This window comes from Pseudonocardia alaniniphila, assembly GCF_022524485.1.
GTDB lineage: Bacteria > Actinomycetota > Actinomycetes > Mycobacteriales > Pseudonocardiaceae > Pseudonocardia > Pseudonocardia alaniniphila.
Window position 1 is genome coordinate 114,606 of the sequence record NZ_JAKXMK010000030.1, and the last position, 50,005, is coordinate 164,610.

The 50,005-nt window shown below is 69.9% G+C and carries 49 protein-coding genes (1 of these 49 running past the window's edge); 24 read left to right on the forward strand and 25 right to left on the reverse strand.

What is annotated here, in order from left to right; genetic code table 11:
- Both MMF94_RS31040 and MMF94_RS31045 read right to left on the reverse strand, forming a co-directional pair.
- Window positions 1-23, reverse strand: the 5' end (the start) of a protein-coding gene (locus tag MMF94_RS31040) for an enolase C-terminal domain-like protein (RefSeq protein WP_241040968.1). Its footprint begins 1,168 nt before the window's first position; the window shows 23 of its 1,191 coding nt (coding positions 1-23); its start codon is at window positions 21-23; its stop codon lies off the left edge, out of view.
- On the reverse strand, window positions 20-1,333 hold the full coding sequence (locus MMF94_RS31045) for an MFS transporter (protein WP_241040969.1): 1,314 nt from the start codon (window positions 1,331-1,333) through the stop codon (window positions 20-22). The genes MMF94_RS31040 and MMF94_RS31045 overlap by 4 nt, the downstream gene beginning before the upstream one ends.
- Before the next feature lie 107 nt (window positions 1,334-1,440).
- Between MMF94_RS31045 and MMF94_RS31050 the strand changes: the two genes are divergently transcribed.
- The gene (locus MMF94_RS31050) at window positions 1,441-2,484 is read left to right on the forward strand and encodes a LacI family DNA-binding transcriptional regulator (RefSeq protein ID WP_241040970.1); all 1,044 of its coding nucleotides are present in this window, start codon (window positions 1,441-1,443) and stop codon (window positions 2,482-2,484) included.
- A gap of 20 nt (window positions 2,485-2,504) precedes the next feature.
- Here the strand turns inward: MMF94_RS31050 and MMF94_RS31055 are convergent, their stop codons facing one another.
- From MMF94_RS31055 to MMF94_RS31110, 12 genes are all read right to left on the reverse strand, one after another.
- A complete protein-coding gene (locus MMF94_RS31055) occupies window positions 2,505-2,999 on the reverse strand; it encodes a hypothetical protein (protein WP_241040971.1) in 495 nt (164 codons plus the stop codon).
- A gap of 44 nt (window positions 3,000-3,043) precedes the next feature.
- On the reverse strand, window positions 3,044-4,414 hold the full coding sequence (locus MMF94_RS31060) for an MmgE/PrpD family protein (protein ID WP_241040972.1): 1,371 nt from the start codon (window positions 4,412-4,414) through the stop codon (window positions 3,044-3,046).
- 64 nt (window positions 4,415-4,478) lie between these two features.
- Entirely contained in the window at window positions 4,479-5,663 is a 1,185-nt protein-coding gene (locus MMF94_RS31065) for a beta/alpha barrel domain-containing protein (RefSeq protein ID WP_241040973.1), read from the reverse strand.
- Window positions 5,660-6,826: a CaiB/BaiF CoA transferase family protein gene (locus tag MMF94_RS31070; protein ID WP_241040974.1), complete on the reverse strand. Its 1,167-nt coding sequence runs from the start codon at window positions 6,824-6,826 to the stop codon at window positions 5,660-5,662. Before MMF94_RS31070 ends, MMF94_RS31065 begins: the two co-directional genes overlap by 4 nt.
- Window positions 6,826-7,584 carry an N-acyl homoserine lactonase family protein gene (locus MMF94_RS31075; RefSeq protein ID WP_241040975.1) on the reverse strand — a complete coding sequence of 253 codons (759 nt, stop codon included), beginning with the start codon at window positions 7,582-7,584 and terminating at the stop codon, window positions 6,826-6,828. The genes MMF94_RS31070 and MMF94_RS31075 overlap by 1 nt, the downstream gene beginning before the upstream one ends.
- A complete protein-coding gene (locus MMF94_RS31080) occupies window positions 7,581-8,399 on the reverse strand; it encodes an SDR family NAD(P)-dependent oxidoreductase (RefSeq protein ID WP_241040976.1) in 819 nt (272 codons plus the stop codon). The genes MMF94_RS31075 and MMF94_RS31080 overlap by 4 nt, the downstream gene beginning before the upstream one ends.
- 20 nt (window positions 8,400-8,419) lie before the next feature.
- Window positions 8,420-9,580, reverse strand: coding sequence for an acyl-CoA dehydrogenase family protein (locus MMF94_RS31085; protein ID WP_241040977.1), 1,161 nt, complete (start codon window positions 9,578-9,580; stop codon window positions 8,420-8,422).
- A gap of 80 nt (window positions 9,581-9,660) precedes the next feature.
- On the reverse strand, window positions 9,661-10,362 hold the full coding sequence (locus MMF94_RS31090) for an ABC transporter ATP-binding protein (RefSeq protein WP_241040978.1): 702 nt from the start codon (window positions 10,360-10,362) through the stop codon (window positions 9,661-9,663).
- The gene (locus MMF94_RS31095) at window positions 10,359-12,146 is read right to left on the reverse strand and encodes a branched-chain amino acid ABC transporter ATP-binding protein/permease (RefSeq protein WP_241040979.1); all 1,788 of its coding nucleotides are present in this window, start codon (window positions 12,144-12,146) and stop codon (window positions 10,359-10,361) included. The genes MMF94_RS31090 and MMF94_RS31095 overlap by 4 nt, the downstream gene beginning before the upstream one ends.
- Window positions 12,139-13,005 carry a branched-chain amino acid ABC transporter permease gene (locus tag MMF94_RS31100; protein ID WP_241040980.1) on the reverse strand — a complete coding sequence of 289 codons (867 nt, stop codon included), beginning with the start codon at window positions 13,003-13,005 and terminating at the stop codon, window positions 12,139-12,141. Before MMF94_RS31100 ends, MMF94_RS31095 begins: the two co-directional genes overlap by 8 nt.
- A complete protein-coding gene (locus MMF94_RS31105; RefSeq protein ID WP_241040981.1) occupies window positions 13,002-14,207 on the reverse strand; it encodes an ABC transporter substrate-binding protein in 1,206 nt (401 codons plus the stop codon). Before MMF94_RS31105 ends, MMF94_RS31100 begins: the two co-directional genes overlap by 4 nt.
- Before the next feature lie 60 nt (window positions 14,208-14,267).
- A complete protein-coding gene (locus MMF94_RS31110) occupies window positions 14,268-15,056 on the reverse strand; it encodes an enoyl-CoA hydratase/isomerase family protein (RefSeq protein ID WP_241040982.1) in 789 nt (262 codons plus the stop codon).
- Window positions 15,057-15,335: 279 nt separating this feature from the next.
- Here MMF94_RS31110 and MMF94_RS31115 point away from each other — a divergent pair, with 279 nt between their 5' ends.
- Window positions 15,336-16,130, forward strand: a complete 795-nt coding sequence (locus MMF94_RS31115; RefSeq protein WP_241040983.1) for an IclR family transcriptional regulator — start codon at window positions 15,336-15,338, stop codon at window positions 16,128-16,130.
- 4 nt (window positions 16,131-16,134) lie between these two features.
- Here the strand turns inward: MMF94_RS31115 and MMF94_RS31120 are convergent, their stop codons facing one another.
- Window positions 16,135-16,800 (reverse strand): GntR family transcriptional regulator, encoded by a 666-nt coding sequence (locus tag MMF94_RS31120; RefSeq protein ID WP_241040984.1) that lies wholly within the window; start codon window positions 16,798-16,800, stop codon window positions 16,135-16,137.
- Between the two features lie 97 nt (window positions 16,801-16,897).
- Here MMF94_RS31120 and MMF94_RS31125 point away from each other — a divergent pair, with 97 nt between their 5' ends.
- The 3 genes from MMF94_RS31125 (at window position 16,898) to MMF94_RS31135 (ending at window position 20,642) form a co-directional block, all read left to right on the forward strand.
- A complete protein-coding gene (locus MMF94_RS31125) occupies window positions 16,898-18,067 on the forward strand; it encodes a mandelate racemase/muconate lactonizing enzyme family protein (protein WP_241040985.1) in 1,170 nt (389 codons plus the stop codon).
- A gap of 58 nt (window positions 18,068-18,125) precedes the next feature.
- On the forward strand, window positions 18,126-19,469 hold the full coding sequence (locus MMF94_RS31130) for a cation:dicarboxylate symporter family transporter (protein ID WP_241040986.1): 1,344 nt from the start codon (window positions 18,126-18,128) through the stop codon (window positions 19,467-19,469).
- A 168-nt stretch (window positions 19,470-19,637) separates the two neighbouring features.
- Window positions 19,638-20,642, forward strand: a complete 1,005-nt coding sequence (locus tag MMF94_RS31135) for a TerC/Alx family metal homeostasis membrane protein (RefSeq protein ID WP_241040987.1) — start codon at window positions 19,638-19,640, stop codon at window positions 20,640-20,642.
- Window positions 20,643-20,834: 192 nt separating this feature from the next.
- Here the strand turns inward: MMF94_RS31135 and MMF94_RS31140 are convergent, their stop codons facing one another.
- Window positions 20,835-21,323, reverse strand: a complete 489-nt coding sequence (locus tag MMF94_RS31140; protein WP_241040988.1) for a GNAT family N-acetyltransferase — start codon at window positions 21,321-21,323, stop codon at window positions 20,835-20,837.
- Window positions 21,324-21,455: 132 nt separating this feature from the next.
- Here MMF94_RS31140 and MMF94_RS31145 point away from each other — a divergent pair, with 132 nt between their 5' ends.
- The 12 genes from MMF94_RS31145 to MMF94_RS31200 all read left to right on the forward strand — a co-directional run bounded on the left by MMF94_RS31145 (window position 21,456) and on the right by MMF94_RS31200 (window position 35,554).
- On the forward strand, window positions 21,456-22,511 hold the full coding sequence (locus tag MMF94_RS31145; protein WP_241040989.1) for an acetylserotonin O-methyltransferase: 1,056 nt from the start codon (window positions 21,456-21,458) through the stop codon (window positions 22,509-22,511).
- Between the two features lie 282 nt (window positions 22,512-22,793).
- Complete coding sequence (locus MMF94_RS31150) at window positions 22,794-23,963, forward strand: HNH endonuclease signature motif containing protein (protein ID WP_277398862.1); 1,170 nt, start codon at window positions 22,794-22,796, stop codon at window positions 23,961-23,963.
- A gap of 271 nt (window positions 23,964-24,234) precedes the next feature.
- Window positions 24,235-25,197 carry an ABC transporter substrate-binding protein gene (locus MMF94_RS31155; protein WP_241040991.1) on the forward strand — a complete coding sequence of 321 codons (963 nt, stop codon included), beginning with the start codon at window positions 24,235-24,237 and terminating at the stop codon, window positions 25,195-25,197.
- 10 nt (window positions 25,198-25,207) lie between these two features.
- Entirely contained in the window at window positions 25,208-25,987 is a 780-nt protein-coding gene (locus MMF94_RS31160) for an ABC transporter ATP-binding protein (RefSeq protein ID WP_241040992.1), read from the forward strand.
- The gene (locus tag MMF94_RS31165; protein ID WP_241040993.1) at window positions 25,984-26,745 is read left to right on the forward strand and encodes an ABC transporter permease; all 762 of its coding nucleotides are present in this window, start codon (window positions 25,984-25,986) and stop codon (window positions 26,743-26,745) included. The genes MMF94_RS31160 and MMF94_RS31165 overlap by 4 nt, the downstream gene beginning before the upstream one ends.
- Window positions 26,745-27,554 (forward strand): ABC transporter permease, encoded by an 810-nt coding sequence (locus MMF94_RS31170; RefSeq protein ID WP_241040994.1) that lies wholly within the window; start codon window positions 26,745-26,747, stop codon window positions 27,552-27,554. Before MMF94_RS31165 ends, MMF94_RS31170 begins: the two co-directional genes overlap by 1 nt.
- Window positions 27,555-27,569: 15 nt before the next feature.
- Complete coding sequence (locus MMF94_RS31175; RefSeq protein ID WP_241040995.1) at window positions 27,570-29,633, forward strand: hydantoinase/oxoprolinase family protein; 2,064 nt, start codon at window positions 27,570-27,572, stop codon at window positions 29,631-29,633.
- Complete coding sequence (locus tag MMF94_RS31180) at window positions 29,630-31,432, forward strand: hydantoinase B/oxoprolinase family protein (RefSeq protein WP_241040996.1); 1,803 nt, start codon at window positions 29,630-29,632, stop codon at window positions 31,430-31,432. Before MMF94_RS31175 ends, MMF94_RS31180 begins: the two co-directional genes overlap by 4 nt.
- Window positions 31,416-32,729, forward strand: coding sequence for an MmgE/PrpD family protein (locus MMF94_RS31185; RefSeq protein WP_241040997.1), 1,314 nt, complete (start codon window positions 31,416-31,418; stop codon window positions 32,727-32,729). The genes MMF94_RS31180 and MMF94_RS31185 overlap by 17 nt, the downstream gene beginning before the upstream one ends.
- Window positions 32,729-33,556: a PaaX family transcriptional regulator gene (locus MMF94_RS31190; RefSeq protein ID WP_241040998.1), complete on the forward strand. Its 828-nt coding sequence runs from the start codon at window positions 32,729-32,731 to the stop codon at window positions 33,554-33,556. Before MMF94_RS31185 ends, MMF94_RS31190 begins: the two co-directional genes overlap by 1 nt.
- Before the next feature lie 16 nt (window positions 33,557-33,572).
- Window positions 33,573-34,556 carry an amidohydrolase family protein gene (locus tag MMF94_RS31195; protein ID WP_241040999.1) on the forward strand — a complete coding sequence of 328 codons (984 nt, stop codon included), beginning with the start codon at window positions 33,573-33,575 and terminating at the stop codon, window positions 34,554-34,556.
- Window positions 34,557-35,326: 770 nt separating this feature from the next.
- Window positions 35,327-35,554, forward strand: coding sequence for a hypothetical protein (locus tag MMF94_RS31200; RefSeq protein WP_241041000.1), 228 nt, complete (start codon window positions 35,327-35,329; stop codon window positions 35,552-35,554).
- A gap of 14 nt (window positions 35,555-35,568) precedes the next feature.
- Here MMF94_RS31200 and MMF94_RS31205 read toward each other — a convergent pair whose 3' ends face one another.
- The 8 genes from MMF94_RS31205 to MMF94_RS31240 form a co-directional block, all read right to left on the reverse strand.
- Complete coding sequence (locus tag MMF94_RS31205) at window positions 35,569-36,126, reverse strand: flavoprotein (protein ID WP_241041001.1); 558 nt, start codon at window positions 36,124-36,126, stop codon at window positions 35,569-35,571.
- Between the two features lie 107 nt (window positions 36,127-36,233).
- Window positions 36,234-37,109 carry an NAD(P)-dependent oxidoreductase gene (locus tag MMF94_RS31210; RefSeq protein WP_241041002.1) on the reverse strand — a complete coding sequence of 292 codons (876 nt, stop codon included), beginning with the start codon at window positions 37,107-37,109 and terminating at the stop codon, window positions 36,234-36,236.
- Between the two features lie 32 nt (window positions 37,110-37,141).
- Entirely contained in the window at window positions 37,142-38,017 is an 876-nt protein-coding gene (locus MMF94_RS31215; RefSeq protein WP_241041003.1) for an ATP-binding protein, read from the reverse strand.
- Complete coding sequence (locus MMF94_RS31220; RefSeq protein ID WP_241041004.1) at window positions 38,014-39,057, reverse strand: cupin domain-containing protein; 1,044 nt, start codon at window positions 39,055-39,057, stop codon at window positions 38,014-38,016. Before MMF94_RS31220 ends, MMF94_RS31215 begins: the two co-directional genes overlap by 4 nt.
- A gap of 52 nt (window positions 39,058-39,109) precedes the next feature.
- Window positions 39,110-40,090, reverse strand: a complete 981-nt coding sequence (locus MMF94_RS31225; protein ID WP_241041005.1) for an ABC transporter substrate-binding protein — start codon at window positions 40,088-40,090, stop codon at window positions 39,110-39,112.
- Between the two features lie 50 nt (window positions 40,091-40,140).
- On the reverse strand, window positions 40,141-40,974 hold the full coding sequence (locus tag MMF94_RS31230; RefSeq protein ID WP_241041006.1) for an ABC transporter permease: 834 nt from the start codon (window positions 40,972-40,974) through the stop codon (window positions 40,141-40,143).
- Window positions 40,974-41,876, reverse strand: coding sequence for an ABC transporter ATP-binding protein (locus tag MMF94_RS31235; protein WP_241041007.1), 903 nt, complete (start codon window positions 41,874-41,876; stop codon window positions 40,974-40,976). Before MMF94_RS31235 ends, MMF94_RS31230 begins: the two co-directional genes overlap by 1 nt.
- A 128-nt stretch (window positions 41,877-42,004) precedes the next feature.
- Window positions 42,005-42,808: a 2,3-bisphosphoglycerate-dependent phosphoglycerate mutase gene (locus tag MMF94_RS31240; RefSeq protein ID WP_241041008.1), complete on the reverse strand. Its 804-nt coding sequence runs from the start codon at window positions 42,806-42,808 to the stop codon at window positions 42,005-42,007.
- 77 nt (window positions 42,809-42,885) lie between these two features.
- Between MMF94_RS31240 and MMF94_RS31245 the strand changes: the two genes are divergently transcribed.
- From MMF94_RS31245 to MMF94_RS31265, 5 genes are all read left to right on the forward strand, one after another.
- Window positions 42,886-43,209, forward strand: coding sequence for a 2Fe-2S iron-sulfur cluster-binding protein (locus MMF94_RS31245; protein WP_241041009.1), 324 nt, complete (start codon window positions 42,886-42,888; stop codon window positions 43,207-43,209).
- A gap of 144 nt (window positions 43,210-43,353) precedes the next feature.
- Window positions 43,354-44,640, forward strand: coding sequence for an aromatic ring-hydroxylating dioxygenase subunit alpha (locus MMF94_RS31250; protein ID WP_241041010.1), 1,287 nt, complete (start codon window positions 43,354-43,356; stop codon window positions 44,638-44,640).
- A 29-nt stretch (window positions 44,641-44,669) separates the two neighbouring features.
- Window positions 44,670-45,194, forward strand: a complete 525-nt coding sequence (locus MMF94_RS31255; protein ID WP_241041011.1) for a hypothetical protein — start codon at window positions 44,670-44,672, stop codon at window positions 45,192-45,194.
- A 40-nt stretch (window positions 45,195-45,234) separates the two neighbouring features.
- On the forward strand, window positions 45,235-46,059 hold the full coding sequence (locus MMF94_RS31260; protein WP_241041012.1) for a 3-methyl-2-oxobutanoate hydroxymethyltransferase: 825 nt from the start codon (window positions 45,235-45,237) through the stop codon (window positions 46,057-46,059).
- 11 nt (window positions 46,060-46,070) lie between these two features.
- A complete protein-coding gene (locus MMF94_RS31265) occupies window positions 46,071-46,952 on the forward strand; it encodes an alpha/beta fold hydrolase (protein WP_241041013.1) in 882 nt (293 codons plus the stop codon).
- Between the two features lie 13 nt (window positions 46,953-46,965).
- Here the strand turns inward: MMF94_RS31265 and MMF94_RS31270 are convergent, their stop codons facing one another.
- Window positions 46,966-47,913, reverse strand: a complete 948-nt coding sequence (locus MMF94_RS31270; protein ID WP_241041014.1) for a substrate-binding domain-containing protein — start codon at window positions 47,911-47,913, stop codon at window positions 46,966-46,968.
- A gap of 97 nt (window positions 47,914-48,010) precedes the next feature.
- Between MMF94_RS31270 and MMF94_RS31275 the strand changes: the two genes are divergently transcribed.
- Both MMF94_RS31275 and MMF94_RS31280 read left to right on the forward strand, forming a co-directional pair.
- Window positions 48,011-49,150 (forward strand): zinc-dependent alcohol dehydrogenase, encoded by a 1,140-nt coding sequence (locus MMF94_RS31275; RefSeq protein ID WP_241041015.1) that lies wholly within the window; start codon window positions 48,011-48,013, stop codon window positions 49,148-49,150.
- Window positions 49,151-49,158: 8 nt separating this feature from the next.
- Window positions 49,159-49,887 carry a 4-carboxy-4-hydroxy-2-oxoadipate aldolase/oxaloacetate decarboxylase gene (locus MMF94_RS31280; RefSeq protein ID WP_241041016.1) on the forward strand — a complete coding sequence of 243 codons (729 nt, stop codon included), beginning with the start codon at window positions 49,159-49,161 and terminating at the stop codon, window positions 49,885-49,887.
- Window positions 49,888-50,005 lie beyond the last annotated feature (118 nt).

A 50,005-nucleotide genomic window follows, 5' to 3' on the forward strand; every position in this document is an offset into this window, starting at 1 on the left:
AGCCGGACCTGCGAGATGATCACGCGCGCACTCCGTTCTCCGTCGCCGGCACGGGGTGCCGTCTCGCCGGCTTCCAGACAGCGAGAGTGATCGCCAGCGCGATCATCGCCACCAGCGACATGGCGGCGAGCCAGAGAAGCCCGCCGTTGAAGTCACCCGTGCTCTCCCTGATGGCCCCGATGACCGCCGGGTTGACCACGCTCGACAGGTTGCCGAGTGCGTTGATGAGCGCGATCCCGCCCGCCGCGGCCGCTCCGGTGAGAACGGCGCTGGGCACGCCCCAGAACGTCGGCAGGACGCCGAAGACGCCGACGGACGCCACGCACAGCGCCACGAGCTTGATGATCGGTTCGTCGACGATCGCCGAGCCGACGAGGCCGACGAACGAGATGCCGAGTGCCACGTGGATGCTCCCCGCGCGCAGGCCCGGCCGGTCGGCGAGCCGCCCGAGCACGAGCATCCCGAGCAGCCCGAACACGTACGGGATCGCGGCCACGAAGGTGGTCGCGGTGGTGCCCAGGCCGAACGGCTGGAGGATCTGCGGGAGGAACGTGCTGACGGCGCCGTTGAGGTTCGTGAGGCCGTAGTAGACCAGGGCGAACATGAGCACCTGCGGGCTGAGCAGCGTCCTCAGCACCGCGCGACCGTGCCCGCCGGCCGCCTCACGTTCGGCCCGTTCACCGGCCAGCGTGTCGGTGATCCAGGTGCGTTCCTCGGCGGTGAGGAACGTCGCCTTCTCGGGGCTCGCCGGGAGGAGGAACGGGATCAGGACCCCGAGGACGACGGCCGGCAGGCCCTCGATGAGGTAGACCCACTGCCAACCGTGGAGGCCGAGCACGCCTTCCATCTCGAGGATCAGGCCGGACAGCGGGGTCCCGATGATCAGCGCGACCGGGATGCCCGCGGTGAAGATCGCCATGATGCGGCCGCGGTAGGCCGAGGGGAACCAGAGCGTCAGGTAGAAGATCACACCGGGGAAGAAGCCGGCTTCGGCCGCGCCGAGCAGAGCGCGGGCGACGTAGAGGCTCGGGACGTCCCAGACCAGGGCGTGGGCGGCGGCGAGGATGCCCCACGTCACCATGATCCGTGCGATCCACCAACGGGCACCGAACCGCTGTAGCGCGAGGTTCGACGGGACCTCGAGCAGGACGTACGGAACGAAGAACACGCTGGCGGCCACGCCGAACGCGGCCGCGCTGATGCCGAGGTCGGCGTTCATGGTCAGCGCCGCCACCCCGAGGTTGGCGCGATCGATGATCGCGATGAAGTAGCCGGCGATCAGGACCGGGAGCAGCCTCATGGCCAGTTTTCGGATCACCCGGGACTCGAGCATCGATCCTCCGTTGGACTCGACTGGATCACCGTGACGGTACCGGAAACGTTTCCGGAGATCGACAGGCCATAATGTCCGAATGACGCCGGAGCACGGATGAAGGCCGCATGAGCCGGGTGGGTATCCGGGAGCTGGCCGCCGAGCTCGGCATGTCGATCAGCACGGTGTCCCGGGCGATGAACGCGCGCAGCGACGTGAGCGCGGCCACCAGGGAGCGCGTCACCGCCGCAGCCGAGCGCCTGGGTTACCGGCCGAACCAGTCGGGACGCACGCTGCGCCGCGGTGCCACGGGCACCGTCGCGCTCGTCATCCAGACGAACACGGCGCGCACCGAGATGGGCGAGACCTTCTACTTCAACCTCTGCGACGGCCTGCAGCAGACGCTCGCCACCCGGTCGCTCGATCTCGTGGTGCTGCCTGTCGGGGCGTCGGCCGATCGCGACCGGTTCCTCGTCAACGCGGTCGACCGGCATCTCGCCGACGCCTACATCGTCTCCAACACCGACCGCACCGACCGCCGGATCGAGTACCTGACCCAGCGGGCGGTCCCGTTCGTCACGCTCGGCCGGGGCGGCGCGGCCGATCACGCATGGCTCGACCTCGACTTCGAGGGTGTTGCCGCACACTCGGTGGCGCGGCTCGCCGGTCTCGGCCACGAGCGGATCGCCCTCGCGTCCGACGACCGCGACATCAACAGCACCTGGGAGTACGCCTGCGGTTATCGCCGTGCGCTCGCGGAGCACGAGCTGCCGGCGGACGGCGGCTGGGAGATCCGCGTGCCCGACACGCCCGAGGGCGGCACGGTTCTCGCGGACCGGCTGCTGGACATGTCGCCGCGTCCGACCGCGGTGGTCCTCGCGCAGGAGACCCTCGCGATCGGGCTCTACCGCCGCCTCCGGGAGGCGGGCGTGGAGCCGGGACGTGATCTGGCCGTGGTGGGCTTCCGCAAGAATCCGGTGTGCGACTACCTCGTGCCGTCACTGACGAGCTTCGAGGTGTCCCTTGTGGACTACGGGCGCCGGCTCGGGGAGATCGTCATCGGCCTGCTCACGGCGAGCCCGGACGACGAGCCCGTGCACGAGGTGTGGGAGATGACCGTCGTGCCGGGGGAGAGCGACGCGCATCCGCCATGTGAGAAGGCCGCTGGCTGACGGTCGACCGGCCGCCGCGGTCAGGTCAGGCATCTGATCGTCGGCCACGGTCCGGGTTCGTCGTCCCTGTGCGACGGGTGGGCGAGTGCGGTGCGGTAGGCGGCCACCTGCTCCTCCGACAGGATTCCGGCCAGCCGCAGCACCACGCGGCCGGTGACCACCACGTGCTCGTCCACGAGTGGTTGGCCGCCTTCGTCGTACCCGAACTCGCCGGCGATCAGGACCTGCTCGGCGAGCTGTGCCCGGCGTGCCTCGGCCTGCGGCGGGCCGGCCAGTACCTCGATCACTCCGCCGTCCGTGACTCGCCGGGGATCCTGCGGCCCCGGCAGGCGGCGGTCGTGGAACGCCACTACCACGGCGCCCGGATCCGCGGGAGCTCCGGGGGAACCCGGAGCGCACCACCCCACGGAGTCCAGGGGAAGCCCGCCTGCCCGCAGCGCCTGCACGATGGTCGCGGCGAGGGCGGAGTTCTGGTCGGCCGCGGCCGAGCCGCAGCCGACCAGCAGCAGCGACATCGCGAGCGACACCGCCGCCGGCCCCCATCGCCGCACGGGAGCGGCTACACGCTCACGAGGCCACCGAACGGGCTGGTCGTGTCGATGTTCCAGAGGCGGGTGAGCAGTTCGTCGGCGTCCCATCCGGTGCTGGAGAAGTCCACCGCGTCACGGAACTTCGCCTCCAGCTCGTCGCGGGTCAGTGGTGCGCGGTGGTCGCCTCGCGGCACGTCGGCGCGCTCACTGAGCGTGCCCCGGCCGACGGTCTCCACCTCCACGACGGCGTACGAGTACTCCCACTCCGGCGCCCCCACCGGCGGCGTCGCCGACTCGGTGAGCTCCGCGCGCTCCACGAGATCGCGCGCCTCGGGCCGGGTGACCGACTCGTCGGTGAACGTGCGCAGGCCGAGCGACCGGTCGAGCACCGCTGCCGCCGCGACGTACTCGCCGCTGAACTTGCCCTGCAACCCGGAGGCCGGGCGGTGGTGGATCAGAGGGTCCATCCCGCCGGGCTCCAGCGTGACGCGGATCCGGCGCACCTCGGCCGGGTCGAGCTGCTCCCGCTCCACCAGGCGGAGCGTGGCGTCGGCGGTGCGCTGGGTGTTGTAGCAGGCGGGGTACTTCTTGACGTTGATCCCGTGGCGTTGCAGTGCCCACGGCTGCTCCAGCGCGGCCAGCACGCCACCCAGCCGGGTGCGGTCGCCATAGAGGTTGAAGTAGCCCAGCGGCGACTCCAGCTGCTGCGGGTCGGCGGTGAATCCACCCGCGGCCAGCGACGCCGCGAGCACGGCGTCGCGAGCGGCGAGCCCCGCATGCAGCGGCTTGGTCATCGTGCCGAAGTTCTGCCGGCTCCCGCCCGCCATCGTGGCGGCGAGACCGAGCGCGGAGCGGGTCTGCTCGACGTCGCTGCCCAGCAGGCGCGACACCGCAGCGGCCCCGGCGACCACGCCGAGCGTCGCAGTGGAGTGCCAGCCCCGCCCGTAGTGCTCGCGCAGCGCGAACCCTTCGGCCAGCGCCGTCACGACGTCGAACCCGATGAGGTAGGCGTCGAGCAGGTCGCGCCCGCCTGCCCCGGCCTGCTCGCCCGCAGCGAGGATCGCCGGCCACAGCACCACGCTGGGGTGCCCGTAGATCTGCTCGGTGACGTCGTCGTAGTCCAACGCGTGCGCCGCGGTGCCGTTGATCAGTGCTGCTGTGGGTGCGTCGGCCCGGGCTCCCGTCGGCAGCACGGTGGACGTGCCCGCGCCGGGTGCGGTACCCGGCGTTCGCTGAAGGATCTGCACGGCTTCCTCGCCGCGCGCGGCGATGCTGATCCCCACCGTGTCGACGAGGGTGCGCCGGGCCAGGTCGAGCACGTCGGGTGGTGCGGCGGAGACGTCCGCCTTGACGGCGTACTCGGCGATGCCGTGGGTCACCTCGGGAACGTTCTCGGTCATCGGCTGCCTCCCTGAGGCGTCGTGGTGATGAGCGTGGGCACGGTGGCGCGGGCGCCGGGCCGCATCAGGCGCCGTCCTTCCGCGGCGTGATCGAGTCCTTGCGGAACGGCGACGTGATCGGTTCCTTCCAGGGCGACATCGCCCCCTCGTAGCTCGGCGGGCCGAGCCGGAAGTGCTGCGCCTGCTCCAGCGTCTCGATGAACGGCAGGTCCATCGGGTAGAGCGCGTCACCCTGCGGGCAGCCGCCCGCCTTGGACACATGGCCGTACAGCCGGTGGCCCAGGATCTCCTCGGCGACCGCCACGGTCTCGATCAGCTTGTCGAGGTCCACGCCGGTGTCGAAGCCGAGGCCGTCCAGCAGGTGGACGAGGTCCTCGGTCGGGGTGAGTGCGGCAGCCCGGCCGTTGCCGCAGTAGGGGCAGCCGGCCATGCCGCCGATGCTCGCGTCCAGGATCACCGTGCATCGCTCGCCCACGGTCCGCAGCGCGGAGTACGCGCTGATCGGAGCCATGCCGCGGGTGTTGTGCAGGTGGAGGTGGAACGTGCTGACCGATGGCCAGCGCTCCTGGATCGCACGCAGGTCCGCCTCGACGTGGTGGGGGAGGTTCCAGCCCATCGGGTCGCCGAGGAAGACCTTCGTGACCGCGATGCCGTGATCGGTCCACATCGCGTACTGCCGTTCGAGCAGCTCCATCCGCTGCTCGTGGCCGAACGGGCCCAGCCAGTTCGAGCCCCAGGCCGCGTTGACGCCCATCTCCGCCTCGGTCACGCCGTCGGCCGCCGCACGTTCGACGATCCCGGGCCAGGTGTCGATCTCCTGTTGCTGCGAGCGGTTGGTGTTGCGCCGCGCGAAGACGTCGCACAGGTGCACCCGCGTGAACGGGCGCTCGTCCTCGAGCGAGAGCTTGTCCGGGATGTAGGTAGCCCGCCGCTCCACGCCCCGCGAGTTGAGCGCGAGGGCGGTGTAGGTGACGCCGGGCGCGGGAGTGAAGCCCTCGACGATCTCGTCGATCCCCGCCATCTGCGGTGTCCACTTCGGACTGACGAAGCTGCCGACGACGATCCGTCGCAGGCCGGTGGCCGACAGCGCGTCCAGCAGCCGGATCTTGTCCTTCACCGGTACGCCGGCGTCCTCGATCTGCAGGCCCTCGCGCATGCCTTCCTCGACCAGCACGACGTCGGGGAAGCCGGGCGGTCCGGCGATCGTCCCCGGCAGTGCGCCGGTCGGTGTGCCTTCCGTCGAGGTCATTCCCCGACCTCCTTCCGTCGCCCGGCGAGCTCCGCGAGGACCTCGTCGGTGTGCTCGCCCAAGAGCGGCGGCGCCATGCGGAACTCGGGCCGGCCCTCCGTGCCGCGAACGGGCAGCGCGATCGACGTGTAGCCGGGGATCCGCGGGTGCGGTACCTGCTGGAACGCGCCGATCGCGGCCACCTGCTCGTGCGCGGCCACCTGGTCGAGCGTCTGGATCGGGGTGATCGGCACCCCGGCGTCACCGAGAACGCCCACCCAGTGGTCGGAGTCGTGCTTCGCGAGCGTGGCCGACAGCTCGGCGAAGAGCTCGTCGCGGTGGTCCACCCGGTCGGCGTTCTGGTCGAAGCGCGGATCGGACAGCAGGTCGGTGCGGTCGAGGGCCGTGCACAGCCTGGTCCAGAGGTTCTGGTTGCCGGCCGCGATGATCACGTGGCCGGTGGCCGTCGGGAACGCGGCGTAGGGGTAGATGCCGACGGTGCCCGAGCCGAGGCGCTTCGGTACCTCTCCCGCCGCGAAGTAGCCGGTGAACTGGCCGGGGAGCCACATCAGTGCGGTGCTGAGCAGCGAGGTCTCCAGGTACGTGCCGAGGCCCGTGCGGTCGCGGGTGCGCAGCGCGTCGAGCACCGCGATCGCCGTCCACATCCCCGTGCCCTGGTCGAGCACCGACACCGGGATCCGCGAGGGCGGCCTGCCGTCCTCGCCCGTCAGGCTCATCAGGCCGCTGAACGCCTGCATCAGCGGGTCGTACGCGGGAGAGGAGGCCAGCGGCCCGTCCGAGCCGTAGCCCGTCATGTCGCAGTAGATGAGGCGCGGGTTGATCGCGGCGACGTCGTCGTAGCCGAAGCCCAGCTTGGCGAGCGAACCCGGCCGAAGGTTCTGTACGAACACATCGGCGCTGGCGAGCAGCTCACGGAAGTGCGCCGCCCCCTCCGGATCCTTCAGATCCAGCTCGACGCTGCGCTTGTTGCGGTTCAGCGCCGAGAAATGGCAGCTCTCGCCCTCCCAGAACGGCGGCCCCCAGCTGCGTGTGTCATCGCCGACCCCCGGGCGTTCGACCTTGATCACGTCGGCGCCGAGGTCGGCGAGGATGAGCGTGGCGAACGGACCCGCCACGCTCATCGTGACGTCGACGACCCTGATTCCCGCGAGCGAGCCGAGCATCAGCCGAACTCCGCGATCTCGAGCACGGCCGGGTCGTGGCTGGGGATCACCTCGGCGCCGAGCCGGTCCATCTTCGCGAAGGACTCCATGTAGTCCAGGAGATTGGTGAACGACCCGGACGGGATGTGCGCGAGCCGGTCGTCGCCCTCCCAGTTCGCCCGGGTGTCGCAGGTGTCGCCGGCGAGCAGGTACCGCTCGCCCCCGCTGGTCACGAGCACGCCCTGCGAGCCGGGCGTGTGCCCGGGCAGCGCCACGACCTCGACTCCGGGCGCGATCTCGACGTCCCCCGTCACCGTCGAGAAGCGGTTGAGCATCGGCGCCCACGGCGGGCTGATCCGGTCGGTGTTCTCGAACGCGGTGCGGGTGGGGGCGGCCGGGTCGACGGCGTAGAGCAGCTCCGCCTTCTGCACGACGTACTTCGCGTTGGGGAACAGGTGGTTGTTGCCGCAGTGGTCCCAGTGCAGGTGCGTGTGGATGATCGTCCGCACGTCGTCGGGATCCACGCCGATTCCCCGCAGTGTCCGAAGCGGATCCTCGTCGGGCGAGCGGTGGAAGTCGTACCCGTGGTGCTCCCGGACGAACTCGGGCTCCGGTGTGCCGGAGTCCACGATGATCGGGTGGTCGCCGCCGGTGATCACGAACATCATCTGTGGGACGTCGTGGAACTCGCCCCACCCGCGCTGGTACTGCAATGCGGCCGCGGGGAACCCCCGCAGCACCCCGGCCGGCAGGGCGTGGATCTTCAGCTTGGCGTTCATGACTTGTCGTCCCCTCCGTCGGCGACGAGCACGGCGCCGTTGACGAACGTGGCCCGCTTCGAGGCGGCGAAGACGATGAGGTCGGCCAGCTCCTGCGGCGTTCCCCACTCGTGGCCGGGACGCGCGATGCCGCGGCCCCACTCCCGCCTGCGCTCGGCGGCTGCCGCTCTGTCGTTCTGCGCGTCGAGCCCGTCGCCGAGGCCCTCGCCCCAGCGTGCGAAGCGCTCCTCGGTGTTGACGAACCCGGGCACCACGGCGACCACGCGGATGCCGTGCTCGCCCAGCTCGGTGGCGAGGATCTTGCTCAGCCGGTTCTCCGCCGCCTTCGCCGGACCGGTGCACGACGAGCGGAACGGCGGCTGGGTGACCCGGATGGCCGTCTCGCCGGTCACGTTGACCACCACGCCGCCGCCCTGCTCGATCATCATCGGCGCGAACCGCTGCGTGAGCCGGAACTGGGCGAAGAAGTTGATCTCCATACCCTGCACCAGCTCCTCGTCGGTGACATCGAGGAACGGCTTGTAGGTGCCGTTGCCGGCGTTGTTGACCAGCACGTCGATCCGGCCGTGGGTGCTCGTCACGTAGGCGACGAGCCGATCGAGGTCGGCGAGCTTCGTGACGTCGGTGCTGAGCGTGTCGACCGTGGCGCCCGTCGACTCGGCGATCGAGGCCGCCGCCTTGGCCAGCTGCTCCTCACGGCGCGCCGCGAGCACCACCCGGGCGCCCTCGGACGCGAAGTGCCGCGCGGTCTCGAGTCCGATGCCGCTGCTGCCCCCCGTGATGACGACGACTTTGTCCGTCAGGCCGAGATCCATGCTTGTCTTCCTCTCGAGGCTCAGTACGACTTCGGAAGGCCGAGAACCTGGTGCCCGATGTAGGCGAGGATCAGGTTGTTGTTCACCGGCGCCACCATCGGCAGACGGGCCTCGCGGAACTTGCGCTCGATCTCGAACTCCTCGGCGAGCCCGTAGCCGCCGAAGGTGTCCATGGCCGCGTTGGCCGCCGCCCAGTTCGCCTTGGAGGCGAGCAGCTTCGCCGCGTTCGCCTCGAACCCCGGCTGCTCCCCGGCGTCGAACTTCGCCGCCGCCTTCCACCGCATGAGGCTCGCGGCCTCGAGATCGGCGTAGGCCTGCGCGAGCGGGAACTGCACACCCTGGTTCTGGCCGATGGGGCGGCCGAACACCACCCGCTCGCGGGCGTACTCCGTGGCGCGGTCGATGAACCAGAACCCGTCCCCGAGCACCTCGGAGGCCACCAGGATCCGCTCGGCGTTGAGGCCGGAGAGGATGTAGCGGAACCCCTTGCCCTCCTCGCCGATCCGGTTCTGCACCGGCACGCGCAGGTTCTCGATGCGGACCTCGTTGGTCTCGTGCGAGGTCATCGTCCGGATCGGCCGCACCGAGATGGCGTCGCCTGCCTCGCGCAGGTCCACCAGCAGCACGGACAGGCCGTCGGTCTTCTTCTCGACGTCCTCGTAGCGGGTGGTGCGCGTGAGCAGGAGCATGTAGTCCGAGTGCTGGAAGCGCGAGGTCCAGATCTTCGCGCCGTTCACCACGTAGTGGTCGCCCTCGCGGGCGGCGAACGTCCGGATGCGGGTGGTGTCGGAGCCTGCGTCGGGCTCGGTGACGCCGAAGGCCTGCAGCCGCAGGGTGTTGGCCGCGATCTCGGGCAGCAGCCGCTGCTTCTGCTCGTCGCTGCCGTGCCGCAGCACCGTGCCCATCGTGTACATCTGCGCGTGCGCCGGCACCCCGGTGCCGCCGGAGCGGTTGATCGTCTCCAGGATGAGCGCCGCGTCCGCGACGGTTCCGCCGCCACCTCCGTACTCCTCGGGGATCAGCACGGAGAGCCACCCGGCCTTGCCGAGCGCGTCGACGAACTCGACGGGGTACTCGAGCTTCGCGTCGCGCTCCCGCCAGTACTCCGACGGGAAGCGCGAGCACAGCTCGGCGACGGCGTCCCGGATCGCCCGCTGGTCGTCGGTCAGTTCGAAGTCCACGTCCATCCTTCCGGCTCGGTGCCCTGGTGGTGTCGTCCCTGGTGGTGTCGTCCCTGGTGGTGTCGTCCCTGGTGGTGTCGTCACAGGTAGTCCTCCGCGAGTGCGAGACCGCGGATCTCCGCCACCGGCCCGCTGCGCCGCAGCGACCCCGTGCGCAGCACGTATCCCCGGTCGGCGAGCGCGAGCGCCGGGCGGGCCATCTGTTCGGACAGCAGGATCGCCGTGCCGCGCCGCTGGACGTCGCGGATGGCCGCGCTGGTGTCCCGGATCGCGATCGGGGACAGGCCCAGGAACGGCTCGTCGAGCAGCAGCAGGTCTGGTGCGGCGGCCAGCGCCCTGGCGAGCGCGACGATCTGTTGCTGGCCGCCGCTGAGCGTTCCGGCTGCCTGGTGCCGGCGCTCCCTGAGCAGGGGGAACGTGTCGAAGAGCCAGTCGAGCGTCGCCCGACGCGTGGCACGCGACGTGCCGTAGCAGCCGCTGAACACGTTGTCCTCGACGCTGAGGCTCGCGAAGACCCGCCGGCCTTCCGGGGACAGTCGGATCCCGTTGCATGCCCGATGGTTGGTCGAGGAGCGGGTGATGTCCCGACCGCGGTAGATCACGGCGCCGGAGGCGGCTCTGACGGTGCCGATCACGGTGTGCAGCACGCTCGACTTGCCCGCGCCGTTGGCGCCGATGAGTACGACCGTCTCGCCTCGGGCCACCGTGAGCGAGAGCCCCTGCACGGCGTGCACCCCGCCGTAGCGGACGTCGACGTTCTCGAGCTCCAGCAGCGCGGTCACCGGACGACCTCCGGCTCGTCGGTGCCGAGGTAGGCGCTGATCACCGCCGGGTCGGCGAGCACCTCGTCCGGGACGCCTGCGGCGAGGGGCCGTCCGGTGTCCATCACGAGTACGCGATCGCAGATCCGGCGCACCAGGTCCATGTCGTGCTCCACCAGGAGCACCGCGCAGTTGCGCGCCACTGCCCACGCCACGATCTCGTCCACGCGGTGCCGTTCGGAGCTCTCCAGCCCGGCTGCGGGTTCGTCGAGCAGCAGGACGCGAGGTTCGATCGCCAGTGCCATCACCAGCCCGAGGGTCTTCTGCAGCCCGTACGGCAGGTCGCCCGCCCGGTCGTCCAGCCGCTCAGCGAGCCCCATCCGGGCCAGGAGGCGGTCGAGGTCGGCGGCGTCCATCCAGCGCGACGAGTACGCCCGCGCACGGGCCAGGTTCTCCCGCACCGTCACCGTCGCGAAGACCGAGACGTGCTGGTAGCTGCGTGCGATGCCCTGGCGGGCGAGCCGGCCCGACGACATCCCGGTGACGCGGTGGCCTGCGAGACGCACGGTGCCCGCGGTGGGGGTGAGCTGTCCGGCGAGCATGCTGACGAGCGTGGTCTTGCCGGCGCCGTTCGGGCCGATCACGCCCAGGACCTCGCCGGGCGCCACGCCGAGGCTGATCCCGGAGACCGCCGCGACCCCGCCGAAGCTCTTCGCGATCCCCTCGACGTCCAGCACCGGCGGCCGGTCCGGATGCGCGCCTGCCGGCGTCGGCTGCGCGATGGTAACCGCCACAGGGTGATGCGTCGGCATCGGACGCTCGTGCGCCGTCGCCGGGGTGAGCATGCGGGCGGCCGCGGCGACGAGCCCGGTGAGGCCATCGCGGGCGAAGAGCACCACGAGCACCATCACCCCGCCGAGCAGCAGCTGCGCGTACTGGGCCTCCTCGGCGAAGGTGTGCGTGAGCCAGGAGAGCACGGTCGCACCGACGATCGGGCCGAGGATCGACCCCGCCCCGCCGACCACCGCCCCGGCCACGTGGTTGACCGCGCTGAACGGGCTGAACGACTCGGGGTGGGCGTTGCCGATCTGGTTCACCAGCACCAGCCCGGCAAGCCCGGCCACGCCGGCGCCCGCGACGAACGCCAGCGTCTTGTGCCACCACGGCAGCAGCCCGAAGCTGGCGGCGAGCGGCTCGTTCTCCTTGATGCCGGCGAAGTGCCTGCGCCACCGGATCGTCACGGCGGCGACGACGAGCACACCGACGATGCCGATGATCACGGAGTAGCGCAGCAGCGGCCCGCGTGCCCCGAACGTCTCGGTGCCGAGCTGTGCGGCCGGGAAGCCGGAGATACCGCTGTTGCCGCCGAGCCAGGCGGGGCTCATCTGGATGACCAGTACCGTCACCTGCGCGAGCACGAACGTCACCAGCGCGAAGTAGGTGCCGCGCAGCCGCAGCACCAGCGCCCCGATCGGCAGCGCGACCACGGCCGGGATCGCGAAGCAGAGCACTACCAGCGCGATCGCGTTGTCGGTCAGATGGGTCGCGGTCAGCGCGGCGCAGTATCCGCCGATGGCCATGAACGACGGCGAAGCGAACGAGAGCAGGTCGACGCGCAGCAGGATCCACACGTGCAGGGTCGCGAGCACCGCGACGATCACGGTCGGCGTGAAGAACAGCAGGAACGGGTCGGCGGTGATCTTCGGCAGCGTGAACGCCAGTAGCAGCAGCGCGAGCGCCACGACCTCGGCGCCGGCGAGCCGGCCGAGCTGTCGCGGTCGCGTGGTCAGTTCGGCGCTAGACATGCTTCACCTCCCGGCCCAGCAGCCCGGTCGGCCGGACCACCAGGAGCACCAGAACGAGGCAGAAGAGCAGGAGCGGCGCGACCGTGCCGCCGATGTAGATCCCGGCGAACGACTCGACCATCCCGATGAGCAACGAGGCGAGGACCGCTCCGGACAGGCTGCCGAGCCCACCGAGGATCACCGCGAGGAACGAGACCATGAGGACCTGGTCGCCGATCGAGGGCGCCAGCGAGAACAACGGAGTCACGAGGGCGCCGGTGAGCCCGGCGATCCCCGTGGCGATGCCGAACGCCAGCGGGAAGAGGATCTTCGGTCGCATCCCCTGGGTCACCGCGATGTGGCGGTCGTCGGCCATCGCACGCAGCCCGCGCCCCGTCTGCGTCCGGTAGAGGAACAGGTGGATGAGCATCACGGCCACGACGGCGACCCCGATGACGATCAGGCGGCCGTAGGGAACCGCCGCCCCGCCGATCCGCAGCGTGCCCTCCAGCGGGAAGTTGTAGGCCACGGCCTGGGGCCCGAAGAGGATCAGCACCGCCGCGGTGATCATCAGGCCGAGCCCGAGGGTGAGCACGATCGTCGCCAGGTGGTCGTCGATGCGCTGCTCGATGACCGTGATCTCGAAGGCGTACCCGAGCAGGGCGGTGACGAGCGCGGCGACGATCAGCCCGACGACGAAGGGCATCCCCATCTCCGTGGAGACGTAGTAACCGATGTATCCGCCGAGGGTGTAGAAGGCTCCGTGCGCGAAGTTGATCACGCGGAGGATCCCGAAGATCATCGAGAAGCCGAGCGCCATCAGGGCGTACTGGGCGCCGAGCGTCAGCCCTCCGAACACGGCCTGCAGGACATCGCTCACGGCTGCGTCGCCTCCAGGCGCACCAGGGGCTGCGGCTGACCGTCGCGGATGTAGCCCATGTAGAAGGGGAACGACATCTCCTGGTCGACCCCGAACTCCTGCTGCCCCGTCCACACGCCGCGTCCCAGGTCGGGGTCTTCGAGTGGGTCCTGACGCAGGCGTGCGGCGACCGCCTGGGTGTCGGTCGTGGTGCCGGCGGCGGAGATCGCCCGCAGCAGTGCGCGTGCCGCCGGCAACCAGCCCAGCGTCAGCGAGGTGGCCGGGCGGCCGGCGATCTGCTCGTACTCGGCCGACAGGTGCTGCATCCTCGGATCGCTGAGATCGACCATCGAGTAGTAGAAGAAGTTGCCCAGAACGTCGTTGCCGCCCGCGACCCGGGCGATCTCGGCCGTGCTCTCGCCGCCCAACCGGCAGAAGGTCCCCGTGTAGCCGGCCTGCCGCAGCTGCTTGACCATCGTGCCCGCGTCGGCCGCTGGGGTGGACGCGAGGTCGACGAGGTCGGGGTCGTGGCCGAGGATCCGCGAGACGATCGGTGCGAAGTCCTGCGTGCCGCGCTGGTAGCTCTCGCGGCTCACCGGGAGCCCGGCCTGCGTGAACCGGATCTCGTTCACGTCGGCGATGTCCGAGCCGCTCTGGTCGCTGGTGGCGACGATCGTGACCTTGTTGAAGCTGAAGTGCTTGCGCGCTTCGGCGATGATCGGGGCCGCCCACACCGAGGGCCCCGGGGCGACGTGGAACACCAGCGGGTACTGGGGCTGCAGCGCGTCGCGCCCGAACCCGTTCGCCACCAGCAGCATGTCGTTGCGCCCCGCGAGGGGCTTCATTCCGGTGACCTCGGTGGCCCCCATCGGTCCGATGACGAACCGGATGCCCTGGCCGATGAACTCACCCGCTCCGTTGGCCGCCCCCGCGCTCGTGTAGCCGGTGTCGTAGGCCGACACCCGGACGTGGCAGGTCCGCTCGCCGACCCGCAGGCCGCCCTGCTGGTTCACCTCCGCCGCAGCGAGGTCTGCCGTGCCCTTCATGGACAGCCCGAAGTCGGCGGCCGGCCCGGCGAGCGGGCCCAACGTGCCGATCGTGAGTACGCACGCGCCGTTCTCGTCGGTGGTTCCACTGGCCTCGACCTTGTCGGCACCGCAGCCGGCGAGAGCGAGCGCCATGCAACAAGCCATCCACACTGCCGCGGATCGGGGCACGCGCATGGATCGGCCTCCTTCGCATCACCTTTGATCGCGGGAGTCAGGACACGTGGTCCGACCTGGTCAGCGGCCCTGCCAGTTGGGCGGGCGCTTCTCCAGGAAGGCGCGGATGCCCTCTTCGCGGTCCTGGGAGAGGTAGGGGTTGGGACCGACCGAGAGCCGCAAGGCGGAGTGCACCGGCAGCTCCCAGCCCTTGGTGACCATCTCCTTGTAGCGGCGCAGCGTGAGCGGCGCGTTGGCCACCACCGAGCGCACCAGCTTCTCGGCCGCATCGCGCAGGTCGGCCGAGGGGACCACCCTGTTGTAGAGGCCCCACTTGAGAGCCTCCTCGGCGCTCAACGGCTCGCCGGTGTAGAGCATCTCCAGTGCGACCGCCCGCGGGATGAGCCGGGGGAGCAGCACCGTCGCGAAGTTGGCGCCCATGCCGCGCTTGGCTTCCGGCATGCCGATGACGGCGTGATCGGCGGCGATGCGCAGGTCGCAGGCCAGCGCGAGCTCACAGCCACCGGCCAGGACCGGACCGTTGATCACCGCGATCGTCGGCTTGTACGTCTCGGTGATCGTCTCGTAGACGTTGCGCTCGGCACCGGTCATCGGCACCGGGATCTGCTTGCCCTGCCGGGCGAGCTCGTCGAACTCCTTGAGGTCGGCGCCGGCGCAGAACGCCTTGTCGCCTGCTCCCGTGAGCACGACCGCCCAGATGTCGTCGTCGATGCTCGCCTCGCTGAACCGCCGCACGAGCTCGCTCGCCACACCGGTGCTCATCGCGTTGCGTCGCTCGGGCCGGTCGATGGTCAGGTAGGCGACGTGCTCGTCGACCTCGTACACGACGTCGTTGTGCCGTTCCGTCACGCCCGCACCTCCCGGGCGATCAGCTGTGTGCTTCCTCCTGGTTCGTACGGAGTGGGATCCACGGTGCTCCCGTCCACCTCGGCTACGATGCCCGACGCGTTCGATATCTCGAACGTGTGTCGGCAGATCGACCAAATTCGACGGTAGATCGTGCGGGCTGCAGAGGTCAACGGGCTGACGAGTGGGGGAGGGAATGTCCGAACTGCGCAGTTGCGGGTTCGACATCGAGCGACCTGCGACGATCTGTCGGACGTCGACGACAGGCAGGGGAAGCCGATCATGAGCCGCACCGTCCCCGCGGTCGTCCGCGCCATGGACATCCTGGAGCTGTTCCTCGACGTCGACGCGGAGCTGAGCCCGCGCGACTTCGCCGCCCGGCTCGGGTTGCCCCGCACCACCGTCTTCGAACTGCTCAACACCCTCGTCTCGCGTGGCTACCTCACCCGCGCAGGCGAGGACTCCGCGCGCTACCGCCTCGGTGTGCGGGTCTTCCAGCTGGGCAGTGCGTACTCGGAGCGGCTCGACCTGGCCCGCGAGGGCCGGCGTGTGGCCGGGGCGGTCGCCGGCCTCTGCGACGAGACGGTGCACGTGGCCGTGCTCGACGGGAGCGACGTCGTCTACATCGCGAAGGTCGACAGCACGCGATCGGTCCGGATGGTCTCCGCCGTGGGTCGCCGGCTACCCGCCCATTGCTCGGCGGTGGGCAAGATGCTGCTCGCGGGGCTGCCGTCGAGCGCGGTACGCGCGCGTCTGCCCCAGGATCGGCCGCTGCCGGCGCTGACACCCCGCACGTTGACCTCGGTCCGCAAGCTCGAGCGCGAGCTGGAGAGGATCCGCGCCGAGGCGGTGGCCTTCGAGCACGGCGAGTCCAACGACGACGTCTCGTGCGTGTCCGCCCCGGTCTTCGACCACGGCGGAAGCATGGTGGCCGCCATGAGCATCTCGGTGCCCTCCAGCCGCTGGGACCACAAGAGCGACATGGAATGGGCGCAGCTGGTCACCGAGGGCGCCGCGCAGCTCTCCGGCCAGCTCGGACACGTCGGGAACGCGGGGCGGCTGCCGACCGGACGCTGACCCCTCAGCGTGCTTCGAGCACCTCGATCGCCGACGCCGTGAGGCTCAGCCGGATGTGGTTGCGCATCAGCGCGGCCGCCCCCTCGCCGTCACCGCGGACGACGAGCTCCATCATCTGACGGTGTTCGTCGAGGTCGCGGGTGCGCGGTTCGTCGCCCGGCGGCAGTACGAGACCGATGCGCCGGTAGCGGTCCGACTTGTCCCACAGGTCGTCGAGCAACCGCACCATGACGTCGTTGTGCGACGCCCGGTACAGCGCCTGGTGGAACTCCCGGTGCGCGGTGAGCGCCTCCTCGCCCCACTGCCTGGTCACGGGCAACAGTCGTTCGGCGGCGGCCCGCATCGCGTCCATGTCGGCCTCGGTACGGCGGGCTGCCGCGAGCTCGACCGCCGAGGGGTCGAGTGACATGCGCACCTCGAACAGCTGCCGGGCCTCGGCGGCGTCCATGCGGGCGACGCGCGCGTCCCGGTGCGTGTCGAGATCGATCAAACCTTCGCTGCTGAGCCGGCGGATGGCCTCACGCAGCGGCGTGATGCTCATGTGCAGGGACTCGGCGAGCTCGTACTGCGCCAGTCGTGAGCCGGGGGCGAGGGCTCCCGAGAGGATGCGGTCGCGGATCTCGGCGTACGCGACCTCGCTCTTGCTCGAGAAGACGTTCGTGCTGGCCATCGGCCCACCACTTCTTGTCGTGACCAGGTCGCCCTTGCGTTCGGACTCATACGGAGCCTAGCGTCTGGAACATCTTATAAGTTACGAGGAGCGCGCAATGAAGATCGTCTCCGTGCATGAGGGTGTCGTGCCGATCAGCTCGTCGATTCGCAACGCGTGGATCGACTTCAGCTCGATGGACTGCTCGATCGTCGCGGTCGTCAGTGACGTCGTCCGCGACGGTGAGCCCGTCGTGGGGTACGGGTTCACCTCGAACGGTCGCTACAGCGCGGGGGAGATCCTGCGCCGGCGCATGCTGCCGCGGCTGCTGCAGGCCTCCCCGGACGATCTCGTCGCCGACGACGGCACCTTCGTCGACCCGGCGAAGGCGTGGGACGTGATGATGCGCAACGAGAAGCCGGGCGGTCACGGTGAACGCTCGGTCGCGGTCGGCGCCGTCGACATGGCGCTGTTCGATCTCGCCGCGAAGATCGCCGGTCAGCCCCTCTACCGGTTCTTGTCCGAGCGCTATGGCGACGGCCGGCCCGACGAGTCGGTCTTCGTCTACGCCGCCGGCGGCTACTACGCACCCGGCAAGGGCCTGCGCGAGCTGCAGGACGAGATGAAGGGCTTCCTCGACCTCGGCTACCGCGTGGTCAAGATGAAGATCGGCGGCGCCGAACTGGCGGAGGACCTGCGCCGGATCGAGGCCGTCCTGGACGTCGTCGGCGGCGACGGATCCCGGCTGGCGGTGGACGTCAACGGCCGTTTCGACCTGGAGACGGCCCTGGAGTACGGCCGCGCGATCGAGCCCTACGGCCTGTTCTGGTACGAGGAGCCCGGCGACCCGCTCGACTATCACCTGCACGCCACCCTGGCCGAGCACTACCGGGGTCCGCTGGCCACCGGCGAGAACCTGTTCTCGCTGCCGGACGCCCGCAACCTCGTGCGGTACGCGGGGATGCGGCCCGACCGCGACACCATCCAGGTCGACCCGGCGCTGAGCTACGGCCTGGTCGAGTACCTGCGCATCCAGGACATGCTGCGCCGGCACGGCTGGGACTCCCGCCGGTGCATCCCGCACGGCGGCCACCAGTTCTCCCTGCACATCGCGGCCGCGCTGAAGCTCGGTGGCAACGAGTCGTATCCCGGGGAGTTCAAGCCCGCGGGCGGCTTCGCCGACGGCGCCGTGGTGCGCGACGGATACATCGGCCTCACGGACCTGCCGGGGATCGGCCTCGAGGCGAAGGCCGCGTTCTACCCGGTGCTGCGCGAGCTGCACAGCTGACGCGCCTTCGCTGCCTTCCCTGCTGAAACGCCACACACTGCTGTGCAAGGAGTTCGGTATGTCCCAGTCGAACGTCGCCGACCCCCCATCTCGGTCCCGCCCCGTCCGGCTGCTGCGTGAGCTGTGGTTCCAGGTGGTCCTGGGTGCCGTACTCGGAATCGCCGTCGGCGTTCTCTTCCCCGGCTTCGGCGCCGCGATGAAACCTCTGAACGACTGGTTCATCGCGCTGGTCGAGATGATCGTCATCCCGGTCGTCTTCTGCGTGGTCACCACGGGTATCGCCGCGATGGAGGATCTGCGTAAGGCCGGGCGGATCGGGATCAAGGCGATCCTCTACTTCATCGTCTTCTCGCTCGTGTCGATGGTGATCGGCCTCGTGGTGGCCAATGTGTTCCATCCCGGCGCGGGGATGAACATCGACCCGGCCACCCTCGACGCGAGCAACATCCCCGGCGTGAGCGGAGGCGGACACGCGAGCTTCACGGACTTCGTGTCGAGCCTGATCCCGGAGTCGCTGTTCGGCGCGCTCACCGGGGACAACATCCTCTCGGCGCTGCTGGTGTCGATCCTGTTCGGTGTGGCCCTCAACGTCTCCGGCGAGCGCGCGCAGATCCTCACCCGGGGCATCGGGGCGCTGTCGGACGTCGTGTTCAGGATCGTCTCGTGGGTGATGCGACTCGCGCCCATCGGCACGTTCGGAGCTCTGGCCACGGTGGTCAGCACCTACGGCGTGGCCAGCCTGCAGCAGCTCGGCTACCTGGTCGTCCTGTTCACCGCGACGTGCGTCGTCTACATCGTCGTGGTGCTCGGGGCGATCATGCGGGCGTGCCGGCTGAGCCTGTTCGGGCTCATGCGCTTCCTGCGGGCCGAACTGCTGGTCGCGTTGAGCACCTGCTCGAGCGAGGCGGTGCTCCCGCAGGTGGTGCAGAAGCTCGAAGCCCTCGGCGTCGGCCGTCCCGTCGTGGGCATCACGATTCCCGCCGGGTTCTCCTTCAACCTCGACGGTTCGGCGATCTACCTGACGATGGCCTCGCTCTTCCTCGCGCAGGCCGTCGGGATCGACCTGTCGTGGCAGCAGCAGCTGACGATGGTCGGGATCATGATGCTGACGAGCAAGGGAACCGCCGGGATCGCGGGTGGCGCATTCATCGTGCTGGCCAGCAGCATCACCGCCATCGGGCACGTGCCGCTCGCGGCGCTCGCGTTGATCGTCGGTGTCGACCGGCTGCTCAACGAGGGCCGGGTCTTCATCAACGTGCTCGGCAACGCCGTCGCGGCGATCGTGGTGGGGAAGTGGGAGAAGGACTTCGACGTCACCCGGGCCCGGGCCGTTCTGCGGATGCGGCCGGAGGTGACAGGCGGCGACAGGTCGCCCGCGAGCTCCGTCGGAACGGGCACCTGACCGTGGACGCCCGGCCTGGACAGCCCTGTGGTGGTCCCACATACTGTGAACGAGGGGAGTACTTCGGCCAGGTCTGACCGGTCAGGACGGACACCCTCGGTGTTCCCGGCAGGCCGTCCTCGGTGAGGATGAAGGAGACCTCGAACGCTTCAGTTCGAGGAGGCCCCCGTGCCCGGCGATCCGGTTGTTCTCCAGGCTTCGGCGCCATCGGTCGGCTCGCCCTGGTTGTGGAGCGTCAGCATCGCCGTGTTGCTCGGGTTGCTGGTCGCCGACTTCCTGGTCACGCGTCGTCCCCATGAGGTCTCGCTACGCGAGGCGGCGGGATGGTCAGCGTTCTATCTCGCGTTGCCGCTGGTGTTCGGCCTCGGGCTGTGGGCGGCGTTCGGCGGTGCCCAGGCGTTGGAGTTCATCACGGGATACGTGGTGGAGAAATCCCTGTCGGTGGACAACCTGTTCGTGTTCATGCTCCTGCTGGCGGGCTTCGCTGTTCCGCGAGCCGTGCAGCAGCGCGTGTTGCTCTACGGCATCAGCGGCGCGCTGGTGCTGCGCGGCGTCTTCATCGCGGCCGGTGCCGCCCTGCTGCAGGCCGGAACCTGGGCGTTCCTGGTGTTCGGCGCGATCCTGTTCGTCTCCGCCGCGAAGATCCTGCACGAGGCGATCACCGGCTCGGCCTTCGACCGAGATGTGTCGCAGCTGCGGTCGGTGCGGTTGTTGCGAAAGCTGATGCCCGTCACCGACGACTACCGCGGTACCCGGCTCACGGTCCACGAGGGCGGACGCCGTGCGCTGACCCCGTTGACCGTGGTCGTCGTGGCGGTCTTCGCCGCGGACGTCGTTTTCGCCGTCGACTCCGTGCCCGCGGTCTATGGCATCACCGAGGACCCGTACCTGGTGTTCGTCACGAACGCCTTCGCGCTGCTCGGGATGCGGGCCCTGTACTTCGTGTTGCAGGCGGTGCTGGCCAAGCTCACCCATCTCAATTACGGACTCGCGATCATTCTCGGCTTCATCGGCGTCAAGCTGGTGCTGCACTGGGCCCATGGCATCTGGGCGGCGGCGCCGGAGATCCCCACCCCGATCTCGCTCGCGGTGATCGTGCTCGTCCTCGCCGCCGTGACGGCGACCAGCCTGCGCTCCCATCACCCTGTCGGAGAAGCCGAAACCAGGAGCTGACCATGCTGGCCGTACTGATCGACGTCGCGCTGACCGTACTGGTGCTCGTCGCCCTGATATTCACCTCCGCGGTGCTGCTGTCCGTGCGGCCACCCAGAGGGCCACACCGGTAGCGCAGCGGCAGCGTGCGTTCCGGACAAGCCCGGCGGGTCGAATCCACACGCCCGCGCTCGACAGCAGGCATCCCCCGTATCAGTGATCCGTGGCCCCGGTGAGGGGCCGGCGTTCCAGGATCTCGGGTGACTCGCCGAAGCCGTAACGCGCGTAGAGCCCCGCCGTTCCCGGGCGCGCCCACAGGATGGTGGCGTCGATGTCATCGACGTCGGCGAGGGCGGCATCGAGCAGGGCCGCCGCGAGACCGCGCCCCCGGTACTCGGGGCGGACGTAGAGATTGCTGAGGTAGAGGTGGGTCTCGGCCTCGTCCACCGGGTTCGGCAGCTTCCCGATCCGCGAGGCGTAGATGTGGCCGATCACCGCGCCGTCGTCCGTGGCCACCCACGCGCGCCAGCTGCCGTCCTCGAACGAGGCACTCACCCGCTCGCAGAATCGCTTCTCGAACGCCGTGCGATCTTCGTTCGGCTCGGTGCCGTCGGTGCGGAACTGCCAGCGCAGCGCGGCCAGCACGGGCAGGTCGGCGACGCCCGCCGGCCGAACCGTCACGTCGTTCATCACGGCCTTCACCGGGCCAGCATGCCGACCCGGCCGCGATGCCCGTCGAGATCGTGACGGTCGCCATGCGGAACAGGGCTTGGCTGCTGTCCACTCCGAACTCAGGATGGGTCGACTGCACTGCCGCAGGGGAGAGGAGCCCACATGTCGGAGGTCGACCCGGGCGACGACGTGCTGTCGCATGCGTCGCGGCTGCTCGAGATCGTGAACGCCAGCTGGATGACACAGGCCACCCGAGTGGCTGCCGAGCTCGGCCTGCCCGATCTCATCGCCGAGGGCAGGTGCACCGCCGACGATCTTGCTGAGGCCACGCACACGCATGCCCCGTCGCTGCACCGCCTGCTGCGCGCGCTCGTGACGCTCGACATCTGCCGCGAGAGCGCGGACGGCACCTTCGAGCTGACGCCGATGGGCGAGCTGCTCCGCACCGACGCCGATGGCACGGTCCGTTCCTGGACGATCTACTGGGGCCGTGAGGTGTGGCCCGAGTGGGCCCACCTGCTCGACAGCGTCACCACGGGTCGCAGCGCCCGCGAGCTCGTCAGCGGGAGCGCGCATTTCGACCCCCTGCGCGACGATCCGGCTCGCGCCGCGGTCTTCAACTCCGCGATGGCCGAGAACACCCGCCTGGCCACGCGCAGCATCGTCACCGGCTACGACTTCAGCGCCACGTCGCGGATCGTCGACGTCGGCGGCGGGTACGGGGAGCTGCTCGCGGCCGTCCTGACGGCCAACCCCGGCGTCGAGGGTGTGCTGTTCGACCTCCCGCACGCCATCGAGAAAGCCGGCCCGTACCTGGAGAAATGCGGCGTCGCCGACCGCAGCACGCTCCTGTCGGGCAACTTCTTCGAGGAACTGCCCGCGGATGCCGACGCCTACATGCTCAAGCACGTCCTGCACGACTGGGACGACGAGCACAGCCACGACATCCTCACCACCTGCCGTCGCGCGATGGCCGGCTCGTCGAAGCTGCTGGTGATCGAACGGCTCGTTCCGGAAGTGATGGAACCCAGCCCGGAGCACCGGCTGCTCGCCCGCGCCGACCTGCACATGCTTGTGGCACACGCGGCTCTGGAGCGCACCGAGTTGCAGTTCCGGGAACTGCTCGGGTCGGCGGGCTTCACGATCAGCAGCGTGACGCCGCTGGCCATGGGAAACAGCCTGATCGAAGCCGTGGCTACGGAGGCGGCCGGACGGTAGACGACCCCGCAGACCTGCAGTAAAGCGTGACAGGGCGCGCGGTGGAGAGGTCGCGCCGACCCCTTTCCGTCAAACCGTGAACCCGAAGCAGAAAACTTCGTCGATATGTTTGCAATTGCTACCGCCTGAGCAGCCGATTTCGTCGGACCGGGTCGGGACAATTGCTGCGTGTCGGAGAACCGGGTCGCCTTGGCAGACCAGGCCCTGCAGAACGGGGCCGGGCTGCTGAGCGCTGCCGCCGACTCATGCACACCGGAGGAGGAGCGGGTCACCGCCCTGAGTGTGTGCGAAACGGTGACCCGCAGGCTCGAGCACATCCAGATCGAACTCGTGGCAAGTCTGATGCGCGACGGGGCATTTGCCGACCGCGGCTATCGCAGCGCTACGCAGGCGCTGGCCGATGTGCTGGGCTGCGACACCGTGGTGGCTCGCCGCCGCGTCCGGGTGGCCGAGGACGTCTGCCCCCACATCTCGCTGGACGGGCAATCTCTCCCGCCGCGGCTTCCCTCGACGGCTGGGGAGTTTGCGGCCGGGCGGATCGGACTACGCCACGTCGAGGTGATCGCCGACGCGATGCGTTCCACCGCGGCCCGCCGCCTGGCTCCTGACGTGTGGGCGGGCGCGGAGGCGAAGCTCGCCGAACAAGCCTCGGCCTATCGGCCCGGTGAGCTGGCCGTCTTCGCCCACGACCTGATCATGCTCCTCGACCAGGACGGCCCCGGCGAACGCGAAGACGACCTGCCGCAAGCCAACGAGCTGCATCTGTCGATTCGCACCGGAAAACTCAAAGGCCAACTCGACGGGCTCACCCGAGAGCTCCTGGCCACTGCCCTCGACGCACTCTGCCTGCCCCGCGGCCCCGAGGACGACCGCACCGCCCCGGAGCGGCGCGCCGACGCACTCGGCGAGATCTGCCAACGAGTCCTCGACACCGCGCAACTGCCCCAGACCGGCGGGGAACGACCGCACCTGAACGTCATCATCCCGCTCGCGGAACTGGAACACCGCGCCCGCGCTGCCGGCCTCGATTTCGGCACACACCTGCCACCTGCAGATCTGCGGATGCTGGCCTGCGACGCGCGCGCCGTTCCCATTGTCCTCGGTGGCGCCGGACAACCCCTCGACGTCGGGCGCGCCCGGCGCACCATTCCCGACGGGCTCCGCCGCGCCATCGCAGCCCGCGACCGCGGCTGCGCCAAACCTGGCTGCGGCCGTCCCGTCTCCTGGTGCGAGATCCACCATCTCGAAGCCTGGGAGAACGGCGGCGCCACCGCTGTGCACAACTGTGTCATGCTCTGCCGCTACCACCACCGGTTACTCCACCGAGAGTCCGGCTGGACCATTCGGATCCACAACGGGATACCGGAATTCATTCCGCCGAAATGGATCGACCGAACCCAGACCGCCCGCCGAAAACCGCCCTGTCTCACAGTTGTTTTGCCAATGGGATGAATTCGTCCGCCGGTGCCCCGGAAGACTCCGTTCTCGTCGTGCGGCGAGAGCGGGACCATCCGCGGCGGGGCCTACGGCAGCGCCGCCGGCCGGGGCGAGGGCCGTCGTCCACGTCACGTTTATCAGGATCTTGACGGTCGTCGCGATCGCGTGCAACATGTGCCGCACACGACGAGGTGCTCCCCCGTAGGACCCACGGTGTCCGGCACCTCGCTCTTCTCCGTGGACAGAACGGGGTTTCGTCATGCCTTTTCGAAGGTCGTCCTGGCTCGTGCGGTCGCCCGTGATCCTGATCGCCGCTGTGCTCGCATTCGCTCTCAGCGCATGTGGGGGCGGTTCGGCGAACACCGGCAACTCGATCACGCTCGGCCTGCCAGTGGAAGCCACCACGTTGGCGTCGGTATATCTGGCCGACGACAAGAACATGTGGGCTCAGCACGGCCTGGAGGTCAAGGTCGTGACGTTCAAGGGCGATGCCGAGCTGGCCAAGGCGGTGCTCTCCGGTGACGTCGACGTGGCCATAGGCTCGCTCACCGGCCCGCTCACGGCTGTGGAGGCAGGCCAGGACGCAAAGGTGTTCTACGGCGGTTTCGACATGCCGGCCTTCGCCTGGTACGCCGTTCCGGAGATTCACAGCGTCGCCGAAGGCAAGGGCCGCAACTGGGGTGTGACCACGCTCGGTTCCTCGACCGACCTGCTCACCCGGTATGCAGCGGCAAAGGCCGGGCTGAACCCGGACACCGATATCAAGATCATCCAAGGCGGCGCATCGGCGGCGCGGCTGGCGGCGATGCAGGCAGGACAACTGCAGGCGAACATCTTCACCGAGCCGCAGACCGTGTTCGCCGAGAAGGCCGGATACAACAAGATCCTCGACCTCAAGGATGTCGTCGACACCTACCCGATGCACGTCGCCTGGGGCAGTTCGTCCTTCGTGGACGGCAACCCGGACCGGGCCAAGCGGTTCGTCGACACCCTCAGCGCGGCGATGCAGATGACGAAGGACCAGCCGGACGTCGCTGCACAGGCCATGGCCGGGGCGATGAAGATCTCTCTCGACGACGCGAAGGCCAGCATGAGCGAGTGGATCGACAAGCTCTATCCCGACGGACGCATGCCGTCGGCCGAGGCGATGGACGCGTTCTGGAACATGGGCCTGCAGGGCAAGCTCTTCGAATCCCGGATCCCGGACGAGAAATGGCTCGACCCCCGATTCCTGCCCGCGGCGAGCTGAGGGGATCGCGATGGGACACATCACCTTCGAGAAACTGCAGATCTCGTATCCGGGCAAGGCCGGTTCGTTCGTCGCGGTCGACGGCTTCGACGCCGACATCGCCGAGGGCGAGTTCGTCACGATCGTCGGCCCGAGCGGGTGCGGCAAGTCGAGCGTGCTCATGGCCGCCGACGGTCTGATCCCGATCTCGGGCGGCCGGATCAGTATTCAGGGCACGGAGGTCACCAAGCCCGGCCCGGACCGGGCGATGGTTTTTCAGGACGCCTCGCTGATGCCGTGGCGCACGGTTCTGGACAACGTCGCTTTCGGGCTGGAGCTCACCGGCGTCGGCAAGGCGGAACGGTTGCGCACCGCGCGGGAGTTCGTTCAACTGGTCGGGCTCGGCGGGCGCGAGGAAAGCCACCCGCACCAGCTGTCCGGCGGAATGCGGCAGCGGGTCGGGATCGCCCGCGCACTGGCGATGGACCCGGCCGTGCTGCTGATGGACGAGCCTTTCGGCGCACTCGACGCGCAGACCCGCGAGCTGATGGCAGGCGAGTTGCTGCGGATCTGGGATCTCGACCGCAAGACGGTGCTGTTCGTGACGCACGGGATCGACGAGGCGATCTTCCTCGCGGACCGCGTGCTGGTCATGGGCGGCAGCCCGAGCCGGGTCACCGAGGTGATGGAGATCGACCTGCCACGGCCCCGCGACTCCGCTGTACGGGCGAGCGCGGCGTTCGGCCAGTACCGCACGCATCTGGCGAGCCTGCTCTTCGGCGGAGCGGTGCAGGCCCCGGTGGCGCTGTGATCGCACGGATTCCGGTGCAGGCCAGGTGGATCACGGGCAGTGTTGTCGTGGTCCTGGCCGTCTGGCAGGTGGCCGGCATGCTCGCAGTGATCGACACGAGCTACACGAGCACGCCGCTGGCGATCGTCGAGGCCGGTGTGGACATGGCCGGCTCCGGTGAGCTGTGGAGCAACGCACAGATCACGCTCATCGAGTTCATCGTCGGGTTCGTGCTGGCCGTCGTGGTCGGGGTGCCACTCGGCATGCTCATGGGCTGGCGGCTGCGGCTGCGGCAGACGCTGGAACCGGCGCTCGTGGCGCTCTACGTCACCCCGTCGCTCGCCCTCCTGCCGCTGATCGTGCTCGCGCTGGGCATCGGACCCGTGTCCAAGATCGCCATGGTGTTCGTCGAGGCGGTGATCACCATCGTCGTCAACTCGATGGCGGGCATCCGGGAGACCGATCCTCGCCTGGTCAGGGCGGCGCGGTCGTTCTGCGCCGGTGACCTCGACGTGTTCGTCAAGGTGCTTCTCCCCAGCGCGCTCCCCACCATCGTGGCCGGCCTGCGCCTGGGCGCAGGACGCGGTGTCATCGCGGTGATCGTCGCCGAGCTGTACGGCGGCACGCAGGGCCTCGGTCTGCAGATCTCCTCCTACGGCCAGAGCTTCGTCATCGCGCCGCTGCTGTTCCTCACGCTGCTCGTCGCCGTGTTCGGCTACGCGGTCAGCTCCGCGCTGCGGGCCACCGAGCGCAGGGTCTCGTCCTGGAAGGCGGCGTGATGGCGGCCTCGACCGGACAGGCCTCGACCGGACAGGCGATCGGGCGCGCTAGCCGGTTCGTGCCGGTGCTGCTCGGCGGCGGCTTCCTCGTCGCCGTCGCCGTCGTCTGGCAGCTCGCGGTGTCCCTCGGGCTCGTGAACTCGTTCCTCACCTCGTCGCCGCAGCTGATCGGGCAGTCGCTCGTCGAGCAGGCCACCTCGGGGCTGCTGCTGAGGAGCATCGGCACCAGCGCGCTCGAACTGCTGGCCGGATTCGTCGTCGCCGCCGTGGTCGGCGTGGTGCTCGGCCTCGTCATGGGCCGCTACCGCTATGTCGAGTACGCGATCGAGCCGTACGTCTGGCTGCTGTACTCGGCCCCCGTCATCGCCCTGTTCCCCCTGCTCGTGCTGGTGCTCGGGCTCGGCAGCCCGACCGTCATCGCCATCACGTTCCTCATGTCCGTGGTGCCTGTGATCGTCAACTCGATGCAGGGCGTGCGCAACGTCGACCCGAAGCTCGTGCAGGCAGCCCGGTCGTTCGGCGCGGGCGAGACCGCCCTGCTGCGCAAGGTGATCCTTCCTGCGTCGATCCCGACGATCATGGCCGGCCTGCGGCTCGGTGTCGGGCGTGCCCTCGTGGGCGTCGTCGTCGGGGAGTTCTTCGCGGGCGACGGCGGGATCGGCTACAACATCAGCTCCTTCGCCGGCCATCTCGGCACCACTGACGTCCTCGCTTCCGTTCTCGTCGTGGTCGTCGCCGGCGTCGCCCTCAACCTGCTCGCCCGGCGGCTGGAAGGCCTCGCCGACTCGTGGCGCGCCGACCTCGACTGACCCAGGAGAAAGACGATGAAGCAGATCGCCGCCGATATCGGCGGGACGTTCACCGACCTGACGGGGGTGGACGGGGGCGGCGTCTTCAGCACGGCGAAGACGCTGACCACTCCGCACGACCACGCCGTCGGTGTGCTGGACGGGCTCGACAAGCTCGGCGCGCACCTGCCGGACACCGAGCTGTTCCTGCACGGCTCCACCATCGCGATCAACACGGTGCTCCAGCGGGTCGGCGCCACCACCGCCCTGATCACCACCGAGGGGTTCCGGGACGTCTACGAGATCGGGCGCGGTAACCGCTCGGACCCGTACAACCTGTTCTTCGGCAAGCCGACGCCGCTGGTCCGGCGGCGGCTGCGCCGCGAGGTCCGCGAGCGCGTGCTGGCCGACGGCAGCGTGCGTACCCCGCTGGACATCGCGGCGGCCACGGCGCTGATCGAGGAGCTGCGGGGCACCGGGGTCGAGTCGGTGGCGGTGTGCCTGCTGCACTCCTACGCCAACCCGGAGCACGAGCTCGCGCTCGGCCGCCTGTTCGGACAGCTGTGGCCTGAGGCGTACGTGACGCTCTCGCACGAGATCATGCGCGAGTACCGCGAGTACGAACGTACCTCGACGACCGTGCTCAACGCGTACGTCGGCCCGGTCGTCTCGCGCTACCTCGACTCGCTCACCGAGCGGCTTGCCCAGCGGGGTTTCCGCGGCCGGCTGCTCATCATGCAGTCCAACGGCGGGATCATGTCCGTCGAGACCGCCCGGCGCAGCCCGGTGCGGATGATGGAGTCCGGCCCGGTCGCCGGCGTGATCGGTGCGGCCGCGCTCGCGGACGCGCTGGGCAGGCCGCGGCTGATCCCCTTTGACATGGGCGGGACCACCGCGAAGACCAGCCTCGTCAAGGACGGCGAGGTCGACATCAGCCCCGGCTACTACATCGGCGGCTACGCCACCGGGCATCCGATGTCGCTGCCCGTGGTGAACATCGTCGAGGTGGGATCCGGCGGCGGGAGCATCGCGTGGGTCGATGCGGCGGGCGCGCTGAAGGTCGGGCCCCGCAGTGCCGGCGCGTCGCCCGGCCCGGCCTGTTACGGGCTGGGCGGTGACCGCCCGACGGTCACCGACGCCAACCTGATCCTCGGCCGCCTCGGCGCGAGCCGGTTCCTCGGCGGCGAGATGCAGCTGGACCGCGCGGCGGCCGAGGCGGCGATCCGCGAGCACGTCGCCGAGCCGCTCGGGCTCGACGTCGTCGCCGCGGCCCGGGGCATCGTCACGATCGCGGACGCGCAGATGTCGCTCGCCGTGCGGGCCGTGTCGGTGGAGAAGGGCGAGGACCCTCGCGAGTTCGCGCTCGTGGCCACCGGAGGAGCGGGCCCGCTGCACGCCGTCTCGATCGCCCGGGAGCTCAGCATCGGCACGGTGGTCGTGCCCGTGCTGCCGGGCCAGTTCTCCGCGAAGGGCATGCTGTCCTCGCAGGTGCGCCACGACCTGACCAGGACACAGCTGGCGGCCTTCGAGCCGGCCACGATCGAGCACTACGCGGTGACGCTCAAGTCGCTCGCCGCCGAGGCGGCCGCCCGGCTGCGGGCCGACGTCGGCGAGCCGGCGGAAACCCCGGCCGTGCACCACTTCCTGGAGCTGCGTTACCGGGGCCAGGAGTTCACGATCGCGGTGCCGGTCCCCGAGGACGGGCTGTCCACGGCGACGTACGCGGCCGTCCGCGCGGACTTCGACGCGATGCACGACCGGCTCTACGGCCACCAGGCGCCGGACGAAGCCGTCGAGGCGATCGGCGTGCGCACGGTGATCTCCCTGCCGCTGGGCGGCAGCGCAGGGGAGATGCCCGCCGCGGAGCCCGCGTCCGGGCCCGCTCTGCCGGTCGACACCCGGCCGGTCGTGCTCCACGGCGGGGGTCCGGATCCGGTGCTCTGCCCGGTCTACGACCGCGAGGCCCTCGGCCCGGGTCACCGGATCACCGGTCCCGCAGTGGTGCAGGAGGCCACGTCGTCGGTGGTCTTCTACGAAGGCGACGTGCTCACCGTCGCTCCCGACCAGTCACTCGTCATCGCAGTAGGGAGCCCGGCATGACCGTGCCCACCACCATGTCCACCACGACCCCGACCACCGCGACCGCACCCGACCCGATCACCCTCGAGGTCGTCCGATGCGCGCTGGTCGCGTACTCCGACGAGATGGCCTCGGCCCTGCGTCGCACGGCGTACAACCCGATGATCTTCGAGGTCCAGGACTACTGCGTCGGCCTCGTGGACACGGCGGGCGAGCTCATCGCGCAGAACCTCGGCGGGCTGCCGATCTTCCTGGCCGACCTCGGTGTCTCGGTCGCCGACGGCATCGCGCGCTACGGTCTCGACGGGTTCGAGCCCGGCGATGCGATCGTGATGAACTACCCGTACGTCGCGGGCCAGCACCTCAACAACGTGGTGGTCTACACGCCGATCTTCGTCGACGGCAAGGTCGTGGCGTTCCCCGCCGTGCGGGCGCACTGGGTGGACATCGGCGGCTCCCGCATCGGCTTCGGCTCCACCGCCACCACCGACATCTACGCCGAGGGCCTGCAGCTTCGCTCGATCAAGGTGCTCAAGGCGGGCCGGTGGGACGACGACGTCATGCAGATCCTCAAGGACAACATCCGGATGCCGGAGTCCTCGCTGGGTGACCTGCGCGCGGCGATCGCGGCCTGCCGGTTGGGTGAGCGGCGCATCGCCGAGCTCGCGCAGCGCTACGGCCTCGACACCGTCATGGCCTGTATCGAGGAGATGCGCAACCAGTCCGAACGCCTGTCACGTGACGCGGTCTCACGGATGGCCGACGGCGAGTACTTCGCCTCCTCGTGGATGGACAACGACGGGCAGAAGCTGGACCAGCCGATCACTCTCGACATCCGGGTGCAGGTGGCGGGCGAGGAGCTCACCATCGACTTCTCCGGAATCGCCGAGCAGGTGCAGGGCCCGCTGAACTCCGGGAAGTCGGGTGGCGTCGCGGCCGCGCGCGTGGCGTTCAAGGCCCTGACTCTCCCGACGCACCCCGTGGACGAGGGGTCGTTCCGCAACCTCCACGTCATCCTGCCCGAGGGCAAGCTGCTCAACGCGAAGCCACCGGCCGCGCTCGGCCAGTGGAGCATCTCGCTGCCGACCGTGGTGGACACGATCATCAAGGCGCTCGCCCCCGCCCTGCCGGACCAGGTGCCCGCCGGGCACAAGGGCGACATGTCGGGGTTCACCTTCTACGGCGTCGACGAGCGGAGCGGCTCGCGGTTCGTCTGCCTGAACATCAACGGCGGCGGCTGGGGCGGGCGGCCCGTCGGCGACGGCCCGAGCGCGTGCGTCTCGGTGTGCCAGGGCGATGTCCGCAACATCCCGATCGAGATCCAGGAGTCGCGCTACCCGCTGGTGTTCACCAAGCAGGAGCTGCGGTCCGACAGCGGCGGTGCGGGGCAGCACCGGGGCGGCCTCGGGCTGGAGATCGAGGCGCTGCCGCAGCAGGTGGTGTTCACCAACATCGCCAACGAGCGCACCACCTGCCCGCCGTGGGGTCTGCACGGTGGGCAGCCCGGCGCGGTGAACGACACGGTCGTCGTCCAGCCCGGTGCCGAGCCCGTGCACGTCAAGAAGCACACGGGGCTGCGGCTGGAGCCCGGCTCGTCGATCAGCTTCCGCACCGCGGGCGGCGGTGGCTGGGGCGTCCCGTTCGACCGTCCGGTCGCCGAGGTGATCGAGGACGTCCTGGACGGGTTCGTCTCGCGTGAGGCGGCACGGGAGCAGTACGGGGTGGTCGTCTCGGAAGCCGGCGAGGTCGATGCGGCCGCCACCGAGACGTTGCGCACGGCGGCGACGTTGCGCAAGGCGGCCGATGTCGCTCGTCACTGAGCTGGCCGAGCGTGCGCACGCGATGGCCCGCGACCCGCTTCCCGAGCGGGTCCGTGTGGCCACCAGGGCGCACCTGGCCGACACGGTGGGGGCGGTGCTCGCCGGCCACACCACGTTGCACCAGCCGGCCCAGCGGCTCGCCGACGGCGTGGGCCTGCGGCCCGGGCCCCGCCGCACCGCCTTCATCACCGGGATCTACGCCAACGCGTGGGAGGTGGCCGGGATCCATCGCGGCGCGGTGCTGGTCCCGGGCTGCGTGGTGCTGCCCGCCGCGCTGGCGGCCCTGGAGCTGCGGCCCGACGTCGCGTGGGAGGAGTTCGTGCGTGCCTACGCGGCGGGCTACGAGGTCGCGCTCGCCGCGGCGCTCGCCATCGGCGGCGACCAGCTGATCGCCGAGGGCTGGTGGCCGACGGCCCTCGTGGCGCCGCTCGGTGGTGCCGCCGCAGTCTCGCTCCTGCTCGGTCACCCTCCGGAACACACCGCCGCCGCGATCGGGCTGGCGGCGCAGCAGGCCGGCGGGATGGTCGCGGGGAGCACGGCCGCCGCCGACGGGCGCTACCTGCTCAGCGGCATGGCTGCCGACCGCGCTGTCGGTGCCGTTCTGGCGGTGGGGGCGGGGTGGCGTGGCCCGGTGGACGTCCTGGACGACATCAGGTCGCCGATGCGCAGGCGGAGTGCGCTGCGCAGCGGCTTCCTGCTGCCGGAGACGAGCATGAAGGTCCACGCCGGCGCCAAGCACATGCAGGCGGCGATCGACGCGGTGTCCACCGTGGACGTCGCCGGCGGGGTGCTCGGCATCCGATGTGCACTCCCCGCGCAGCTGGTCCGTCCCGTGGACCGGCCGCCGCCGTTCCGTTCGTCCCTCAACGCCCTGGCCAGCGGGCAGTTCATGCTGGCCGTCTCGGTGGTGCGAGGGCGTTGCTCACCGTGGGAGTTCGGACCGGAACTGCTGGCGGACGAGGAGATCGTCAGCCTGGCCCAGCGGGTCACGGTGATCCCGGCGGATGACCTGTCCGCGGCGTATCCGGCGAGCTGGGGCGCGCGGCTGGAGGTGAGCACCCCCTCCGGTACGGTCCGCGTCGAGCGCCGCGACGCCCGGGGCGACCCCGGCCATGAACTGAGCACGTCCGAGCTGGTGGCCAAGTTCGTCACCCTGGCCGGTCCCTCGCTCGGCGACGGGCCGGCGGGAGACCTGGTGGGCATCCTGCTCGGCGCAGAAGGCGTGGCGCCGCGGACGGCGCTCCTGGACGTGGTGCTGCCGTTGCTGCACCGCTCGCACGCGTTTCAGGAGGTCTGATGGCGGGAGAGGTCCGCGCGCCGACACCGCAGGCGGTCCTGATGACCATGCTGGGGCGCTACTGCCTCCCGGACAACCCGGCCATCTCGACCCAGGGCTACATCGAGGTGCTGGCGCGGATCGGGCTGTCCGAGCAGGCGAGCCGGCTCACCCTGTCCCGGATGACCGAGCGGGGCCTGCTGGAGCGGTTGCGCCGGGGACGGCTCGCGTTCTTCCGAGCCACCGAGGTGGGGCTGAGCGTGGTCCGCAACCAGGAGGCGCACACCTTCCACGAGCAGGGCGGCACTCCTGGTCCGGCCGGTGCCTGGACGATCCTGAGCTTCACGATCCCGGAGACCCAGCGCAAGGAGCGGCACCTGCTGCGGCGCCGGCTCGCGTGGGAGGGGTTCGGCCTGCTGCGGGACGGCGTCTGGATCGCGCCCGGCGACCAGGACCTGACCGAGCTGCGCAAGGGGCTCGCGGAGATGGGCATCGACCAGCACATCGACGCCTTCACCGGCTACCCGAAGTTCGCCGACGTCCACGAGATGGTCTCCCGCGTCTGGGCGCTCGACGAGCTCGTGCAGCTCTACGAGCAGTTTCTGCGGGAGTGGGACGTGCCGGCCCCGGCCCCGGCCGCCACCGACGATCTCGGCCGGGAGCTGCTCCTGATCAGCACGTGGCGCCAGCTGCTCAGGGAGACGCCCAGGTTGCCTGCCGAGCACGTGCCTTCCGACTGGCCGGCGGGCCGGTGCCAGGAGCTGTTCCGCACGCTGCATGCCCGGTACGAACCGGCCGCCGCCGAACTGTTCACGGAGATCCTCGCGACCCACCGAGGAGACGTCTGAGGAAAGGGAGCTCTCGTTGCGCACCGTCGACTCGCACTTCCACTGGTTCCCCCGGTCCCACTTCGAGCACATGGCCGCGCGTGCGGAGCACCCGCGCACCGAACGCGTCGGGGACGGCTACCGGTACTACTACAACGAGGGCCGCGGGTTCCTGCCGCTGCCCGCGATCTGGTTCGACCTCGACGCCGGGCTCGCCGCATCGGAGGCGGCGACGGGCCCGGACACGGTCGTCGTCTGCACGACGGGAGTGCTGAGCGGGCTGCTCGACCAGCTGCCCGCGAAGGACGCGATCGACACGGCCTACGCCTACAACGAGGAGATCGCCAAGGCGCAACGCACCCACCGCGACCGTTTCTTCGGCACGGCGGCCGTGCCGTTGCAGGACACCGAGTCGGCCCTCTCCGTGCTCGCCCACGCGGTGCGGGATCTGGACCTGCGCGCGGTGAACCTCCCGCCGGTGACTGCGGGCGACCCGATCGACGTCGCCCGGCTCGAGCCGTTCTACGCACGGGTGGCCGAGCTCGGCGTGCCGTTGATCATCCACCCGACCGACCTGGTGTTCGGCGAGATGCTGGCCGACTACGGAGACGCCCTCCAGCGCACGATCGGCCGGCTGTTCGACTCCAGCGTGACCGTCCTGCGGCTGATCTTCGCGGGCGTCATGGAGAGGTACCCGGACCTGAAGATCATCCAGACGCACGGCGGTGGGTTCCTGCCGTACCAGGCGGGGCGCATCGACAAGAACGCACGGCAGGAGTCGCTGCCGCTGCCGCCGAGCGACTACCTGAAGCGGATCTTCGTCGACACCGTCACGCCGCAGGCTCTGACGGTGCGCACGGCACTGGAGTTCTACGGGCCGGACAAGGTGATCTACGGCACCGACCACCCGTGCTGGAGCCCGAAAGCGGCAGTCGGCGTCCTCGAGGAGGCCGGGCTGAGCGACGAGCAGCACGCCCGAATCCGATCCACGAACGTCGAGGCCGTCCTCAATCTGACCTGATCGCCTGCTGTTCGCATCGCGCGGGAGGCGGCCGAATCCACGGCCGCCTCCCGCGGGGTTTCCGTGGGCGCCCGACCAGCCGCGGAATCGTCGCCGGCCATCACGTCGGCGAGAAGTCACGGATTCGTCGACGTCGGCGGCGCGTCCGAAGAGCTGTTCGCGACCGACCCGCCCCTAGTAGACCTGCCCCTGCTCGTGGCACATGCCGCTCGAGCGCGCGAAGTCGCAGGTCCAGGACTTACTCGGGCCCGCGGGCAGGGCTACCGCCTGATCGAGGTCCCGTCGCCGAACATCGCCTTTTGACGGCGACGGATCAGGCTGTCGTTCGATTCCGTCGCGCACCGTGAAATGACCTTGTGCAGAATTCCTGAACCCCCGGCGACGATGGGACGAAGAAACGACGGGTTGCCTAGTAAACGTTCGTGGCGGCGTCAAGGTTCAGGTGACAGACAACACCGGCTGGATCGTCGAGATCGGTGCAAAAGGCGTCGGTCGGCGGCCTAGACTTCCGGGAAGACGGCACGGGCGCCGTGCTCGTCAAGATCTCCGGCCGTCCGGCCGGATCAGATCCAGGTGGTCGAAGCTCAAGTCCTGACCGAGGCCGACGCGGGCCTGACGGAGGGCGAGGCGCTCACGCGCATCGGCGGTGCTGCCGACCTGGCAGGGAAGCCGGGCTCCCCGGGGCTTTACCGCTGTGCTCCAGGGCATCGGTGTGGCGCTGATGCCTGCTCCATGACCGTCCCCATCCTCGGGAAACTGATCAAGGACTGATGAAGATGCAGTTGATCTACCTCGGCAACCGGACCGAAGGTGTCGTCGGCAAGTGGGTCGGGCCGAACAAGGAAGGCCACCTCTACGAGGCTGTTCGCGCCGAGTACATGTCCCTGTCCAACCAGACGATCGTGAGCTTCGAGCTGCTGCCCGTCGCTGACGCGCGCTCGGCCGAGCGGGGCGAGCTCGCGGAGGCGCTCGTCCTCCAGGACGCGATCGCGTCGTAGGCGTTGCGTGGGCGTCAGAGGGGCGCCTTCGGGGAGACGCCATCGCCGGCCGCTCGCCGCAGTTCGGCGATGGCGATCTCCCACGGGCTCTGCGTCTGGCCGGGCGGGCGGCCGCTGTCCCAGACGCTGCTGTCCATGTACGGCGAGTCGAGCATGATCACCCGTACCCCCCAGTCGCTGAGCTCGCGCAGGTTCCTGCGGAACGCCGGATGCGCGAGATGCGCGGGGTTGCTGAACGGCACGGCAACGATCGGTACGCCCCGGCCGATCGCCTCGACGAGCGTCGCCAGAGCAAGGGTGTCGCAGATCCCTGCGGCCCACTTGTTGACGGTGTTGACCGTGACCGGGCAGGCGATCACGGCATCGCTCGCGGGGACGGGCAACTCCTCGTCCGGGGTGCGGAACTCGGTTCTCACCGGATAACCGGTCTGGCGTTCCAGATGGGCGATGGAGGCCCACTTCGTGGCGTTCGGTGACAATGTGACGAATGGGTCCCACCGGTCGGCCTTGGCCAGCGACACGAGTTCGCTGATTCCTCGTGCGGGTGGCGAACCGCAGGCGACGATCTCCACACATCTCATCAACGTTTCGACCCACCCCTATTGCCGGATTGCGCTCCGGCAAGCATAGCTGCGGTCGACCCGCGCGAGTTCATCACGGAACTGTGCGAATTCGTCTGCTATGGCGTGGAATCGCGGATTTCCGGGGTCGGGTCGTCGGTCGGTTCCCACACCAGGAGCTCGGCGAGGCTGCCGACCGTGATCGAGGGCATCCGCGCCCGGCACATGTCCGCCACCGGCATCGGACGGCCGATCTCGTGGCCGAGCCGCTCGACGGAAGCGAGATCCTTCGCCCACCAGGTGAGCCGCATCCGTTCGAGCTCGCGCAGCGTCCGGCTGTCGGTGGGCGCGTCGAACAGCGCCGCTCGGACCGCCGGCACGGACAGGCCGTGGCTGCGGGCGAGGTCGAGGGCCTCCTCGATCGCGCAGATCTGGGCCCAGTGCACGAGGTTGTTGGCGCTCTTCGCGATCTGACCCGCGCCGAGCCCACCGAGGTGGTGAACCGACGCGCACCACGGGTCGAGGGCAGGCCGCACCCGCGCGAGGGCAGCGCTCTCCCCGCCGACGAGCAGGTTGACCCGTCCGTCCTCCGCCGCCCGCACCCCGCCGGTCAACGCGGCGTCGAGCACCCCACCGTGCCCGGGCCGCTCCGCCGACGCCGCCGCGATCTCGCGGATCGTCGCGGGGTGCACCGAGCTGCAGATGACGAGTGTCGAGCCCGGTGCCCGGTCGAGCACGTCGAGGCAGACGGCACGCACGTCGTCGTCGGTCGGTACGAGGACGAGCGTCACCGCACTCCTCGCGCCGACCCCGGCCGCGTCGGTCGCCACGTCGCAGCCGTGCTCGGCCGCCGCCTCGCTGCGCGTCGCATCCGTGTCGTGGACGGTCACGGCGAGCCTGGACCGGGTGAGGTGGCCCGCGATCGGCAGGCCCATCGCCCCGAGTCCGATCACACCGACCGTGTTCTGCTCCGCCACGCCGTCAGCGCGGGCCATGGTGTTCCTCCATTCTCGGCACGGACCGACCGTCAGGCCGCCTCCACGGCGGCGAGCAGGTCGGCGGGTTCCAGCAGGTTCGGGTCGAGTGCGACCTCGGGTCGCTGCGCCAGCGCCGTGAGCACGATCTTGCGCACGCGGCGCCCGTCCCACCCGGCGCTGTGGGCGGCGAGCTTGCGGTGCAGCGCGGTGTCATCCGCGAGCGGGCGGGTGCCCGGCCAGATGCCGGCCAGCTCCGCCAGCGAACGCTGCAGGATGGCCGCGATGGTCGCCTCGTCCGGCAGGCCGAGGGTGAGCACCAGGTCGGACCGTGAGAGGAAGGCCTCGTCAACGGCCTCGGGGAAGTTGGTCGTCGCGACGAAGACGATGCGCGGGTGGGACTCGGCGAGGAAGTCGATCCCGGCCAGCACGGCGTCCGTCGCGCGGTGCACGTCCACGGGGTTGCTGCCGAACGACGCCGTCGACCGGCGCACCGCGAAGCTCTCGACCTCGTCGATCAGCACCACCGTGTGCGGCCGGCGCGCGGCGAGCTCGGGCAGTGTGTCCGTCATCAGCCGCGTGATGTTGCGCTGGCTCTCGCCCAGCATCTCGCTCGGAAAGGCGTGGGGATCGATCTCCACGTAGGTCGTGGCCCCGTGCGGGGCCAGCGCGCGGGCCGCCGACTGCGCCAAGCCTCTGGCCAGCGTGGTCTTCCCCGTGCCCGGGGGACCGGCCAGGACGATCAGGCCGTGCGGGAGCCCCGGCAGCGTGGCGAGTGCCCGGCCGTGGCGCAGCCGCAGCAGCGTCTGGTTCAGCAGCCGTTCCTTGGTGCCGGGCGGAACGAGGATGTGGTCCCACGGCCCGTCGTGATGGTCGGCGGGCAGAACGTGTATCGACAGCAGGCCCGGGGGCAGATGCGTGGTGCTCACGGCCAGGTCGGCCGTTCGACGGCGGGCCAGTCGATCTCGTGGGGGTTGCCGGCCTGGGCGTCCCGGATGTGGTCCGGCGGCTCCTCGAACAACACCTTCGGGTCCATCAGCACGCGCATGGTCTCGAGCAGGCTGTCGAACATGTGGATCCGGACGACCTTGGCGGTGCCGTCGGGGGCGTCGTTGAAGTGCTGATGCCACAGGAAGTGGTCCACGACGATGAGGTCGCCCTTGCGCCAGGGGTGGTTCTTCCCGCCCTCCGGCTCCTCTCCCATGTAGCTGTGGCCCTCGCCCTCGAGCACGTAGAGCCAGGCCTCGCCGGGGTGGCGGTGCATGGACTGGCCACGGCCCGGTCCGATCTCGAACATGGCCATCGTGATCCCGGACGCCTCGTAGCCGATCGCCCGGTCCAGCAGGAACGTCGTGCGGGTGCCGCGCGGTGTCGGGAGCAGCTCCAGCTCGTCCCAGTTCGTGTGGAGCCGTCCGCTGCGCCGCTTGCGCTGTTCGCGGGCGAGCCGCCGCATCCGTCGTGAATAGGGGTCGGCACCGTCGATCTCGGAGGAGAAGGCCGGGCGGCCCGGAAGGTTCGCGAACGGCGTGTGCCCCTGGTCCTCCAGCACCGACATGCCCATCGTGGCGAGCATCGGCTCGCTCGAGAAGCTCAGGTACCGGGCGGTCTCCGCGCCGTCGTTCCCGGAGCGGTGCCAGGACCATGCGGGCAGGTGCAGCGAGTCACCCGGGCTCCAGTCGATCCGTTGCCCGTCGATCTCCGTCCAGCCCCGCCCGGCCACGACGAGGACCATCGCGTCCCAGGAGTGGCGATGGATCGTCGACGTGACGCCCGGGTCGATCTCGTGCGCGAGCGCGTCCATCGTGCGGGTCGGCCGGTCGCCGTCCTCGCTGACGTACACGCCGACGCGGGTGCCGCGAGCGGTCTCCGCCATCTCGACGTCAGCGAGCGCGATCACGGTCTTCTGGTAGTTGCGCCACTCCTCGACGAAGGCGGCTCGACGCTTCTTCTGAATGTGGTAATGCGTCACCTCAGTGGTGGTACGCGAAGCAGAAGTCACTGTGCTCGAACCTTTCTCGGAGTCATCCCGCTGGGGTGACGAACGATGTGTTCACGATCTTCGCGACGTCGAGGCTCTTGACGGCGGGCACGGACGGCGCCAGCTCGGTCACCGACGTCTGCAGCTGCGCCACGGTGGGGGTCGGGACGTCGGGGAGAGCCTCCTGTGCGTAGTACTGCCAGGTCTCGTGCAGCGCCGCCGGGTCCGTCACGTTGAGATGCTTCGACAGCACGCTCGTCGAGTAGGCCTCGTCGGACTTCTCCCGCGTGATGGCCTGCTGCACGGCCGCGAGGAACCGCCGGATCTGATCGCCGTGGCCCTTCACGTAGTCGGTCGTGGCCGCGATGCCCACGTTGGAGGCGGGGATCTTGTCCTTGGCCAGGTCGACCAGCGAGTGGTAGCCCGCAGCCTCGATCTGGGTCGTGGCCGGCGGGTGGGACAGCGCCGCGTCGATCGTGCCGGCGACCAGCGCGTTGTTGACGTTCGTGACCGAGCCCAGAGGCGTGAGCTGCACGTCGGACGGCGAGAGCCCGATCTGCTTCAGCGCCTCGAGTGTGGCGACGTACAGCGACCCGCTGGTGGACGTCACGCCGATGCGCTTGCCCTTCAGCTGCTGCGGGTCGGTGACCTTCGCGAAGAGCTCGTAGGGGAAGACCGGGGTGAGGGTCGCGAGGTAGTTCACCTCGCCGCCCGACGCCGCCCCGGAGACCATCTCGGACCCGCCGATCGACGCGAGCTGGGTCTGGCCCGAGACCAGGGCAGGGAAGCCGTCCGAACCGCTGAGGTTCGTGAGCGTGACCTTCAGGCCCTGGGCCGTGAACAGGCCCGACTCGTCCGCGATCCAGAGTGGGAGCTGGTCGGCGACGACCTGGCTGTAGCTCACCGTCATCGTGTTGGCGTCGGCGGCCGAGGACCCCGAACCGCCACAGGCTGTCATCGACAGGGCCACGGTGGCGGCGAGGAGGGCGCCGGCGACGTTCCTTCGCCGGGCGTGCGACGTCATCGTCGATCTCCTTGGTGGTGGGAGCGGTGGTGTGCCTGCAGTGGCTGTTGTCAGCGGTCGGGGCGCCACGCGGCGAAGTGCTGCTCGACGCGGCGTAGGAGGCCGGTCAGCACCACACCGGTGACGGCGAAGATGAACAGTCCGGCGAACACGACGGACGTCTGGAACTGCTGGCCCGCGTTGTTCATCAACATGCCGACGCCGTGCATGGCCCCGCTGAGCTCGGCGACGAAGACGCCGATCAGGGCCTGCCCGACCGCGAGCCGCAGCCCGCTGATGATGAACGGCACGGAACCGGGAAGCGCGATGGTCCGGAAGATCTGCAGGTCGCCCGCGCCGAAGCACCGGGCCACCCGCAGCACCGCGGGATCGAGGTTCTGCACGCCGCTGGCTGAGTTGATCAGGATGGGGAAGACCGCCATCAGGAAGACGATCGCGATCTTGGACGTGTCGCCGATGCCCAGCCAGATGATCAGCAGCGGGGTCAACGCGATGCGCGGGGTCGCGTACAGGAACGTGACGAGCGGGTTCGCGATGTAGGAGAGCCTGCGGTACCAGCCGATCAGGAGCCCGAGCGGCAGCCCGATGACGGTCGCGATCACCAGGCCGTAGAGCAGCTCCTTGCCGCTGGTGAGCAGGTCGTCCCAGATCGTGACGCTGCTGAACAGCTGCTCGAAGGCCCCCACGACGTCGATCGGCCCCGGGAGCACGATCGCCGGTTTGACCCGCAGCGCGGCGACGAGCTGCCAGAGGCCGAGCACCACCACGACGGCGGCGGTCCCGTACAGCAGCTGCGGTCTCGGCCGCCGTGACGGGGCGCCCTTGCGGGCGGCGGGTACGCGGGGCGGCCTGGTGGGGGCGGCTGTGGCGATCGGTGGGGCCATCAGTGGACGTCTCCTTCGGGCGCGGCTGCGTCCGGCCCGGCCTCGGCGCCACCGCCGTACAGCACGTCGGCGATCTCGTCGACGAGTGCGAGGAACTCCGGTGACCGGCGGAGGCGCTGGTGGCGCGGGCGCTCGAACGGGACTGCCACCTCGCGGACGATGTGGCCGGGGCGGGGGCTGAAGACGCAGACGCGGTCGGCGAGGAAGGCCGCCTCGGCGATGTCGTGCGTGACGAACAGCGCCGTGACGTCCTGCGCGGTGCAGACGCGCAGCAGCTCCGCCTGCATGACCTCGCGGGTCTGCGCGTCGATCGAGGCGAACGGCTCATCGAGCAGGAGCAGTTCCGGCTCGACGGCCAGGGCCCGCGCCAGGTTGACCCGCTGCTGCATGCCGCCGGAGAGCTGCGCCGGGTACCGGTCGGCGAAGCCCGACAGCCCGACGAGGTCGAGCAGGCCGCGTGCCCGGTCCCGTGCCTGCGAGCGCTTCATCCGCCTGCCGAGCTCCAGACCGTAGGTGACGTTGTCGAGAACGCTGCGCCAGGGCAACAGGCTGGCCTGCTGGAACACCATCGCGCGGTCCGGCCCCGGACCGGGGATGTCGGAGCCGTCCAGCTGCAGCGTGCCGCCGTTGATCGGGATGAAGCCGGCGATGGCGTTGAGGAACGTGGTCTTGCCGCAGCCGGACGGCCCGACGATGCAGACGAAGTCGCTGCGCGACAGCTCGAGGTTCGCGTTGTCGACCGCGAGCGTGATGTCCGAGTCGGCCGTGCCCGGAGCGCGGTACTCGATACGGACGTTCGACGCCGTCAGGTGGGCCGGGCGCGGTGGGTCGGCTCCCGCCCCCCGTGGTCCGGAGGACACCCCCACCAACTGCGGTACCGCCGGGCCACGTCTGCGGGACATGAATCGGAGGCTACGGACTGACGTCATACCGATGCAATACTTCGCTCATGGCAGGTGCAGGTGCTCGCGGCCGGAGCCGGCGGGACCTGCGGGAACACTCGCCGTGCCCGGGTGATCCGTCGCCGCACTCAGGCGGAGTCGCGTTCAGGCGCCCGGCGGGTGCCCTGGGCCAGCACCTCGGCGATGCCCGCCGCAGCCGAGGCGGGATCCAGGTAGGTGCCGCCTCGCACGTGCGGCTGGTACCCGTGGTCCAGCTCGTAGTGCAACGGCACTCCGGTGGGGATGTTCAGCGTCTCCACCTCGCGCGGGGTGAGGCCGTCGAGGTGCATGCACAGCGCCCGCAGGGAGTTGCCGTGTGCCACGACGAGGACGACGCGACCGGCGTGCAGATCAGCGGCGATCGCGTCCTGCCAGTAGGGCACGACCCTGCGGTACACGTCGGCGAGCGCCTCGGTCATGGGCAGCTCCCGAACCGGCACGCCGGCGTAGCGGCGGTCGTGCCGGGCACTCGACGGGTCGTCCTCGGGCAGCGGCGGTGGCGCGTGCTCGTACGAGCGGCGCCAGAGCGCGTAGCTCTCGTCCCCGAACTCGGCGCGCACCGCCGTGCGGCTGCGGCCCTGCAGGGCGCCGTAGTGCCGCTCGTTGAGGCGCCAGCTGCGCCTCGTCGGCAGCCACGGGTGCCCGATCGTCGCGAGTGCGATGTCCGCGGTGTGGATCGCCCGTGTCAGCACCGAGGTGTGTACGACGTCGGGGATGAGCGCCTGCTCCGCCATCAGCTCGCCGGCGCGGGCCGCCTCCCGCCGACCGCGGTCGCTGAGAGGAACGTCCAGCCAGCCGCTGAAGCTGTCCTCCGAGTTCGCCGCGCTCTGCCCGTGGCGCAGCAGGAGCAGCGTGTGTGCGCCGCCGCCGGGGCGTGGCCGTATCGCGCGCATCTATGCTCCCTCCGCCGGTCTGAGGTATGATGTTAGACCAATGCCGCAGCGTCGGCCCGATCTGATGAGGGGGCGCCGTGCCCAAAGTTGTCTTCGTCTCCGCCGACGGCACCGAAACCGGTGTCGACGCCAGGGTGGGCGACTCCGTGATGACGGCGGCGACCCAGAACGGCGTGACCGGCATCGTGGCGGAATGCGGCGGCAACGCCAGTTGCGCGACGTGCCACGTCTGGGTTCGCGAGGAGTTCGTCGAGCGGGTGGGGGAGCCGGGTGACCTCGAGGAGGACCTCCTCGACCTCGCGGTGACGGAACGGCGAGCGGGCAGCAGGCTGTCGTGCCAGATCGTGATGACCGAGGACCTGGACGGCCTGGCCGTCGAGATCCCGCCGGACCAGCCGTGACCCGCCCGTGCGCACGGTGTCCCCACAGGTGGACGAGAAGGGTCTAATGGTCTTATTGTTTTCGAGATTCGAGAGTGACCCGCCCGGCGCACGCCGGACGACACGGACCACCCCGCGATGCAGCAGGCGAAAGGAAGGCCAACGGTGCTCAAGCAGGAGATCAACGAGCTTCTGACGCAGACGGGGCCGGGAACTCCGATGGGCGACCTCTTCCGTCAGTACTGGATACCGGCTCTCCTGGCCGAGGAGCTTCCCGAGAACGACTGTCCGCAGGTCCGGGTGAAGCTCCTCTCCGAGCGCATGATCGCTTTCCGCGACAGCGAGGGCCGCTACGGGCTGATCGACGAGTTCTGCGCCCACCGCGGTGTGTCGCTGTGGTTCGGCCGCAACGAGGAGGGCGGACTGCGGTGCGCCTACCACGGGTGGAAGTTCGACGTGACCGGCCAGGCCATCGAGGTGCCGTCCGAGTCGGAGAACGGCAACTTCTGCGCGCACGTCAAGCTCACGTCCTACCCCCTCGTGAAGATCGGTGACGTGCTCTGGACGCACATGGGTGACCCGGACAAGCGGCCTCCGTTGCCGGAGTTCGAGTTCGCCCAGGTGGCACCCGAGCAGACCTACATCTCGAAGCGCTGGCAGGAGTGCAACTGGCTGCAGGCCTTCGAGGGCGGCATCGACTCCAGCCACGTGTCCTGGCTGCACGCAGGGGGTCTGAAGAACGACCCGCTGTTCAAGGGCTCCAAGGGCAACGAGTACAACCTCGCCGACTTCAAGCCGTTCTTCGAGGTCGCCGAAGCCGACGGCGGCCTGTTCGTGGGAGCGCGCCGCAACGCCGAGGCCGACAGCTATTACTGGCGCATCACCCCGTGGGTCATGCCCAGCTTCACGATGATCGCGCCGCGGGCCGACCACCCCGTCCACGGGCACTGGTGGATCCCGATCGACGACGAGAACTGCTGGGCCTACTCGTTCGACTACCACCCCACCCGCGCGCTCACGCCCACCGAGGTCGAGAACATGAAGGCGGGCCACGGAGTGCACAGCGAGAACATCCCCGGCACCTACCGCCCGACGGCCAACAAGGACAACGACTACCTGATGGACCGCGACGCGCAGCGCCGGGGCGAGTACTTCTCGGGCATCAAGGGCATCGCCATTCAGGACTCCTCCCTGCAGGAGAGCATGGGGCCGATCGTCAACAGGTCCAAGGAGCGGCTCGTCTCCGCCGACGCCGGCATCATCAAGGCCCGGCAGAAGCTGCGGAAGGCCGCGCTCGCCCTGCGTGAGGAGGGTGTCGTGCCCCCCGGCGTCGACCCGCAGCACCACCGCGTGCGTTCGGCCGCCGTCGTCCTGCCGCGGGACGAGTCCTTCATCGAGTCGAGCCGCGACGCGCTGACGGCCGCGCCCGGCAAGCCGCACGCCACCGTCTGAGCAACCCGACGTCCAGGGAAGACACCGATATGACGACGCGACCCGTGCTGCTGAGCAGCTGTGCCAAGGCGACCACCGCCGCCGAGGCGCGGTTCCGGATCGACGTGCCGATCGAGGGCCGCCGAGGCGCACGGGTGGTGGCCCTGGACGACGACGCCGCGACCATCGTCCGGCGTCTCGCTCTGCAGCAGTGGAACGGTGCCCGCTTCTTCACCCTCGTGGCTGGCGCCGGATCGGGCCGGAACGGCGTCGGCGACGACCCGGACGAGATGCCCCTGCACCGCACGAACGGCACGGACACGCGGCTCGCCGACGAGCTCATGGCCGCGGACGTCGCGGTCATGCTCGCCACCGCGGACGGCGGCGCGGCGGCCGCCGCCTCGGCGATCGGGCGTGCCTGCGCCCGGCGCGGCATCATGACCGCCGGCCTGGTGCTCGGTGACCGCCATGAGGTCGGCGACGTCGTCGTCGCCCTCCGCCCGTACGCACAGGTGCTGCTCGTGACCGCCGACGAGCAGGACGTGCACGAGGTGCTGACCGCGCTCAGGGCGTGAGCGACTCTTCCCCTGCCCGACCCCGGACGACGGAGGCACGATGGACGAGAAGGTGACCCTGCCCGGGCTGCAGGCGATGAAGCACGAGCGGCGCAAGATCGTCTGCGTGGTCGCGTGGGACTACCAGATGGCCCGCATCGTCGACCGCGTCGGCGTCGACATCGTCTCGGTCGGCGACACCGTCGGGATCAACCTGTGGGGCCAGCCCAACCCGCTCGAGATCACGATGGACCAGCTGCTGGTGGTCTGCCAGGCCGTCCGGCGCGGGGTGAAGCGGGCGTTGGTGTCGTGCGACTTCCCGTTCGGGCCGCTGCAGGAGGGCCCGGACAGCGCCGTGCGCGCGGCGATCCGGCTCGTGAAGGAAGGCGGTGTCGACCTCGTCAAGCTGGACGGCGCAGCCGATCACCTCGACGCGGTCGCCGCGGTCAACCGGGCCGGGATCCCGGTGTTCGCCCAGTTCGGGATCACCCCGCAGACGGCGCTGCGCTACGGGATCACCTACAGCGCCACCCCCGGCAGGGGGAGTGAGGTGCCGGTCGAGATGACCGACGAGATGGTGGCCCAGGCGAAGAGCTTGGAGGCGGCGGGGGCCGCGCTGCTGAACTTCACCAACTCCGGCGCGGTCGTCGGCCCCGAGGTCGTCCGGGCGGTGTCGATCCCGGTGCTCGGCGGGCACGGCGGTGGCCCGTGGCTCGACGGGCGGATCCGGCTGGCCACCGCGGCGATCGGCTACGGTGCCTCGGGCGTGGACGATCCGCCCGACACCTACGCCAACGTGGCCCGGATCGCCCACGACGCGATCGCCGAGTACGCGGCGGACGTCCGGGCGGGGCAGCAGATCAGAGGCGGCATCCCCGTCACCTGAGAGGAAGGTTCGTGCCCAGCACCACGATCGACGGCATCACCACGCACTACGAGGTGAGCGGCACCGGGCCACCGTTGCTGATGTTCTCCCCGGGCGGTTTCAACGCCGTTCTCGGCAACTGGGCCTCCCACGGCATCTACCGGCGCACCAACCTGCTCGCGCACCTCACCGAGCGCTACACGTGCATCACGTTCGACCGTCGGGAGTCGGGATCGTCGGGCGGGCGGATCGAGCGGGTCACCTGGGGCCACTACGTGCGGCAGGGCAAGGGGCTGCTCGACCACCTGGGCGTCGCGCGGGCGCACCTGATGGGCGGATGCGTGGGGTGCTCCATCGCCGCCCGCTTCGCCGTGGCCCATCCCGACACGGTGGCGAGCATGGTGCTGTACTCGCCGGCAGGTGGTGCCCAGTACCGCCTCACGCAGCACGCGCGGTTCCAGCAGCATGCGGCGTTCGTCGCGGAGCACGGCCTGGAGCAGGTCGTCGACCGCGCGCAACGCTCGACGGCGAGCTTCAGCGACGACCCCTGCGTCGGGCCATGGGCCAGCGTCATCCGCACGGATCCCGCGTTCGCGGCGGCCTACGCCACGTTCGACCGGGCTCGCTACCAGTTCATCCTGAGTGGACTGGTGCGAACGATGTTCGACCGGGACACCGTGCCGGGCCCGGAGCCCGAGGACCTGTTGCAGCTGGACGTGCCCACTCTGGTGGTGCCGGGACAGGACAGGTCGCACGCCACGTCGGCGGCGCGCTATCTGCACGAGTGTCTGGCCGGCTCCGAGTACTGGGACGTACCCGTGGCCGACCAGACGGAGGAGACGGCGCCTGCCCGCGTGCTCCGGTTCCTCGACGCCGTGCGGCTCCTCGACACAGTGGGGTCGCTCCGGGTCTGAGCAGACCCGCGGCTCAGGCGGTCAGGTCGTGGGTCCCCGCGGCGAAGAGGGACTCGACGGCGGGGCGTCGGTCGAGGATCTTCTGCGCCACGGCGAGGTCGAGCAGCTTCTCGATGTTGCTCCGGTTCGGGGCGATGCCGTAGGGGAGCGGGTCGGCTCCCGTCACCTCCATCACCTGCTCGTGCAGGCGGTCGACGGGGCTCGGGTCGGTGATCGTGCCCGCCCGCAGGCGGTCGACGTAGAGATTCTTGGACTCGGCGAACGCCGTGAAGACGTCCTGTGCCAGGTGCGGGTGCTGCTCGAGGAGTTCGTCCTTGACCACCACGAGGTGGTTGATCGGGTAGTACCCGTTGCGGCGCAGTGCGGCCAGCCCGGCCTGCCGCGCGTCGGGGATGAGGGGGGCGACGTCCGCCAGGTCACCGTCCACCCCGATCGCGGCGGCGATCTCGCCCGCGCCCAGCATGGCGGCGAGGTCGCCGCCTGCGGGCATCGGCACGACGTTGGCCGGTGGGCGGTACTCGGCGACGTGCTCGTCGCCTGAGAGCACCCAGGTCACCCGGTCCAGGTCGACGCCGTGCTCGTCGGCCAGCACGCCGCGCGCCCACACGCCGGTGGTCACCGTGTAGCCGCGGTTGACGCCGACCTGCCGTCCCTCGAGGTCGGTGGGCGTCCGGATGCCGACCGCGGTGTTGAAGCGGATGGCGCCGTGGTGGAAGGCCCGGACCAGGAAGACGGGCAGCGCCGTGAACCGCACGCCGTGTGCCTTCGCCACGAGGTAGGTCGTGAACGCCATCTCGGAGACGTCGAACTCGAGCGCGCGGACCATGCGGCGGAATGCAGAGACGAGGACCGGCACCTCCTCGAAGTCGAAGACCAGCCCGCGGGGCGCGACCGTGCCGTCCTTGAGCGCCGCGTTGTTGCCCTGGGTGCGCGTGACGGTTCTCAGCTGCAGTGCCGGCATCGGCTTCCTCTCGTGCTCGCTTGGTCACATTATGGTAAGACAGCAGACCATAAGACCGAACTAGTGGCGGCGTGACCGCCCGGGAGTGAGGATCGTGATGGCTGAGGACGTCCTGGCCGCCGTGCGGACGGCTCCCGGCAGGACCGAGATGCGCAGTTTCCCGATGCCGGATGTCCCCGACGACAGCGCCCTGCTGAAGGTCGAGGTGGCGGGCATCTGCGGGACCGACGTCAAGATGTACGCCAAGCCCCCGTTCCCGGACCCGGTGATCATGGGGCACGAGAACGTCGGGACGATCGCCTACGCGGGCCGCGACTTCACCCGGCGCCACGGCGTGGTCGACGGCGACCGTGTGTTCGTCGAGCACTACGTCGGCTGCTTCCACTGCGAGTGGTGCCGTCGGGGCGAGTACCGGCACTGCGAGAACACCGACTGGCGCACCAACCCCGACGCCCGGCGGTACGGCTATACGTCGGCCGAGAATCCCTTCCACCTCTGGGGTGGCTTCTCCCAGTACCTGTACCTGCCGTGGAACGCGGTGTTGCACAAGGTGCCCGACGGGGTCTCGGCCGAGCTCGCCGGCATCGTCACGCCGCTGTCGAACGGGATCGAGTGGGCGCTGTTCGCCGCCGGGGTCGGCTACAACTCGACCGTGCTGATCCAGGGGCCGGGACAGCAGGGGCTCTCGCAAGTGGTCGCCTGCAAGCAGGCAGGCGCCTCGCAGATCATCGTGACCGGCACGACCCGTGACGCGGTCCGCATGCAGCTCGCCACCGATCTCGGGGCCGATCACACCATCGACGTCCGCCAGGAGGATCCGCTCGCGCGGATCAAGGAGATCACCGGCGGCAAGGGCGTCGACGTCGTGCTGGACTGCACGGCCGGGGCCGGAGTGGCGCCGGTGCTCCTGGGCGTGGACGCGCTCAAGCGCCGGGAGGGCACGATGGTGATCCAGGGCGAGCTCGCGGCCTTCCCGGACTTCCCGATGAAGAAGATGACCGAGAAGGCGATCACCATCAAGAGCGCCCGCGGGCACAGCTACCGGGCGTGTGAGCTGGCGCTGGAGCAGCTGGCGTCGGGGCGCTTCCCCTTGGAGCGGCTGACCACCCACACCTTCGGGCTCGACGACGTCGATCGGGCAATCCGGGCGGTCGGGGGTGAGGTGGACGACGGTGTCGTGCATGTCTCACTCCTTCCGTGGTCGGATAAGAAGATCCGCAACGAGGCGAGTAGGTGAGGAGTCAGATGTCGATCGTCGTCCGGAACCCTCCGCGCACCGACAGGGCCAGTGTCACAGCGCTGGCGCAGTTCGGTGTTGCCACGATTCATGAGGCGCAGGGTCGTACGGGGTTGTTGGAGCCGCGTCTGCGGCCGATCTATCCGGGGGCTCATGTCGCGGGTACGGCGGTGACGGTGAGCGTGCCGCCGGGTGACAACTGGATGTTGCATGTGGCGGTGGAGCAGTGCCAGGAGGGTGATGTCCTGGTGGTGGCGCCGACGTTGCGGTCGGACGCGGGGTATTTCGGTGAGTTGCTGGCCACGGCGGTGGCGGCGCGGGGTGTGCGCGGCCTGGTGATCGACGCGGGGTGCCGGGACATCGCGGAGTTGACGCAGATGCGGTTCCCGGTGTGGGCCAGCGCGATCTCGGCGATGGGCACGGTGAAGGAAACCCTGGGCAGCGTGAACGTCCCGCTGGTGTGTGCCGGGCAGTTGGTGAACCCCGGTGATGTGGTGGTGGCCGACGACGACGGGGTGGTCGTCGTCCCGCGCCGGGAGGCCGAGGTGGTGGTCGCGGCGTCGGTGGCGCGGGAGGAGAAGGAGGCCCAGTCGCGCCAGCGCTACCGCAGCGGCGAGCTCAGCCTCGACGTCCAGGGGATGCGCGAGCCGCTGGCGCGCAAGGGCCTGCGCTATGTCGATCATCCCGACAGCAACGGGGCGGTCGTGTCGCAGACCGCGGAGGAGACGGCCAGATGATCATCGACTGTCACGGACACTTCACCACCGTCCCCACCGATCACACCGAGTTCCGCAGTGCGCAGCTGGCCCGGCTGGCCGACCCCTCGCTGCCCGAACCGGCGTTGTCGGACCCCAG

Coding starts and splice junctions, on each gene's coding strand:
- MMF94_RS31200 (WP_241041000.1), top strand. CDS start 35,327: ATGAAGATGCAGTTGATCTACCTCGGCAACCGGACCGAAGGTGTCGTC.
- MMF94_RS31065 (WP_241040973.1), bottom strand. CDS start 5,663: ATGACCTCGACGGAAGGCACACCGACCGGCGCACTGCCGGGGACGATC.
- MMF94_RS31280 (WP_241041016.1), top strand. CDS start 49,159: ATGTCGATCGTCGTCCGGAACCCTCCGCGCACCGACAGGGCCAGTGTC.
- MMF94_RS31185 (WP_241040997.1), top strand. CDS start 31,416: ATGTCGCTCGTCACTGAGCTGGCCGAGCGTGCGCACGCGATGGCCCGC.
- MMF94_RS31130 (WP_241040986.1), top strand. CDS start 18,126: ATGTCCCAGTCGAACGTCGCCGACCCCCCATCTCGGTCCCGCCCCGTC.
- MMF94_RS31180 (WP_241040996.1), top strand. CDS start 29,630: ATGACCGTGCCCACCACCATGTCCACCACGACCCCGACCACCGCGACC.
- MMF94_RS31230 (WP_241041006.1), bottom strand. CDS start 40,974: ATGGCCCCACCGATCGCCACAGCCGCCCCCACCAGGCCGCCCCGCGTA.
- MMF94_RS31070 (WP_241040974.1), bottom strand. CDS start 6,826: ATGCTCGGCTCGCTCGCGGGAATCAGGGTCGTCGACGTCACGATGAGC.
- MMF94_RS31145 (WP_241040989.1), top strand. CDS start 21,456: ATGTCGGAGGTCGACCCGGGCGACGACGTGCTGTCGCATGCGTCGCGG.
- MMF94_RS31260 (WP_241041012.1), top strand. CDS start 45,235: ATGGACGAGAAGGTGACCCTGCCCGGGCTGCAGGCGATGAAGCACGAG.
- MMF94_RS31125 (WP_241040985.1), top strand. CDS start 16,898: ATGAAGATCGTCTCCGTGCATGAGGGTGTCGTGCCGATCAGCTCGTCG.
- MMF94_RS31095 (WP_241040979.1), bottom strand. CDS start 12,146: ATGTCTAGCGCCGAACTGACCACGCGACCGCGACAGCTCGGCCGGCTC.
- MMF94_RS31210 (WP_241041002.1), bottom strand. CDS start 37,109: ATGGCCCGCGCTGACGGCGTGGCGGAGCAGAACACGGTCGGTGTGATC.
- MMF94_RS31080 (WP_241040976.1), bottom strand. CDS start 8,399: ATGGATCTCGGCCTGACGGACAAAGTCGTCGTCATCACGGGGGGCAGC.
- MMF94_RS31105 (WP_241040981.1), bottom strand. CDS start 14,207: ATGCGCGTGCCCCGATCCGCGGCAGTGTGGATGGCTTGTTGCATGGCG.
- MMF94_RS31235 (WP_241041007.1), bottom strand. CDS start 41,876: ATGTCCCGCAGACGTGGCCCGGCGGTACCGCAGTTGGTGGGGGTGTCC.
- MMF94_RS31170 (WP_241040994.1), top strand. CDS start 26,745: ATGGCGGCCTCGACCGGACAGGCCTCGACCGGACAGGCGATCGGGCGC.
- MMF94_RS31050 (WP_241040970.1), top strand. CDS start 1,441: ATGAGCCGGGTGGGTATCCGGGAGCTGGCCGCCGAGCTCGGCATGTCG.
- MMF94_RS31075 (WP_241040975.1), bottom strand. CDS start 7,584: ATGAACGCCAAGCTGAAGATCCACGCCCTGCCGGCCGGGGTGCTGCGG.
- MMF94_RS31160 (WP_241040992.1), top strand. CDS start 25,208: ATGGGACACATCACCTTCGAGAAACTGCAGATCTCGTATCCGGGCAAG.
- MMF94_RS31275 (WP_241041015.1), top strand. CDS start 48,011: ATGGCTGAGGACGTCCTGGCCGCCGTGCGGACGGCTCCCGGCAGGACC.
- MMF94_RS31120 (WP_241040984.1), bottom strand. CDS start 16,800: ATGGCCAGCACGAACGTCTTCTCGAGCAAGAGCGAGGTCGCGTACGCC.
- MMF94_RS31270 (WP_241041014.1), bottom strand. CDS start 47,913: ATGCCGGCACTGCAGCTGAGAACCGTCACGCGCACCCAGGGCAACAAC.
- MMF94_RS31115 (WP_241040983.1), top strand. CDS start 15,336: ATGAGCCGCACCGTCCCCGCGGTCGTCCGCGCCATGGACATCCTGGAG.
- MMF94_RS31225 (WP_241041005.1), bottom strand. CDS start 40,090: ATGACGTCGCACGCCCGGCGAAGGAACGTCGCCGGCGCCCTCCTCGCC.
- MMF94_RS31240 (WP_241041008.1), bottom strand. CDS start 42,808: ATGCGCGCGATACGGCCACGCCCCGGCGGCGGCGCACACACGCTGCTC.
- MMF94_RS31190 (WP_241040998.1), top strand. CDS start 32,729: ATGGCGGGAGAGGTCCGCGCGCCGACACCGCAGGCGGTCCTGATGACC.
- MMF94_RS31255 (WP_241041011.1), top strand. CDS start 44,670: ATGACGACGCGACCCGTGCTGCTGAGCAGCTGTGCCAAGGCGACCACC.
- MMF94_RS31175 (WP_241040995.1), top strand. CDS start 27,570: ATGAAGCAGATCGCCGCCGATATCGGCGGGACGTTCACCGACCTGACG.
- MMF94_RS31045 (WP_241040969.1), bottom strand. CDS start 1,333: ATGCTCGAGTCCCGGGTGATCCGAAAACTGGCCATGAGGCTGCTCCCG.
- MMF94_RS31055 (WP_241040971.1), bottom strand. CDS start 2,999: ATGTCGCTGCTGCTGGTCGGCTGCGGCTCGGCCGCGGCCGACCAGAAC.
- MMF94_RS31060 (WP_241040972.1), bottom strand. CDS start 4,414: ATGACCGAGAACGTTCCCGAGGTGACCCACGGCATCGCCGAGTACGCC.